Raw genomic sequence first — 53,545 nt, 5'->3', positions numbered from 1 at the left:
CACCATGAGGTCGACCCCGACCTCGGTCGGCCTCACGCGCAATTCCCGCAGGTCGTCGAGGGCTTGGCCAATGCTGTGCTGGAGCTGTCGGTTGCCATTCACCAGATCGAGCCGGGCATGGGCCACGCCGTCCTCGACCGGGGGATCATACTGGTCGGAGGGGCCGAAATGCCCCACGAGCGCGTGTCGCGTCATTCGTCCGCCCCCTCGGCTGCCTCATCGCCCCGGTCGCCGAGAACCTCCGCGGCACGCTCGAAGATGGCGTCGATCTCCGGCCTCAGGTCCGCCTCGCGGAAGTCCCCGCCGAACTCCTCCATCGCCTCGGCGACGCAGCCGCGGACGAAGTCCTTGAGCCCCTTCTCGACGGCGCGGATCTCGTCGGGGTTCGCCGGCAGAGTGATCATGCCCGTGCCGATGGCCGTGACGATGCGCTGGTTGACGGCATTGGCGATGAACTTGCCGACGATGTCCTTGACCGTCTCGGCCGACGGTTTCTCCAAGTCGGGCGGCTGGTCCTGCATGACCTCGTTCACCGCTTCAAGGTAAGCCTCACGGGCGTGGGCGTCGTCCAGGTCACCGTCCGGTGGACAGATGTGGTCGACGAGCGCGGCGTAGATGTCCTGGATCGGGCGGTCGGCCAGATCGCCGAAGTTGAGCGTGCGGACGACCTCGCGGATGCCTCCCGGCGCCGCGGAGGCCCGAGACAGCACGTCGGCCAGGCTGGATACCGCCGAACGCTCCGCCGCCATCCGCCGCGACGTCGAGGTCGCTCCGCCGCCCGTCCGCTTCACGTAGGAGGACACGGCCCTGCCGAGCGCCCGCCGGTCGCTCCCGCCGGATTTCGTGAACCAGGTGAAACTCGACCGCGGGCCGGTGTAGCGAAGGGGTGGGTCCTTACCCTGTTGCGGCTGGCCCGGTCCTGGCTCGCCTGCGCCGGGGGGAGGGCCGCCCGCTCCCGACGGGGCGGGCCCGGCTCCTCCCGCGTCGCTACCGCCGGCGCCTCCCTCGACCCAACTCGGGATCAGGGGATTCCCGTTCTTGCCGCCCCCGAAGGGCGTGGAGGTGCCCACCTCAAGCCCCCCTTCTCGCAGCCCTCGGAGGTGCCAGGGCGGTGGCCGCCGCCCGCTTCAGCCGAAGGTTGCTGGAAGCCGCCCAGCGCGTGAGCAGCGCCCGAAGCCTCTCCTTGACCCGCTCTTCCTTCACCATGGTGTGGCCCGTCGCGGCCCAAAAGCCGAGCTTGTCCACCGGCAGGTCGTTGAGCATCTCGACGTATTGGGCCTGTAGGCCGGCGTGCTCGGTCGTGAGCACGGCGACCCCGTGGAAGGCATCCGGTTTCTGCTCTAGGGAGCTCGATGAGATCACCCGCGCCCTCAGTTCCCTGAAGACCTCGCTGACCTCCGGCGGCGCCAAGGTCCTGACCTCGGCGGCGGCGGACTGCGCGGCCATCTCCCCCGACGAGAGCTTGGCCACGAGCTTGCGCAGCTTCTCCGGAAGAGGGGCCGAGCCGGAGACGAAGTTCTTCCTGTCCTTGATGACGAACAGGTACGGCTTCAGGGAGGTGGCGCCCAGGGCGGGCTTCACCTTCGCCCAACGGATGACCTCGGGGCGCATCTTCCAGTCGGCCACGATCGAGCCGGTCCTGTCGTCGCCCCCGTCTCCACTTGCGCCGGCCGGGGGCCTGGCATCGCCTTCACCGTCCGCGAACGCCTCGATCTCGGCGAGCTCGGGGCAGATGCCGTCGCGGGCATTCGCCGCGGTCGTCGCGATGTGAGAGAACACGGCCTCAGGCAGGTAGAGTTCCGCCAGCATCAGCTTGGCGAGGTGCGACTGGCTGATCGCGTCGCCGAAGTTCCGCGCCCTCGCCACCTCCAGCCGGAGCGTCAACGCGTTCAGGAAGCGCTTGACCTGCCTGGGATTGCCCTTGGTCCCCGCGGATAAGACCGGGCTGATTTGGTCGGCGGTGAGTACGACCTCGGAAACTCGGTCGTAAGTGGCTCCCAGCGCGGTCCTGACGGCCTCCGGCGTGAAGACCTCGGTGTCCCAGGGCTTGGAGAGTGCATCCCGGCCCAGCGCCATCAGGGCGCCGAACTCGCGCGCATTCTCGCCCAGGGTCCCGCCGACTAGGAGAAGCGTCACGTAAATGTGGGTCTCGGTGTCGCCGAGGGCCGGGATCCTGAACGGCACCTGAAGCAGCTTCTCCAGGTAGGCGCGCGAATAGCCGTTGGCGGGTTGGTTGTCGGGCAGGTCGGGGAAGTGCTTGCGGACGGCGTACTCGATCATGCCCTCGTCGGCGCCCACGATGAACGCGGTCTTGTCGAGGAACACGAAGAGCCTGATCGCCTCTAGGGTCTCGATGGCGGTCGCGGGGAGGCACCGGTCGAGGTCGTCCACCAGCACGACCAGCCGCTCGATCCCGGCCTTCGCGATCAGCTTCTTGAAGGACTTCCGGAAGTCGCCGATCTCCTTCGGGACGCTGTAGCCCTTCTCGAACCTCCCTTCGGGTTTCTCCTCGTCGCCACCCTCCTTCCTGAGGTCCTGGATCTCCTTAAGGGCCTGATCGCGCTCCTCGCTGTTCGTTGCCTTCTCCTTCACCCACTCGACCGCCGAGCCCAGCAGCTCGTCGAAGCCGAATGCCGGGATGCCGGTGACAGCGGTGAAGGCCAGGGTGCCCGCCTTCTTCGCGAGCTTGAGCTTGTCGACGCTCTTGAGGGCTTCCTTGACCTCGTCCGTCGCCTTCGACCAGAGGGACCGGTTCTCGATGAGGCCCAGGAGCACCCCTTCGATCAGGGCGATCTTGGCGTCTTCGAAGCCTTGGAACTGCCAGCCGTTGAACTTGAGGCAGAGGACCTTCCCATCCTTCGATAGCCCATCTGCGACCATCTCCAGGACGCTGGACTTGCCGGCACCCCAATCGCCGTGAACGCCCACGGAGATCGCGTGCTCCGACTTCTCGCTGATTAAGCGGACGATGGTCTTGGCGATGGCCTCGTTATTGAGTAGGTCGACCTTGGTTTCGACGTCGCTCAGGTAGCCGAGAGATGGCGTCGATGCTGCCGTCATTGCATCCCCCTCGCTCAGCCTGGGCCTTTTCGGGCGGCCAACAATGGGTGAGCGTGTCGAAGGGTTTAACGACTTATGAAACGTTAAGGTTGCATGTCAAAATCACCTTTTGTTCCGCCTTGGCCGATAGTGGCTCTTGGGTACGGCGAGCGGGGTCTGCTCGGGCGTGCGGACGTGGTGTTCGATGGATGGCCACGTAGTTCATGCAGGTCGCCTCGCCGCTAGGGGAAGCGACACCTTTTACAGGCTTTGCACCCTCGGTCGTGTCAGATGAAGTAGCGGTAGTCGCCCTGGACGTCGAAACCTTGGGGGACGTGCTTGAGGATGCGCCCGACCCGCCGGGCAGCCTGCAGGGTTATGGGAGAAGCACCGTCGAACTGGGTCGAGTTCCAGTTCATCTTGGTCAGGGCCAGAGTCTCGGCGGCAAGATCGTGGCTGCTGGTGTCGTTCAGGTGCGGCCGGAGCATCAGCGGCCTGGGGACACGCATGCCTGGATAGGTCTTATCTTGAGCAGGCGCACATCGAGCAGGCCAATTAGCGCTTCTCCAAGGCTGACCTTGCTGCCAACGAGCAAGAGGCGAACGAGCATCTCCGCGACGACACCCTTGCTCATGCCAACCTGATAGAGGCCAAGGCCGCTGCGCACCAGGCCGAGGTCGACCACCTCAGGGCCGGCGCGCAGGCGGCCGCCCCGGAACCGGTCTCTGCGCCCGCGCCGCGCGATCCGCCAACCACGGAGGCCGCCTTCATGTAGAAGTCACACCTTAGTTCGTTCGGCTTCGCGCCATGAGCGGACATCAACTCGATACCCGGAACCGGACATTCAGCTTCGCGCCCACCCCGGTCTTAAAACCGCATCCTCACAATGCCTGAAAGCAGACATACGAGCTTGCAATCGATTGTTCAGCAACAGCAACGCTCCGAGTAGCGCTGCAGAGGTGTAAGGCCTCCCGACATCCACAACCATCGACGACCGTTGCGACTCTGTGTGGACATGCATCGATGTGCTATGGAGTGCGGGGAGGATGACACATCAGGATGCGGTCCATCGGTGAGCACCTCGTCGAAGCGTGGCCGCGCCTGTTCCGCTACGCGCTGACGCTGACGCGGGAGCCCGACGCCGCGCGCGACCTGATGCAGCAGAGCGCCCTCAAGGCGCTCTCGACGGGGACGACGCCGAGCGAACCGCGGGCGGCCCGCGCCTACCTGTTCCGGATCGTGCGCCACGCCTGGATCGATCGGCTCCGCCGGAACCGGACCCGCCGCGAGGACGATCTCGTGGATTGGCCCGACGAAGGGTTCGACGACCGCCTGATTGAGGCCATCGCCGTGCGCCAGGCTTTCGCCACCCTCGATGCACCCTGCCGAAAGGTCGTGACCTGCGTGGACGTCGAAGGCCTGAGCTACCGGGAGACCGCCAAACGGCTCGGCATTCCCGTCGGCACGGTCATGAGCCGTCTGCACAGGGCGAGGCGGATCATGCTGCACCGGATCGCCGAGCCGTCCGATGGGAGCGAGGGGCCGTGATGCGCTGGGAGACCCTCAATGCCTACGTCGATGGGGAACTTGATGCGAAGGACCGGCGCGCGGTCGCGGAGACGCTGGCCCGCGATCCGGTCCTGGCCGCGCGGGTCGCGACCCTGACCCGGCTGAAGCAGGGGGTGAAACGGGAGGTGAAGGCTGCGGTCGTGCCGCCCCCGCGCGCGCCGATGGCCCGCGCCTCCCTCGGATGGGCGTGCGCCGCGGCCCTGGTCGTCCTCGTCGGCACCGGCTGGCTGGCCCCGTCGTCTCGCCCGCCGGCCGACGCCGCGCGCGCGGCCTTCATGGCCTGGAGTGCGGCGGGCGCACCCGCGAACGCCATGCAGCCCGCGGGCGGCCTGAACGGCTTCCCCCTCGATCTCGGGGCGGCGGGCTTCCGCTTGGTCTACCTGTCCGAGGGTGACGGTTCGGCTGGCCGGCTTGCCGGTTACGAGGGGCGTCACGGCTGCCGGCTCGCCGTCTGGAGCAGGCCGTCGCGCGGGCAGGCCGGACTCGAGATCGCGCAAGGGGACCGCGACCTGCGTGTGGCGCGCTGGGACAGCAAGGGGCGCCGCTACGTCCTCCTGTCCGAGACGGTGCCGGCCGAGCGCTTCGCCTTGCTGGCCGAGGCGGCCGTGCTCCTCACCGAACCGACCAAGACGGACCGCCTGCGGCTCGCCCTGGACCGGGCCACCGGCCTCTCTGAACGCCCCTGCACCGGCTGACCGGCGCGGGCCGCGGAATTTATTTCGACCCGCCGCGAATAGACCGGGGGCGACGTGCGTCTCCTCCTCCGCACGTCGCGGGCCCGGTCGCCGGAGTCACGCGCGAAACCGGGGAGGAATCGGATGCTCGACAGACGCGATCTCATCAGGCGGGCGGGTCTCACCGCCCTGGCGGGCCTCGGCGGCGGCAGCTTCGCGTCGTTGCGGGCACTCGCGGGCGACACCACCACGCTGCCCTTCGGCAACGGCGAGCGGCCCCTGGTGGCCTATCCGGGCAAGCGCCCGCTGCTCCAGATGACCGCGCGCCCGCCGCAACTGGAGACCCCGTTCTCGGTGTTCGACGAGGGCGCCATCACGCCCAACGACGCGTTCTTCGTGCGCTACCACCTCGCCGACATCCCGACCGAGATCGACCCCGAGACCTACCGGGTCGCGATCAAGGGCCATGTCGAGAAGGAGGTCTCGCTCTCGCTCGCCGACCTGAAGGCGATGCCGACGACCGAGATCGTCGCGGTCAATCAGTGCTCGGGCAACTCTCGCGGCTTCTTCGAACCGCGCATGGCCGGCGGGCAGCTCGCCAACGGGGCGATGGGCTGCGCCCGATGGACCGGCGTGCCGCTGAAGGCGGTGCTCGACAAGGCCGGGGTGAAGGCGGGCGCCGTCGAGGTCGCCTTCACCGGCCTTGACGGCCCGGTGATCCCGGAGACGCCGGACTTCGCCAAGTCGCTCAAGCTCGACCACGCCCGCGACGGGCAGGTGATGCTCGCCTGGGGCATGAACGGGCAGGATCTGCCCTGGCTCAACGGCTATCCCCTGCGCCTCGTCGTGCCAGGATTCTACGGCACCTACTGGGTCAAGCACCTGGAGAGCATCAGCGTGCTCGACAAACCCTTCGACGGCTTCTGGATGCAGAAGGCCTATCGCATCCCCGACAACGACTGCGCCTGCACGCAACCCGGCAAGGCGGCGGACAAGACCGTGCCGATCAACCGCTTCACCGTGCGCTCCTTTCTCACCAACCTGACCGACGGGGCGGACGTGAAGGCCGGGCGCACGCCCTTGCGCGGCATCGCCTTCGATGGTGGCTCGGGAATCAAGTCGGTGGCGGTCTCGACCGACGACGGCAAGACCTGGGCGGAAGCGCGGCTCGGGCAGGATCTCGGCCCCTACGCCTTCCGGCCCTGGACCCTCGACGCGGAGCTGTCGCAGGGGGCGCACGCGATCCGGGTGCGGGCAACCGCCAACGACGGGGCGAGCCAGCCGATGGAGCCGCGCTGGAACCCGGCCGGGTACCTGCGCAACGTGGTCGAGACCACCCGCGTGCGCGCGGCCTGAGGGAGTGACGACGATGACCCGCACCACCCTCGCCCTGACGGCGGCGCTTGCCCTCGCCACCGGCGCGGCCCTCGCCGCCCCGAAATCCTACGCGGTGCCGGAGCCGACCGCGGAGCTGCGGGCGCCGAAGGCCGGCACGCACGCGGAGGGCTTCGAGGCGGCCCAGGCGAACTGCCTCGTCTGCCATTCGGTGGACTACATCGCGATGCAGCCGCCCGGCAAAGGCGCGGCCTTCTGGGAGTCCGAGGTGACCAAGATGGTCAAGGTCTACCACGCGCCGATCGACGCGGCGCAGGCCAAGGCCATCGCCGCCTACCTCGCCGACACCTACTGAGGCGCGGCTGGAAACATGGGGCGGTCCGGCGACCGCCCCCCTCGTCCCGTCAGCGCGGTGCCTGCGTCTGGACCGTCGCGCCGGTCTCGCCGGGCTTGCCCTCGACGATGACGAGGCTTCGCCGCGCGGCCTCGTTCGCGTTCTGCGTCACCTGCCGGATCGGGCCCACGGCGTTGACGATGGCCGCGCCCACCGGGTTCGTCATGAAGGCGGCCAGCGGCTCCAGCGGCCCGGCGCCCTTCGGATCGGCCGAGAGGGCCAGCACGTAGGGCTTCTTCGGCGTGAGGCCCGTCACCGCCGCCTGCAGGGTCTGCAACACGCCCTGGTCGAACAGCGTGACCTGCGTGGCCGCCTTGCCATCCGGCCCGGCCAGCGTCAGCGTGCTCGACTGGCCCGCCGCGCCCAGCGGCTGGAGGTTCGGCGCACCCGCTCCCTCCGACACCGCGTCCGGGACGTAGGCCACCCCCTGCGGCCCCTGGCCGATCGGGATGGTGGCGATCACCGCGTTGCTGCCGGTGTCGATCACCGCGACCGCGTCGGCATTCTCCAGGCCGACATAGATCCGCGAACCATCGCCCGAGGGCCAGAGGCCGTGCGGGAGCGCGCCGGTGGGAATCGTCGCGACCTGCGAGAAGTCGTCGGTGCGGAACACCTTCACTTGGTTCAGGCCGCCGATCGTCACGTAGGCGAACTGCCCGGCCTTCGTGCGCGCGATGTTGACGTGGTTGGTGATCGGTCCGGTCTCGATGGTCTTGAGCGCCTTGAACGGCGGCGTGGCCTCGAACACCTGGACGCGGCCGACGTCCTTGAGGGTGAACCACACCTGCTTGCCGTCGGGCGTCGCCGCGATGTCGGGGCAGAACGGGCTCTCCTGCTTGATCCGCCCGACGATCTCGCGGCTCTTCACGTCGATGGCGACCGTCTCGGGGCTGAAGCTGGAGCAGACGTAGCCGTAACGCCCGTCGGGCGAGAAGATCGTCATGCCGGGCCCGTTTGGCACCGTGATCCGGCCCGTCTCCTTGCCGGTCCCCGCGTCGAGGATCGCGACGTAGTCCTCGCCGCGCACGCTGACCCAGACCTCGCGCCCATCCGGCGTGAAGAACGCCTCGTGCGGCGAGCGGCCGACATAGGTTGTGCGGCGCACAGTGTTGGTGGCGGTGTCGATGAAGCTGACCGAGTTCGAGCCGATCGAGACGGCGAGCAGGGTCTTGCGGTCGGGCGAGAAGCCCATGCCGTGGACCAGGAGCTGGCCGCGATAGAGCGGGCTCAGGTTCGCGGGCGTCGTGTCGCCGAGACGGATCACGCCTAGGAGCGTATTGGCGGCTGGGTCGATCACCGAGACCGTGTTGGAGAACTGGTCCGAGGTGTAGAACCGGTCGCGGGGGCCGACCGGCACGTCCGGCGCCGAGGCGGGCCCCGGCGCCTGGCCCGCAAGCGCGGTCCCGCCGAGGAGGGCGAGCAGCAGGGTCGCCGGAATGAGGTGTCGCATCATGAAGGTCTCTTCGCGCTGATGGTCGGGACGGGGGACGGCGATCCGCTCAGTGGTGGTGGCGGGCCGGCGGCTGCGTCGGTGGGGTCTGCGCGACCGGTCGCTCGGCGAGGGCGCGGCGCATGACCTCGATCTCCTGCGCCTGCTCGACGACGATGCCCTGCGCGAGCCGACGCAGGACCGGGTCGCGGCCGTATGCGAGTTCGGCCTTCGCCATCTCGATCGCGCCCTGATGGTGCGGGATCATCATGGCGGCGAAATCCCGGTCGGGGTCGCCGGACGGCGACACCGCCATGTCCGCGTGCATCCGCGCCATCGATTGGGCCATCATCGCATCGAAGCCGCCGGGGGCGGTCTCCGCATGCCCGGCGCGCATCATCATGCCGCCGCCCAGGACACCCCCGGCCATGAACAAGGTGATGAGGATCGCCGTCGGTGCTCCGCGCATGGTCTCTCCCGCAGTGTCGAGGTCACGCGGGGAGAGATGCCGGCCGGGCCGGGATATTTCACGCCGCTCCCGGCCAATCGGTCACGGATGCGTGATCAACTCACCGGGGCGAGGTTTGGAATAGTTCGGGCAATTCCGGCATCTCTGTTCCGAACGGCGGCACGGGCATCGCCGTAGCCGCGATCCGGAGACCACCCTTGGACGACCTCGCCGTCCTGATCGAACCGCAGATTCCGGCCCTGCGGCGCTACGCGACCGCGCTGCTGCGGCAGCGCGAAGCAGCCGACGACCTCGTCCAGGACACGCTGGAACGGGCGATCCGCGCCTGGCCGCAGCGCCGCGAGGGCGATCTGCGGGCGTGGCTGTTCGCGATCCTGCGCAACCGCTACCTCGAAGGCGTGCGCCGCCGCCGGGGCATCGAGGTCGGCCCGGAGGCGCTGATGGAGATCGCGGAGGCCGGGGTCGATCCCGAGGCGGCCGTGGGCGCGCGGGACGTGCTCGACGGGATCGCCGCGCTTCCCGAGGAGCAGCGGTCCGTCCTGCTCCTCGTCGCGGTCGAGGACATGTCCTATGCCGAGGTCGCCGCCGTGCTCGCGATCCCCGTCGGCACGGTGATGTCGCGCCTCAGCCGGGCGCGCGGCCGGTTGCGCGCCTTCCTCGACCGGGCTCCCACGATCGTCACCGGGCATCTGCGGAGGGTGAAATGACCGCGTCCGACCCGCGTCCCGTCGGCGAGGACGACCTGCACGCCTTTGTGGACGGACGGCTCGATCCGGGCCGCCGCGCCCGCGTCGAGGCGTGGCTCGCCGCGCATCCGGAGGCAGCCGCCCGGGTCGCCGCCGACCGGGAGGTGCGGGAACGCCTGCGGGCGCGCCTCGCGCCCGTGGCGGACGAGCCGATCCCCGCCCGCCTGCGCATCGCGAACCTCGCAGGCTCGCGCCGGATGCGCCTCCCGCGTCGGTGGCCGAGCGCGGCGGCGGCGGCGCTCCTGCTCGCCCTCGGCGGCGCGGCCGGGTGGGCCGGGCGCGGCGCCGTGCCGGGCCCGGGCGCCCACGCCGAACCGATGACGCAGGCGGCCGTCTCCGCCTTCCGCACCTACGTGGTCGAGGCCGCCCATCCGGTCGAGGTCCGCGCCGACGGCTCGACCGACCTCGTGCGATGGCTCAGCGCGCGCCTGGGCCGGCCCGTCACCGTGCCGGACCTGCGGGCGCAGGGATTCCGGCTCATGGGCGGGCGCCTGCTCCCCGCCGGAGACGAGCCGGCGGCGATGCTGATGTACGACGACGACCGGGGCACCCGCCTGACCCTGTACAGCCGGGCCGGGCCGACCGGCGGGCGCGGCGTGTTCCGCTACGCCCGCGCCGACGACGTGGCCGCCTTCTCGTGGATCGATGCCGGGATGTCCTACGTGGTGACGGCCCGCACGGACGAGGCGCGGCTGCTCCGGGTCGCCGAGGCGGTCGATGCGCAGGTCTCGGGCAAGCGCGAAGTCGCGCGGTGATGCTCGTATCCGAACCCTGCCGGACCACGCCGGCCAAGGCCCCCGCCGAGCACGAGACGCCATGACCCTCGACCAGTTGCGCATCTTCGTGGCGGTTGCCGAGCGCCAGCACGTCACGCGGGCGGCCGAGGCGCTGAACCTCGTCCAGTCGGCGGTCAGCGCCGCCATCAGCGCACTGGAGACTCGGCACGCCGTCAAGTTGTTCCACCGGGTCGGCCGGGGCATCGAACTGACCGAAGCGGGCGGCGTCTTTCTCAGCGAGGCTCGCGCGGTGCTCGCCCGCGCCCAGGCGGCCGAACAGGTGCTCGCGGACCTCAGCGGCTTGCGGCGCGGCACGCTGTCCATCCAGGCGAGCCAGACCATCGCCAGCCACTGGCTCCCCCGGCACCTCGTCGCCTTTCGGGCGGCCTATCCCGACATCGTCCTGCGGCTCGGCATCGGCAACACCGCCGAAGCCGCCGAGGCGGTCCGAGCCGGGACGGCGGAACTCGCCTTCGTGGAGGGCCCGATCGAGGACGGCAGCCTCGCGAGCACTCCGGTCGCCGAGGACCGGCTGATCCTCGTCATCGCGCCTGATCACCCGTTGGCCGCACGCGCGCGGTCGGGACGATCCGACCTCGCTTCAGTCTCCTGGGTGCTGCGCGAACCCGGATCGGGCACGCGCTCCGCCTTCGAGGCGGCGATCGTCGCGCTGGGCATCGCACCGGACGCACTCACGGTTGCCCTCGAACTGCCGTCGAACGAGGCTGTCCTCGCCGCCGTCGTGGCGGGGGCCGGGGCGAGCGTTCTATCCGAAGCGGTGGTCGGACCCTCTCTGCGAACCGGAGCGCTCGTCGCCGTGCCCTTCGCTCTGCCGACGCGAACCTTCCGGGTCCTGCGCCACAAGGAGCGCTACCGCAGTCGCGCCGCCGACGCCTTGCTCGACCTGATCCGTGCCGCCCCCTGACGGGGGGCGGCCCTTCAGGCGACCTCGACCCACACACGGTGCCAGGAGGCGCTGAGGTAGCCCTTGAAGTTCCACGTCTCGTCCGGCCGCGCCGGCTGGGTCTGCCCGGCGCTGTCCCAGGCGCGCACCACGAGGTCGCGCTCGCCGGACGGAAGGTCCAGCACGATCTCCCAGAACGTCCAGGCGAAGGGAGCGCCGGCCTCGTGTTCCAGCGTAGCTTGATGCCAGGACCGACCGCCATCGCCCGAGACATCGACGCGCACGATCGCCCGATCTCCCGCGATGGCGTACCCGCGAATGGTGGTCTCGCCCGCCTTGAGCCGGGCTCCGCGCGCGGGCTCGCAGATCGCGGCGTTGAGCGGCATCGTTTCGATGGTGTGGCCTTTCGCGGGATTGGCGGTCTCGGCCGTCACGTCCGGCGGGAACAGCTTGTAGTCGTCGGCTTGCATCGGGTTGGTCGAGGGATGGTCCTGCACCGTGATGCGCTTCAGCCATTTCGGGCTGCGCACGCCCGCGAAGCCCGGCACGACGGCCCGCACGGGGAAGCCGTGCTCGGGCAACAGCGATGCCCCGTTCATCGCGAAGGCCAGCAGTGTCTCGCCGGCGACCGCCTTGGCGAGCGGGATCGAGACGCCGTAGGGCCGTCCCTCCACCACATCTTGGCTCTCGAAGGCCACATGGAGGTCCGAGTGGAGGTTCGCTCCTGGCGCTACGCCCGCCGCACGCAGGACGTCGCCGAGGCGGACGCCGGTCCAGTCCGCCGTCCCGATGGCGCCGCCGTCCCAAGGATCGCCCGAGACTGGGGCGACCGCCCGCATATCGGCGCGGCGGTTGCCGGCGCACTGCATCGTGGCCGTGACGGTCGCCTCGGGAAAACGCGCGCGCAGATCCGCCAGCGACAGATCGAGGGGACCGACATGCGCGCCATCGACGGACAGGCGCCATGCGGCGGCGTCGATCTCCGGCAGGTCGCCGTGGGAGCGGACGTAGAAGTCTTCCGCAGGGGTCCGGTAACGGGCCCGCAGGCGGGTCAGCGGTGGCTCGGCATTGTAGGGGCGCTCCCCATGAACGATCAGGCGCGCCATACGCTCGGTCAAGCTCGACATGGGTGTCTCTATCGCAGAAGGTCGGACTCCAACGCGCTCATACGCGCCGGGTGGCAGGCCTATTTCAGGCGATGCCGAGCAGGCGGATCAGCCCGAGGCTCACGGCCGTCAGGGCGGCGAGCGAAGCGACTACCGCCAGGGTGACGCGTGGTCCCGCCTTGGCGACGCTGCGCACGTCGACGCCGAGGCCGAGGGCCGCCATCGACACGATGGTCAGCGCGTTCGCCGCCGCGGCCATGGGGTGCAAAGCCGCTTCGGGAACGAGCTCCGCGGAGCGAAGACCCGTCAAGGCCAGGAAGGCGAGGATGAACCACGGCACCAGCCGGTGCAGCGGCATCCGGCCCGAGGCGGGGCGCTCGCCGGCCGTGCGGTGCGGTACGGTCACGCCCGTCCCCGCGCGCAGCCAGCTAATCCCGAGCGAGAGAGCCAGGACCACTGGCCCAAGCATCAGCACGCGGACCAGCTTGACCAGGGTGCCGACTTGGACGCTGAGGGCGGCCACCGGGGCGGTTGCGGCGAGAACCTGCGGCACGGCGTAGACCGTGAGCCCCGCGAGCACACCGTACTGCATCGGTGAGAGTCCGAGCAGCGGCACGAGCAGCGGCAACCCGAGAACGACGAGAACGCCGAGCACGGCGGTGAAGGCGATGGAAGAGGCGACGTCCTCGCCGTCCGCGTCGATCACCGGGGCCGCCGCCGCGATCGCCGAGTTTCCACAGATCGAGTTGCCGCAGGCGACGAGGATGGCCAGGCGCGGGGTCAACCCGAGAACTCGGCCGATGCCGTAGCTCGCCGCAATGGCGAGGGCCACCACCACCGCGATGCCGACGAGGAGCCCCGGCCCGGCCGCGAGCAGCGTCCCGAGGCTGAGCGAGGCGCCGAGCAGGACGACGGCGATTTCCAGGACGGTCTTGGCGCCGAACGCGATACCGCGAGCGAAGCGCCGACCAGGGTTCCAGGCCGTGCGGACGGCCGTGCCCAGCACGATGGAGAGGACCAGAGCCTCCAGCCACGCACGGCCGAAGATATGCTTCTCGACCATCTCCAGCCCGAGGGCGGCGCCCGTCACCGCGAGGCAAAGGCTCAGGCCGGGCAGGATGGAAGACAGGGCAAGAGCGCGTGATCGGAGAAAGGCTGCTGCGGGCATGGTGCGTGCACCTCGCGGACTGGATCTGCCACGACCATGACCGCGTCCATTCGTTCGATCCAACGGAACGTATCGATCATTTTGATCACGCGATGCGATGATTTGGCTGGGGACGACGAACGTCGTGCTTTGGCTTGAAGCCAGTCTTGTCGATTGGGCAACCCGAGTTTGCGGCTTCGCTGATATCAGGGAACGTTGTAGATTACCGCTGACTAGGTTTCTTGAGACAGAAACCGTTGAGGTCAGAGGCGGGCCGTCAGGTTGGTGAACGGGCGGATCAATCGGATGCCTGAGTGACGGCACGGTCGATGTTCACCCTCTCCGCCCAGTCCTTGGCCTCGGACTGACCTTGGAGGTCGATGAGACGAGCGCCGCTGACATCGACGTTCTTGAAGTCCGCGCCCGTGACCGTAGCACCGGTCAAATTGGCCCCGGACAAGTCTGAGCCCATCAGCACCACGCCAGTGAGATCGGCATCCTTAAGATTCGCATACTCCAGGCGTGACCGGCCGAGGTTGGCTCCCTTGAGGTTCGCGCCCGACAGGTTCACCGAGGTGAACACCGCCCGCATCAGACCCATGGACTGATTCTTGATGTTGGCTCCGCCCTTGAGATCGACCAGCGTGGCGCTGCTCATGTTGGCGCCCTTGAAATCGCCGATGGGCATGGACCGGCTGAGGTCGGCCCCGCTGAGGTTGGCCTCCCGCGCAGTGATGCCGAACATTTTCGCGTCCGCGAGCTTGGCCCCGGAAAGGTCTGCCTTCAGGAGCCATGCCTGTTCGAGGTTTGCGCCGCTGAGGTCGGCGCCGCGTAGATTGGCCTTGTTCAGGCGCGCAGTTCGTAAGTTGACGCCCCGGAGATTCAACCCGGAGAGATCGAGGCCCGACAGCGCCTTGTCGTGCAGGTCGATGGGCTTACCGTCCGCGGCCTGGATCATCGCCTCTACGTCGGCGCGGCTCATCTCGGCCTTCGTCATGGCAGGCGAGGACATGTCGGCTCCGAGCAGCAGATCTTGTTCGGCCGCGGCGGGGCCGGCAGCGAAGACGGCGAGCATGAAGCTGAGGGCTAAGCGGCGCATCGGTTTACTCCCGGCGGGCGCCACGCATGGCGGGCACCCTTATCGTGTTCGTTGTGTCGCGATGCTATGCCGGGCCGCTGCACCCGGTCGGTGACCCAGGTCACACAAATCCGGCGCGGCGGGAGGAAAACGCAACGCGCGCCGGACGATCAACCCGTCGTCATGGCCGGGGGACCACGCCAGCCATGACGGATGCCCAAAAGGTCGAGCGGTGGATCGACCGGTTTCCGCTTCTTCAAGCTCTCAGCCCGGCGCATCTTCAGATCGCTCGGGGAACCGTGCATTTCCCGGTGCTGGATGCAGGCGCCATCGCCTACGAACTAAATGGCGAGTGTGCCAACTACCTGATGTGCCTGGAGGGACGCACGCGGATCTTCCGGATGTCGGAGGGCGGACGCGAGGTGCTGATCTACAAGGTTGGCCCGGGCGGCACCTGCCCCCTCACCACTCAGTGTCTCCTGTCCGGCGGCACCTTTCCGGCGCAGAGCGTGGCCGAGGAGCGGACCGAACTCGCGGCCCTGCCGGTCGGCACGTTCCAGCACCTGATCGGCGACAGCGCGGCGTTCCGCAGATTCGTCATGGATGACTACACGCGATTGATGTCCGGCCTGTTCACGCTGATCGACGAGGTCGCGTTCGCACCGCTGAAGCAGCGCCTCGCGCAACGCCTCCTCGCTGAAGCCGATCCGCGGGGCGTCGCCGCGGTGACCCATCAAAAGCTCGCGGACGATGTCGGAAGCGTGCGCGAGGTGGTGAGCCGCATTCTGGCACAATGGGCCGAGGCGGGCCTGATCGAACTTCGTCGAGGCGCGGTCGAGATTGTTGACCGGACCCGCTTGGAGGCCGCCGGGCGGCGGTGACTGGCGGCGTGCTGGTGTCCATTTTTGAGGCCGACGCCAATCGAGCTTTACGACTGGGTTGGTTCGGTAGGGCCTTGTCTGCTCTTTTTGGCAAGCCCTCCCCAGAGCAGACAGGCCACTACTGGCCAGAAGTTGCCGAACCGGGTCCATTGAACTGCCTGGAAGCGGACATTCCGACCGTCTGCAATGGGTCAGGAGTTCGCACGCCGTTTGTTCGGCTGTGCGCCACTTCCGGACCTTCTGTCACAGCCGCTGGAATAGCCGCTCTTCGCTCGCAAGCGGTCGCTGCGCGGAGTGGTCGAGCTGGGAGGCTACATGATCTTGAGATCGAAGCCACACGCGTCCAGGCTCGCCGCTGGAAGGTCGAGAAGCAGCTCGACCTTCCGGGCTGCGAAGTTTTTGGGACCGTGTCATGCAGGAGATAGCCGAGCTCATCGCCGAGCGCGGCCCCTTCATGCCCGACGAGATCCTGCCAGAGCTCAGAGCCGTGACGCTGCGCGGCGTCACTTTGCACAAGGAGCCGCTTACCCCCGGGACCCTCAAGAAGAGATGGACGTGCGGGTGTCGTTCGGGCGCTACTTCGAGCCTTGCGAAGAGCGACGCTACGCCCGCTGGGCCGGATGACGCGCGCGGGTGCTCGGCCAGGGTGCCAAGCGCCTCGTGTCGGTCGTCGCCCTGGCCGATGGGTACCAAGCCGTACTGGCAGTAAGTGGCGAGCCATGTAGTATCCCGGAGCCGTCCCGCAGGAAGGCAGTAACACCCCCGCGGTTCGCCTATGTCGTGTCGCCACCAGTCCGATAGCCCGCCCACGCCGAGTTTCCGGGAAGCGCCCTGCTCGACCCGCAAGTGGCGGCGTCGAACCTGCACGCCGCCGGCGGCTTGCAACGACAACGAGGGTGGTGCCTGGGTCCGGGCTCGCGCGATCTTCGCAGCCGTGCTCGGTGGCCTTCTTTTCATCGGCGCGGCGCTCGGTGTCCTCGACCTCTAACGATCATCCGCGGCATCCCGCTGCCCCGGTCGGGAATCGGACGTACCCGCCGCATTGCGCTGCAGCGAACACTTGGGTTATGGTTCCCCCACAAGACCGGACCCGGTGAAAGCCCGGGTGGCTCTTCCGGCCGCCAATCCGCCGGATAACGCAAATCGTGGTGCCTGAGTCGCGGACCTCCGAGGAGGCCGACCGGCCCTGTTGCGCGCCCCATGCGACGTACCGAACGCGCCTGGGACAAGGAAAGCCTTTCACAACAATGGATCTCGTCCACCTACGGAGCGAGTGGGCTCCGAACGTCACGCGCGAGTTGCTGGCTGGCGCCGTCGTGGCCCTCGCCCTCATCCCCGAGGCCATCGCCTTCTCCATCATCGCCGGCGTCGACCCGAAGGTCGGCCTCTATGCCTCGTTCTGCATCGCCGTCGTCACCGCCTTCGCGGGCGGGCGGCCCGCCATGATCTCCGCCGCAACAGGCGCCATGGCGCTCCTGATGGTGGGCCTCGTGAAGGACCATGGCGTCGGCTATCTGTTCGCCGCCACCATCCTCACCGGCCTCCTCCAGATCGCCGCCGGCGCGCTCAGGCTCGGCAACCTGATGCGCTTCGTCTCGCGCTCGGTCGTGACCGGGTTCGTGAACGCCCTGGCCATCCTGATCTTCCTGGCGCAGATGCCGGAACTCATCGGCCAAAGCACCACCGTCTACCTGATAACGGCGGTCGGCCTCGGCATCATCTACGGCCTGCCGTACCTCACCAAGGCGGTACCCTCGCCGCTGGTCACCATCGTCCTACTGACCGGCGTCTCGATATACCTCGGCCTCGGCATCCACAAAGTCGGCGACATGGGCGCGCTCCCGAGCGAATTGCCCTGGGTGGCCCTGCCGCAGGTGTCGTTCACCTGGGAGACTCTGCGCATCATCCTGCCGGTGTCGCTGACACTCACCATGGTTGGCCTGCTGGAAAGCCTGATGACTGCGGCCATCGTCGACGAGATGACCGACACGACCTCGAACAAGAACCGCGAGTGCGCCGGCCAGGGCGTCGCCAACATCGCCTCCGGGTTCCTCGGCGGCATGGCCGGCTGCGCCATGATCGGCCAGTCGGTAATCAATGTCTCCTCCGGCGGCCGGGGGCGGCTCTCGACCCTGTTCTCCGGCGTGTTCCTGCTGTTCCTGATCGTCGTACTCGGCCCCTACGTGGCGCAGATTCCGATGGCGGCGCTGGTCGCGGTCATGATCATGGTCTCGATCAACACCTTCCAGTGGAAGTCCTTCCACACGCTGGTGACCCATCCGAAGTCGTCGAGCTTCGTCATGCTCGGCACCGTCGTGGTCGTCGTGGCCACCCACGACCTCGCCAAGGGCGTGCTGTTCGGGGTGATCCTCAGCGGCCTGTTCTTCGCTCACAAGGTCACCAAGTTCTTCGGCGTCGCGTCCTTGCGCGACGAGGCCCGTGCGGTTCGCACCTACAAGGTGACCGGCCAGATCTTCTTCGCCACCGCCGAGGCGTTCCACTCCGCCTTCGACTTCCGCGAGGAGGATCTCCGGGGCGTCGTGCTCGACCTCACGGCCGCGCACTTCTGGGACGTCACCAGCGTCAACGCCCTCGACCGGGTCGTACTCAAGTTCCGGCACCACGGCATCCCGGTCGAGGTCATCGGCATGAACGAGGCCACGGCCACGATGGTCGAACGGCTCGGCACCCATGACAAGCCGGGGGCTGCATTGGTCGCACCCGGCCACTGACCGGGGAAGAGGCATGGGCGCAGGCGGGGACACGTGCCCGTGCCGCCCGACCCAAGGCCTTTAGGCTTGGCCTGCCGCCGGTTACACGACACGCCGGCGAATTTTGGCGCCTCCCCTGGGGATCCGGTGCGGGACGGGTTGTCCCTGTCCGGCTTGGATGCGATAGCCCGCGCAGGGTGCGCGGTCCGTCGGTCGGACCGGCAGGACGAGCGCTGGTCGGGCCGCCAGCGCCGGAGTCCCGTGCCCTTGCTCACCGCCTCGCGGCCTCGCCGCCGTCCCCTGTCGGCCCTGCGCAACGTCCTGACTAGCGACGCCGGCGGCGGCCTCGTCCTGATGGCGAGCGCCGCGCTCGCCCTGGTGATCGCCAACTCGCCGCTGGCGGACACCTACTTCGCCGCGCTGAAGGCCTACGTCGGTCCCCTATCGGTCCTGCACTGGATCAACGACGCCCTGATGGCGGTGTTCTTCCTGCTCGTCGGTCTGGAGATCAAGCGCGAGGTGCTCGACGGGCGCCTGCGCACCTGGCCCGACCGCGTCCTGCCGGGGCTGGCCGCGCTCGGCGGCATGGCGGTCCCGGCCATCGTCTACGCCGCCGTGAACTGGAACTCGCCCGAAACCCTGCGCGGCTGGGCGATTCCCGCCGCCACCGACATCGCCTTCGCGCTCGGCGTGCTGGCGCTGCTCGGCCCCCGGGTGCCGGTCTCGCTCAAGGTGTTCCTGACGGCGCTCGCCATCATCGACGACCTGGGCGCAGTCCTCATCATCGCGGCCTTCTATACCGCCGACCTGTCGCTGCCGATGCTCGGCGGGGCGGCGGTCACGCTCGCGGTCCTCTACGGGATGAACAAGGCCGGCGTCGCCCGCCTGTGGCCCTACCTGCTGCTCGGCGCGGTGCTGTGGGTGTTCGTGCTCAAGTCGGGCGTCCACGCCACCATCGCCGGCGTGCTGCTGGCGCTGACGGTTCCGCTCCGTCTCAGCGTCGGCAAGCCGGACGATCCGACCTCGCCGCTCCACATCCTCGAGCACGCGGTCCATCCCTGGTCGGCCTACCTCATCCTGCCCGTCTTCGGCTTCGCCAACGCGGGCGTGTCGCTCGCCGGGATCACGCCGCGCATGCTGCTCGACCCGGTCACGCTCGGCGTGGCGCTCGGGCTGTTTGTGGGCAAGCAGGTTGGTGTGTTTGGTCTCGTCATCGCCGCGGTGAGGCTCGGACTGGCGCAGCGCCCGGCCCATGCGACCTGGGCCCAGATCTACGGCGTCTCCCTCCTCTGCGGCGTCGGCTTCACCATGAGCCTGTTCATCGGCCTGCTCGCCTTCGCGAACGCCCCGGAGCTTGAGGCCGAGACCAAGGTCGGCGTGCTGATCGGCTCTCTCGCCTGCATGGCCGCGGGGGCGCTGGTCCTGCGCCTCGCCCCGGCCCGCCCGACCCACCACTGAGCCGGCACCTGTCGCGCTCCGCCGGAGCGCGACGTCATCGTCCACTCCCCGGAAGCGGGTGAAGCATCATGCCCCGTCAGTTGCCGCCGCGTCGTCCCGGCGCCATCGAAGGCCGCCTGTCGGACCTCATCCTCGCCCTCGTGGGGGTCCTGCTCCTCGGGGTGGGGGTGCTCATGCTCCTGTCCTGGCTATCCGGCGATGCCGTAGGAGCCGTGGCCGGATACGCGATTACACGGGATTCCTGAGATCCAGACCCTTCCTGTCACACGACCGATGACGATGATCACCGCGACGCTGCGCGAGCTGTACGAGGGCGACTCGCGGGGCGCTCACCGCTTTCGCTACGCCCTGCTGGTGTTCGACGTGGCGACCATCGCCTTCGTCGTCATCAGCTCGTTCCTGCCGCTGTCGCCGTGGATCGTCGCCTGCGACCTCGCGGTGGGCGCCTGCGTCCTGGCCGACTTCGCCGCTCGACTGCTCATCAGCCGCGCGTCGCTGCGCGAGTTCCGGCACCTGAGCACGTGGACGGACCTCGTGGCGGTGGCTTCGTTCCTCGCGCCCGTCGTGGTCGAGGGCGTCGGCTTCCTGCGCATCCTGCGGACGCTGCGCCTACTGCGCACCTACCACCTGCTGGAGCGGCTGCGGCAGGACAGCGACCTGTTCCGCCGCAACGAGGACGCGATCCTCGCGGCCACGAACCTGGTGGTGTTCGTGTTCGTCATGACGGGCATCGTCTACGCCACCCAACACGGCGGCAATCCGGCGATCCAGACACCGGTCGACGCCCTCTATTTCACGGTGACGTCGCTTACGACGACCGGCTACGGCGACATCACTCTGCCCGGGCCGACGGGCCGGCTGATGTCCGTCTTCGTGATGATCTGCGGCGTGACGCTGTTCTTCCGCCTCGCGCAGGTGGTGTTCCGCCCCTACAAGGTGCGCTTCCCCTGCGAGGCGTGCGGGCTGCAGCGCCACGAGCCGGACGCCGTGCACTGCAAGGCCTGCGGACACCTGCTGAACATCCCGGACGAGGGGACCTAGCGCCGGTCGGGGCGTCAGGCGACGGCGACGGGTGCGGTCCTGCGGAACCGACGGTGGCGGTCTTCCAGGTCGGCGAGATCGGACGGGTCCGCCACGTCGCGCCGTGCGGCGGCGATGACGAGGTCCGCATGGCGGGAGAGTTCGGTGGCTCGGTCCTCGAACCGCTCGACCTCGGCCACGCGGGTGAGCACGTCGAGCATCCGTCCGAGCACGTAGACTGAGCCGGCCGCGTTCTGGCGGATCATGTGGAACATGGCATCGCACAGCCCGTCGTAGTCCGTCACCGGGTGGACCAGGACGGCACGGCCCTCGCGCAGCACCACACCGGTAGGCAGGTGTCGGGGAGCGATGCGGCATAGGGCGTCCCCGAGATGGTCGACGACGCTGCCGGCGGTGAAGGGGTCGTTGATGCCGGGCGACAGCGCCCGGACCGCGATCTCCACCAACTGGCGGATCGAGAATTCCAAGTCCTGGAGCGCCGCGGGACGGCGACCCAGCGTCACGGCGTCGAGGATGGCCCCCTCGGCTCCCTCGGCCCGCGCGGACAGGAAGGCCATCGGATAGCCGGAGGGTACGTAGTCGCCGGGCCGCACCCGCAGGGTGACCATGACCCGATTCTCGTCGGCCCAATCTGCCAGGGCGTCGGTGTCCATCGCCTGCACGTAACCGCCACCGGTCGCGGCGGTGGCACACCCGCTCGGCGCCTCGGTGGGGCGAGTCGGCCCCGCCTCGTCGCAGGTGTGGTTGGCGATGGCCTTGCACAGGTCGCGCTGGACCGCATCGACCACGGTCTCGATGTTGATGCTGGTGGCGATATGATGGACGAACCAGACCAGCGTGCCGATGGCGACCAGCGCCAGGACCAGGGCTCCGGTGATGGCGAGGTGGGGGACGAACGGGCTCTCTTCCACGGTGCGCACCGTGCGTAGGACCATCAGCGAGTAGGCGAAGGCTCCGAGGAAAATGCCCAGGACCGTCTGGTTGCGGGCATCGCGAATGAAGTTGCGCAGGAGCCGCGGGCCCATCTGGCCCGAGGCCAAGGTCAGGGCGGCGATGGTGATGGAGAAGGTCGTGCCGGCGACCCCGATGTTCGAGGAGGCGATGGCGCTGAGCAGCGCCCGTGCCCCCTCGGCGCCGCCCGAGTATCCCCAGTTCGTGTCCGGGGACGAGGCATCGAAGCCGGCGATATGGGCCGTCTCCAGCCAGACCCCGAACTGGGCCAGCAGGATGCAGCCGAGCACGACCAGAGCTGGGCGAAGCCAGAACAGGTCGCCGAGGATTTCCAGCCAGGCCTTGATGCGTGCGTTCATCGTCGAGGCCTGACAGCTCCCGCTGCCGGCGACAACCGGCACGAAGGACCGTCCCGGTCGTTGGACATGGACGTGACGGTCCGTCCGACCCGGAACCGCTCGTTCAGGGACGCCGAGCGCGGGAAAGACACACCTTGATCTCGATCTTCGATCTCGCCGCGCTGCTGCTCATCCTGTCGGCCCTCTTCGGCTGGCTGAACCGACGCTTCCTGCGGATGCCGCATAGCATTGGGCTGCTCGTCATGGGGCTCCTCGCCTCGCTCGCTCTGGTGCTCGCCGACGTCGCCTTCCCGCAGCAGCACCTCTACGAGGATCTCACCCGTGTCCTCGACCAGGTCGACTTCACCGGCGTGGTCATGAACGGCATGCTCGCCTTCCTGCTGTTCGCCGGGGCCCTGAACCTCGACCTCGGCGCCCTGCGCGAGCGCGCCTTCGCGGTGGCCACCCTCGCGCTCCTCGGGACGCTCGTGTCGACCGCCGTGGTCGGCGCGGCCTTCTGGGCCGCGGCGCAGGCGCTCGGCACTCCGATGCCGCTGACTTGGGCCCTCGTGTTCGGCGCATTGATCAGCCCGACGGACCCCGTCGCGGTGCTGGCCACCCTGAAGAACGTCAAGGTACCGGAAGCCCTTGAAGTGGAGATGCAGGGCGAGGCCCTGTTCAACGACGGCATCGGCATCGTGCTGTTCACGGTGCTGGTCGCCTTCGCGGTGGGATCGGGGGGCGAGACGACGAGCGTCGGCGGGGTGGCGACGCTCCTCGTGCACGAGGCCGTGGGCGGCGTGCTTCTCGGCATCGTCACCGGCTACGTCGCCTACCGCGCAATGAAGGCCATCGACGATTTCCCGGTCGAGGTGCTGATCACCCTGGCGCTGGTCACCAGCACCTACGCGATTGCCCAGAAGCTGGGGGCGAGCGGGCCTCTCGCCGTGGTCGCGGCGGGGCTGCTCGTCGGCGAGCGTGCGCCCCGCTATGCCATGAGCGACACCACCCAGAAGTACGTCTCGGCTCTGTGGACGCTCATCGACGAGGTGCTGAACTCGGTACTGTTCCTCCTGATCGGCCTGGAGGTGTTGGTCCTCCGCTTCCAGGTCTCCAGCTTGGCGTTGGCCGCCTGCGCCGTTCCCGTCGTTCTCGTCGCCCGCCTCGTCGCGGTCTCGACACCCGTCCTGCTGTTCCGTTGGGGCGGCAACCTCTCGCTCGGCAACGTGCCGTTCCTGACCTGGGCGGGCGTGCGGGGTGGCATCTCGGTGGCGCTGGCGCTCTCGCTCCCGGATAGCGGTGCCAAACATGCCATCCTCGCGGCGACCTACGCCGTCGTGCTCTTCACCATCATCGTGCAGGGCTCAACACTCGGCCTCGTAGCCAGGCGGACGCTTCGCGCGACCTAGGCTGCCTCAAAGCCTCGCAGTACGGTTGCGGCCAGCCAGAGGGGATTGGAGCGAGCCCGGAGACCGTGTGTTCACAGGCGGGATCAACGTAGAGTCAGGGCGTCCAGCCAGCCATGTGCAGCGCCGTAGCGGATGATCTCGGCGCGGGTCCGCAACCCGAGCTTCTCCGCCGCCCGCGCCTTGTAGGTCTCGACCGACTTCACGCTGACGTCGATGCGCCGGGCGATCTCCTTGTTGCTGAAGCCTTGCGCGATCAACCGCAGGGTCTCGGCCTCGCGCGGGCTCAGTGGCTCGCGGCCTTCCGCCGTGCCCGGGCGCCCATCCGAGCCGGAAGTTGCCGCCAGGGCATGGCCGGCAATGGAGGGGTCGAGATAGACGCCGCCGGAGGCCACGGCCCGGACCGCCCGGAGCAGGTCGTCCGCGGCCGAGCGCTTGAGGAGGTAGCCGCGCGCGCCGGCTCTCATCAGCGGCTGCACGTAGGCCGCATCCTCGTGGACGGTCAGCACCAGCACCCGGGTGCCGGGGCATTCACCCTTCACCCGCTCCGTCAATTCAAGGCCGTTCAGTCCGGGCATCGAGACGTCGACCACGGCGACGTCGGGCGCGACGGCGCGGATCATCGGCAGCGCCTCGCCGCCGTCGGTGGCCTCGCCGACGAGCTCGACCTCCGGGTCGGCGTTCAGCAGCGCCCGGATGCCCGCGAGGACGACCGGATGGTCGTCGGCCAGGATGACGCGGATACGGTCCATGCTGTTCCCTCTCGTGGGTCAGGCGGCTGGCGTCACCGGGATGCGGACGAACAGCGTGGTGCCGACGCCCAGGGATGCCTCCAGCGCGAGCGTGCCGTTCAGAAGGGTCAAACGCTCGCGGATGCCCGAGAGACCCAGCCGCGGCTCCGTCGGCGTGCTGCGCCCCACGGAAACGGCAGGGCCCGGTTCGAAGCCGACGCCGTCGTCCTCGATGATGACCTGGACCTCGTCCGGGCGACGGTCGACGCAGACGCTGACGGTGGCCGCGCGGGCGTGCTTGAGGACGTTGGTGAGCGCCTCCTGCACGATCCGGTAGACCGCGCTCTCGACGGCCGCCGGGAGGCGCGACGCATCCCCGACGAACTCCAGATCGGATCGGACGCCGTGGCGCTGCCCCCACTCGCGCAGAAGCGTCGCCAGCGCCTCGCGCAGCCCGAGGTCGTCCAGGGCGGTCGGGCGCAGGTCGATGGCGGCGCGGTGGATGTCGCGCCCGATCTCGCCGGCGAGGCGCTGCAGCCACTGGATCTGCCGTCCGGCTTCGGTCGAGGTTTCCTGCGCGTCGAGCAGACGTTCCAACCCCTTGAGGCCGAGCGACAGGCCGGTCACAGTCTGGCCGACCTGGTCGTGCAGCTCGCGGGCGATCCGGCGCTGTTCGTTCTCCTGCGCCTCGCCGAGGCGGCGCAGCAGGTCGAGCCGCTCCGCCTCAGCCCGCTTGCGCGGCTCGATGTCCGAGACTACGCCGTAGACGAGGCCCGCGGGGTTCCCCTGCCGAAGCCGAGGCGCTCGCCCGGTCAGGCGCACCCAGCGCGACGCCGAACCAGCCTGGAAGACCCGGAACTCCACATCGAGGGGCTTGCCCTCGGCGAGGCTTCGCCGCACCTCCGCCGCCATACGCTCCCGGTCGCCGGCGTCGACCGCCCGGAAGGCGATGTCGGCATCCGCGGTCATTTCGCGCCCCTCCGGCACCTCCGCTTCCCAACCCAAGAGCTCGGCGGCGCGTCGGGAGGCCGTCACGGTCTCCTCGGCCGTATCCCACCGTAGGGTGCCGAGCTCCGCAGCCTCGGCGGCGACGGCGCCCTGCTCCTCGCTCGACCGCAGGGCGAGGGCGAAGCGCGCCTGCTCGCCCGCCCTCCGCTGTGCCATGTCGCGCCCGACCAGCCCGACCAATGCGAGGCCGAGGCCGATGCTCAGCACGCTGCCGCCGGCCAGCAGGAGGTAGGAACGCGAAACCGGCGCGTTCAGCGTGGCGACCGGCATACCGAAATGCACCGACCAGCCGCCGGTGTCCTTAAGGGTGCGGTAGACGACCTCGACGTCCGGCCCCTCCAGCGTAGACCCGGTGTAGAACCCCTGCGGCGCCCGCTGGATCGCCGCCAGCAGGGCGGCGCCGGCCGGGTGGCCGAGTTCCTCCGCCTCGGCCCGTGTGCGGGCGATAGTGTTGCCCGCCGCATCGACGATGGTCCCGACCCAGCCCTCCGGCGCGCCCGCGTCGCGAAGGATCGAGCTGACCGCGCTTGTGGCGAGGCCGACCGAGAGGACGTGGCGGAGCGTTCCGTCGCGGACGACCGGCACCCGCAGCGCGACGAGGCGCTTGCCCGAGATCAGCCCGAGCGGCCCGATCCCGCCGACCACCGGCCGCCCCGTCCGTACCACCGCGTCGAAGCTCGCGCGGTCGGCGGTGGGGCCGAGCTCGTCGTCGAGGGAGCGGAGCAGGTTGACGACCTGCACGCCGTCAGGGCCGGCGAGCTCGACGGTTTCCCAGAGCGGGTGCTCCCGCCTCAGCCGCTCGGCCTCGGCATAGAAGGCGGCGAGGTCCGGCCGGTCGAGGCTCGCCGAGGCGGCCTCGGCTCGGAGGACCGCGACCTGCGTCGCGATGTCGGAGGCGACGCGCTCGGCCACCCGGGCCGCGCTCGCCACGGCGGCGCTCCGGGTCAGTCCGCGTTGCTGCTGCGCCATGAGCGTCGCCACCCAGCCGCTGAGCAGCAGCACGGGGATGGCGGCGGCCATCGCGAGAGCGAGGAAGGTCCGTCCGTTGCCGCGATGGATCTCAGGCCGACCGGCGTCGCCGTTCTCACGTCCGGCGGTCATGCGGGGGTAACCAATCAGGGAGGGGCGTGGTGGACGGACCTGCTGGGGAGAGCGGCCGAGCCATGCTCCCTACCACATGGTCGGCCGAGACCACGCCGTCTACGAACGGCACGCCGACCATGCCGTCATCGGTCAGCACGCGCGGATCGGTCACCGCCTGCTCATCGCCAAGGAGGCGACCTCCCGACGCGATCACCTGCAGGACTTGGCGGTCGCCCCCGGCGGCGGCGTTCCGCTCCAGGTCCCGCAGCCGCCCGATCAGGTTCGGCGGCGCGGTCGCACTGTCCTGCAGGCCGGCCTCGACCAGGGCCGTGACCACTCGCTCCAGGCTCCCGAAGGTCCGGCCTTCGAACGAGTGGGGTCGTTTCCGTCCCATCGTCCCTCCGTCGCCTTTCCGAACGGTCCCGAAGCTTTGCCTTGAGGCCGGGGAAGCCCACGGTCGAGGGAGGGTCGCGACCTAGACCAAGGTCGGGTCGACCGCCCCGTTCCGTGTTGCGGGGCCGCGGGCCGTCACGGCCGGATGTGGGACCCCCTCGGCGAAGTCCCAGGTCGAACCGTCGTAACCCTCATACCAGGCCCGGCGCTCGCGGGAATCGGCCGGATGGGGACAGGCATCCCGCGGCCGCCCGAGGGCCCGGGCGCGGGAACCCTGCTTGATGACGTCCATGATCATCGACACTCCCTCCACCACATCGACGTTTGCGAAGTGGCTTCGAGTAGCGCCCGTATACTGGCCGGCGACAAGCGGTTTGGCCGGGTGTCGCCGTTCTCACCGACGCCCGTCAGGTTCATCCCGACACCGCCCGGGCGCTGGAATGCTTGGGCGTGGCCCCGCGGACACGGGACCACGCGCCGCGGGTCAGGAGTTCTTGTTGTACTTGAACTCGGGCGCGTTCTTCAGTGCGTCCTTGTCGGTGTCGACCATCGCCTTGAGCTTGCCGTCCGCCTTGTGCAGGAAGATCGAGGATGGGTCGACCAGGACGTAGCGCTCGCCCATGCCGAGGAAGCCGCCGACGCTGACGACGACGCCGGTGACCGTCTTGCCGTTGTCGATGACGAGATCCTCGACTTCGCCGATGGTCTCGTTCTTGTTGTTGTAGAGGTTCTTGCCGACGAGCTTCGACGAGGTCACCTCGGCCGGCTTGGCGGTGACGAACTTGATCTTGGCGGTCGCGGTGTCGGCCATGGTCATCCCGCCCATGCCGCCGGCCGTCGTCGGCAGCGCGGTGCCGGCCGGTGGCGTCTTCATCTGGTTGGTCTGGGCGTCGGCGGGCGGCTGCGCCGCCTTGTCCTGGGCGAGCACGGGGCCGGCGAGCACGGAACTCGCGAGGAAAACGCCGAGTGCAAGGTTCTTCATCGGTTTTACCTGTCTATGCCGACGTGGGCTCGACCCGTCCCGTGGTTGGACCGGCGCACGTCGAGGGAGTCGGGAACGGGTGGCGGCCCGGCGGGAATGCCGGGTCGCCTCGACGGGGGTCAGTAGCCGCAGGTGCAGTAGGAGCCGCGGGCGCCGTATCCGTATCCGACCGGGGCATAGCCGTAGCCGCCGTATCCCCCGTAGTAGGCCGGCCGGACCGCCGATGCCGCGAGGCCGAGCCCGAGGCCGGCCGCCAGGCCGAGACCGGGATAGCCGCGGCGGTAGCCGTAGCGTCGACCGTAGCCGTAGCGCGGACCTCCGAAGCCGACGCGACGGTACCCGCCGAAGCCGCGGCGGTAGCCACGGAAGCCGACCGAACGGTATCCCCGGAAGCCGTGGCGGATGCCCCGGAAGCCGCCGTGGTGACCTGCGAAGCCGCCATGGTGGAAGCCATGGCCCCTGCCGAAGGGTCGCGCCTCGCTCGACGGCGAGAACAGCATCAGGCTCGATACGGCCGCGAGGGCCAGTGCGAGACGTCTCATCGGGTTTCAACTCCGTGATGGTGGTGGCTGACCCTTGCGGGCCACGACCGTGACGGGTTCGACGGGGTGGCCGATTGCCTGGCCGCGGGCCGGACGTTCCTGCGCCGGACCGCCGGGGACGCTCGGGCTCGGCGCCCCTCTCTTCCCGCTCACCGAGTGATCTGTGGCGCGGGGGATGGGTGCGCAGTCGGAGAAGACCGCATTCCTGTCGGGACAAGCCTGACACTCCTGAGGGCGCCGCCTCGGGGTCGGCTTGCGTGGCCGGTTTGGTTCACGAAAGCTTAAACCGGGGCCGCCGACCCTGCCGCCATCGTGCGGGCGGCAGTGCCCGGCCCACCCCGCTCACAGGGACGAGGGAGAGACATGAGGGCAGCCATCGTTCGGAAGGCTCGGCTCGCTTGGGGAAGACGGCCGGAGACCGGAAGCGCGGCCGGCACGGGCGACGCCCAGGTGCCGACGGTCCCGGCGGACGTGTCCATCGAGGACTGGGCACGCCTCGGCGGTGGCCTGGCATCGGCCGACGCCGACCTTCAATGCGTCCTTGGCGGCACTGCCACTGGCGGCCGCGGCATCCGATATCCCGGTTATGTCGTGTCGCCATCGCCATGACACCGGATCGGGTCCGTCGGTCCTGCAAGCCCCGTCGACCTGCCGACGGTGGCGGCGCTGGCCAAGCGAGCTGCCGGGTCCGGCCAACGACAACGGCGCCACCTCGTGGCCGCTTTGGGCCGCGCGCGGGATGGCGGTGGGTCTGCTCCTGCTCGTCGGCCTAGCCGGTATCCTCGCGTCCTGATGCCGGTCGTTCGCGAGCGCCGACGGTCTAGGTCGCGAACTCATAACGATTGGTCCGGTTGCCCGCCCGGATCGTTGGTTCTCTGGCAATGGAGGGTCTTGCATGGCGCGGTTTGATCTGACGGACGCGGAGTGGGCGGCGATCGAGCCGGTTCTTCCGACGGACGTGCGCGGCAAGGATCGGGCAGATGACCGGCGGGTGCTGAACGGCATCTTCTGGCGGCTGCGCACGGGCGCGCCCTGGGCCGACATCCCGGCCCGCTACGGCCCGCACACGACGTGAGGCAACCGTTTCCGGCGCTGGCGCAAGCGCGGGGTCTGGGATCGTCTTTTGAAAGCCGTGTCAGAGACTTACGAGGGCGACCTGCAGATGATCGACTCCACCAGTGTGCGGGTCCATCAGCACGCTGGCTGCGCTAAAAAAAAGACGACCGATCCCGTGGCATGGGTCGCTCACGGGGCGGTCTGACCAGCAAGATCCACGCGCTGGTGGATGCCGAGGGCCGGCCGATCGCGCTCAAGATCACCGAAGGCCAAGCGCACGATGGCCGGGCGGCCGACGACATGCTCGGCAATCTGGGGCCGGGGCAGACCCTTCTGGGGGATCGGACCTACGACAGCGATGCGCGGCGCGAGCGCCTGGCCGAGCAAGGGGCCTGGGCCAACGTGAAGCCGATGCCCAACCGCAAGAACGTGCCCGCCTTCAGCGCCTTCCTGTTCAAGCACCGCAATCTGGTCGAGCGGTTCTTCAGCAAGATCAAGCACTTCCGTGCGGTCGCGACCCGATACGACAAGGACCCGGAAAACTTCCTCGCCGGCGTCAAGCTCGCAGCCGTTCGCGTCTGGCTCCGAACTTTATGAGTCTGCGACCTAATGCAGGCGGTTGGAGGCCAGGGCCGCGCGGTCGGCGAGCTCGACCTGACCGCGACGCAGGATCACGAGACCGGCCTCGGCCCATTGCGCCAGAATGCGGCTGACGACCTCGCGGACGCTGCCCACATCGGCGGCGAGCTGTTGGTGGGTCTTGTGGACAACGCCGTCGGGTCCGGCCTCCGTGAGGAGCCGGCGCGCGAGCCTTTGCTCCAGCGGCGCGAAAGCCACCTCCTCGATCAGCGTAAACATGCTCGCCATGAGCCTGGAATAGTCGTCGAGGACGAAGCTTCGAAACTCCGGGCTCTCCGCCATCAACTGCTGGAACGTTGAGGCAGGGATCGCCGCCAGTTCGGTGCGTTCCTCCGCGATGCTCGCGGCAGGGAAGCCCCCGCCGGCCAACAGGCACTGGGTAGTGAGCACGCATGTCCCGCCCGCGCCGACCTTATAGATCAGCACCTCGCGCCCGCCCTCCGACATCCGGAACACGCGGGTCCGACCATCGATGCACATGAGGTAGTTCGCGCAAGCGCCATCGAGCTCGTATGCGACGGCACCGGCTTCGAGGATGGGGAAGTGCACCGTGCCGCGCGCGATCTGCAGGTGGGCGGCGGAGAAGCCCTTGATGAGGGGAAAGCGCTCGATCCAGCGCTCGACCTGATAGTTGACCGGCATATGTGTCGTCCGCCTGCCGCCGGCGCGATTCATGACCGCCCGGTCGTTCTTGGAAGTTTCTCCCGCCGTTCCAGGCCGGTGTTACCTAAGGTCACCGGCTCGTTCGGGCTCACCGGCATAACATTTTCCACGAGGTCCCATAAGCCGATCACCGGGACGCAACACCAAGCCGTCCCAGGGCACCTCGACGCACCAAGACCAAGCCGCCAGCGGCTGAACTCTGTCCGCCCTGCCAAACGACTTCCCTCCCTTGAACCCGCCGCCGCCGCCGTTCCTGAGAGAATCGTGAGCGGCTTCCGACTTGCGTGACCCAGGTCACCGACGCCTGGCCGGATAAGGGCTATCGTCTCCTCAATCGGACCTGCGAACGGCAGGCATGACGACAACGGAGGAGCAAACGCCATGGCATCATCGCGCCGGACGACCGCCCTGCTGGCGGGCCTGACCCTGCCCATCCTGCTGGCCGCCGGATCGGCCCATGCCGCGGCGGGCGACTCCGATAACCAACGCGCCGAGCGCTGGGGCGAGATCAAGCAGCAGATCTTCGGCGACGCCAAGATCCAGTCCGGGGGCAAGGCGGTGAAGATCGACGCCCCTAAGCGGGCGGATGACGCCTCCCTGGTGCCGATCACCCTGACCGTGCCCGACAAGGACAACGTCGCGGAGTTGTCGCTCATCATCGACGACAACCCGACGCCGTACGCCGCCCACTTCGTCTTCGGCCCGGCGGCCGACCCCAGTGAGCTTAAGCTCCGAGTGCGCGTCAACAACTACACCGACGTCCACGCCGTCGCGAAGATGAAGGACGGCACGTTGCAGGAGGCCACGGAGTACGTGAAGGCGTCCGGCGGCTGCTCGGCACCGATGGGCATGAGCGACGAGGAGGCGATGCAGGGCATGGGCGACATGCGCATGAAGTTCGGCGAGACGGTGCCAGGCAAGCCCGTCCAGGCGACCCTGATGATCCGCCACCCAAACTTCTCGGGCATGCAGATGAACCAAGTGACACGCGACTACACCCCGGCCCGCTACATCCAGAAGATTACCGTCAGCTACGGCGACAAGAGCGTCTTCACGATGGACGGAGACATCTCAATCTCTGCGAACCCCGTCATTAATTTTGGGTACCTGCCTGACGGCGCCGGCCCGATAAAGGTCACCGCCACGGACAACCAGGGTGGCCACTGGGAGAAGAGCTTCCCAGTCCGCTCGGCAAGCAACTGATGCGACCCGTGCTCCGCCTTTCCATCGTGGCCGCGGCGGCCGTGTTCCTGATCGCCGCAGCGCCCGCCGACTCACCCGTCGGCGTGCGGGAGCCCGACGGCTACTGGCAGGGGGCGCTGCACGGCTACACGCCGCAGACCCTCGCAGGGGCCACCGTCGTCGATGCCGGCGAAGTCGCCAAGCTGATCGAGGTGCATAAGCCGGTACTTCTTGACGTTTCAGAGATCGACCGGAAGCCCGCGGGCCTGCCTCCGGGCGGCCTGTGGTTCCCCATCCACCGCAACATCCCCGGAAGCACGTGGCTGCCGGGCTCGGGTGAAGGGGACCTCGACGCGGCCGCCCAGGACGCCCTCAAGGCACGGGTCGCCGATCTCACCGGGGGCGACCTCGAAAGGCCCATCGTCACCTACTGCCACCCCGACTGCTGGGGCAGTTGGAACCTCGGCAAGCGCCTCGTCGCCCTGGGCTACCGGAAAGTCCACTGGTTCCCGCAGGGCATAGAGGGCTGGCAGGACGGCCATGACACAGCCGTGTCACGCCCCGACGCGCGATGGGCCGCACGCCCGAAGTCGACCGTCGGCCAATGACGACCATCATCCTCCATCCCGAAGGCTCGCCTCAATGATCCGCCGTACCCTCCTCGCCCTCCTCGCGGCGGCGCCGTTCGGGCTCGCCCCGGCCCAGGCCGCCGACTTCCTCCCGTACACGCCGGAAGCCCTGGCCGCCGCGCAGAAGGCCGGCAAACCCATCCTGGTCGAGATCAGCGCGCCCTGGTGCCCGATCTGCAAGACGCAAAGGCCCATCCTGGCGAAGCTTGGGGCCGACCCGCGGTTCAAGGATCTGCAGGTGTTCGACGTCGACTTCGACAGCCAGAAGCCGGCTCTCAAGGCACTCAACGCCCGCATGCAAAGCACGTTGATCGCGTTCAAGGGCGAGAAGGAGGTCGGGCGCTCCATCGGCGAGACCCAGCCCGAGTGGATCGAGGGCCTCGTGGAAAAGGCGCTCTGAGGCGAAACCCATGGTCGCCACCCTCGGCCTCGCCTTCCTCGCCGGCATCCTCTCCGTCCTGTCGCCGTGCGTGCTGCCGCTTCTGCCCTTGGTGCTCGGCGCGGCCGCTTCCGAGCACCGCCTGGGCCCCGCGGCGCTGGCCGCAGGTCTCGCGCTGTCCTTCGTCGTGATCGGCCTGTTCGTCGCCACGGTAGGCTTCGCCATCGGGCTCGACACCGACGTCTTCCGCACCGTCGCCGCGATCCTGCTGGTTCTGGTCGGCCTCGTCCTGATGGTCCCGGCGGTCCAGACGCGGCTGGCGGTGGCCGCCGGACCGGTGAGCGACTGGACCGAGACTCGGTTCGGCGGCTTCTCGACCGCCGGCCTCCTCGGCCAGTTCGGCGTCGGCCTCCTGCTTGGTGCCGTCTGGAGCCCCTGCGTCGGCCCGACGCTGGGCGCCGCCTCGCTCCTGGCCTCCCAGGGTCGGGATCTCGGCACCGTCGCCTTGACCATGTTCCTTTTCGGCATCGGCGCGGCGCTTCCGCTCCTGCTTCTCGGCACCCTGTCGCGCGAGGTCCTCATGCGCTGGCGCAACCGCATGATGAGCGCCGGCAAGGGTCTGAAGGCCGCGCTGGGCCTGATCCTGGTGGTGAGCGGGGCCGTGATCCTCGCGGGCTACGACAAGGCCATCGAGACCGCGCTGGTGAACGCTTCGCCGTCCTGGCTCACCGACCTCACCACTCGCCTCTGAGGGCCCGATCACCGATGCGTCTCGTCCGTTCCTGTCTCGCCGCCTGCCTCGTCTTGACGCCTTTCGGTGCCGAGGCCTGGGACATGATGGGTACCAAACGGATCGAGTTGCGCACCCGTGACGGCGACATCATCCCCGTGGGTTCCGTGACCTTCGAACCGGACGGCGCGGGGTCGAGGTTCAAGCTCGCGCTCGACCTGGCCGACTTCCGCGACCATTTCCTGTCCATGCGCGAGTTCAAGTGCGTGGAGGGGCCCGAGCTGCAGTGCTACGTGCCTTACCCGTACAAGAATCCCGCCACCGTCACGCGGGCCGATCTCTCCTGGCTGGAGCACAGCCTGATCTTCTTCTTCAAGGCCCCGACTGACTATGGAGCCAAACTGGCGAATGGACTGTACTATACGATGCAGATCACCGATGCCGGCATCGTGGGCATACCGCAATCGGTCGATCTCAACGAGATCGCCGCTCCGCCGGGCAATCCCGAATTACCACCCTTGGGACCCGAGAGCAGGTCTGACATTGAGCCGCGCGCGCGGTGGATAGAGGCCCTGATCATCCGATGACGAGGTTCTGACCGTCACTGTAGACAGCCAAAATAGTCGTCCTCGATCCGCTCGCCTCTCGAAACCACCAATAACCCTCCTCTTCGCTATAGCCTTGAACCTGATAGGAAACGATCTGAGCCTCCGCGAAGGCTGCGACCGCTTCCCGGCTCGGGAATCCTTCCTTGTAGACCCCGATCCACGATACGAGTTGTCCGGGCCCCAAAGGACGCTCGAAGCGGTGGATACAGGCCATTTGATCCCGCTGCCTCCTTTTGATGTATTCCTATATACCTACCTCTGGAGGGGCCAATAATACTTCATTCATGGCTGATGCAGCCATGATGGATCGCCTATAGTATTTGCCATGAGCTTCGATCAGATACGCAAGTAGCTCCAGCCCGCCTCTTGTAGTGTCACCAGCCGGACGGCACCGGCACGCACCACGCCGACGTTCGGCAACAGTTCCAATTTATGCCCTTCCGCGTGTTCCATGGCAGCAATTGTGTTGCCGCAGGCTGAAAGTGCGATACCTGGAACACTGTCCGTTACTGATTGAATACGAGCCCTGACCGTTGAGGTATCGGACCGAACCATGTGAAGACCGGGGCCGTAGGCGACGATCTCGACCTCGACCTCTTCGGCAGCCTCGCCGAATTCACGCGCGAGGTTGACGGCATTGTTGAGGGCGAGATCGAACACGCCGGCATCGTTCGTGCTCACCTGCATCGCAATCCGATGCGTTTTCACGCCGGTCTCGGCGGCCCTGGCCCGCGTGGCTACCAGCGTGGCCATCAGCGTCGCGATGCCCGACACGCCCCTGCGTGACATCATCATGTTCGATCCTCCCGCCCTTGCGATGTCGTTGGCCCCCGACGCCGCGTGAGGGCTTTTGCTTGAGCGGACCTGACGGCGTCAGTCCGCGGAGGCTCGGCTCAGGCAGGCACGAATCGGAAGGCGTCGCCGGATCGCTCGACGCGGCCGACACCCGAGCCCGGCAAGTGGAATCCGACGAGCGTCATCCGCTCGTTGGCCAAGCGGTCGAGCAGAGCAAGGCGGGTGCGAATCGCCAGATCGCGGTCCAGGTCGCTTCCGAACGCCCAGCCGGGCCGGCGGAAGGAGATGAGCGCATGGCTGAGGGCGTCGCCACCGATCAGGATCTGCTCACGCCCCGCCTCGACGAGGACCGAGGCGTGCCCCGGCGTGTGCCCGGGCGTCGCCACGTAGGTGAGGCCCGGCGCGACTGTCTCGCCGGGCTTGCGCCGCTCCATCTTGGCTTCCAGGCGCTTGAGCGTGCGCCGGGAGCCGACCGCCAATCCTTTCAGCCAGTCCGGCACCGTCGTCTCGACGTCGTCGCGGGTCCAGAAGTCCCATTCCGCGGCCGGCACGACGTAGCGGGCATTGGGAAACCGCTCGCTGTCGTCGAAATCGTCGACGGCGCCCCAAAGGTGGTCGGGATGGGCGTGCGTGAACACGACCCGGGTGACCGCTTCGCGCGCGACACCGGCCGCCTCCAGCGTGTCCGAAAGCTTGCCCGCCGTCGGCTGGAAGGAGTTGCCCGAACCCGCATCGATCAGGATGACCTCGCCGCCGACGCGCACGACGGACACGTTCGTCGGGATCGGGCCGGCTTCGAGGGGTTCCTGCGCGGTCTTGAAGAGCGCCTCGACCTCTGCGCGCGGCGCTTCGGGCAGCATGAAGCCGAGGGACGAGGCCAGCGTGCCGTCGCTGGCCGTCTTCACTATACCCTTGTCCAGGTCCTTGCCGGCCTCGACGGCTTCCGCCGGAGCGGCGGCTGTCCGCCCTGTCGGCCAAGCGGTTGCCAGCAGCGCCGTCATGCCGGCGACGACCGCCCGCCTGTCGCACGTCGAAGCATGCGATCCGGGCCTCACCGCGTTCTGAACCTCGGGCATCGTCGGACCTCCCGGATTGCCGCAGCCTACTGGACCGGCGCCGACGGCTTGGCCGCCTCGGATGCCTTCTCGGGGGTCACGTCGAGAGCGCGGGCGCGACTGGTGATGGCCGCCTCCTTCGGCAGGCAGTCCTTCATGCAGGGCTTGGCGTTCCAGAACTCCTTCTCCGCGGTCTCGCGGTCGTCCATGAAGAAGTTCTTCTCGTTCGGCAGGCGGATGGTGGCGAGGTTCTTCTCGTTCACCTCAAAGTCCTGATCCTTCAGGATGTCGTTGAGATAGAGAAGGTAGGCGGTGACCGAATAGGTCTCGTCGGGCGTCAGCGTCTGCGCCGCACCGAACGGCATCGCCCGATGGATGAAGTCGAACACGGTCGAGACGTAGGGCCAGTACGAGCCGACGGTCTTGACCGGGCTGTCCGACTTGATCGTGCCGGCGCCGCCCGCGAGTTCGGGCCAGCGGCCGGCGCCCTCGCCGAACTCGCCGTGGCAACTGGCGCAACGCTCCTGAAAGATCGTCTCGCCGAGCGCTGCCGTGCCCTTGCCTACCGGCAGACCCTGGCCGTCGGGGCGCACGTCGATGTCCCAGCCCTTGATCTCTTCCGGCGTCGCGGCGCGCCCGATGTTCAGCCGCTCCGCCGAAGCCGGCGCGACCGCCAGGAAGAGGCCTGCGAAGGCGATGAGGATGCGGTTAGGCGACCTCGACATTCTCGATCTCCCCGTTGGGCAGCACGTGCCAGGTCTGGATGCCGTTGTTGTGGTAGATCGAGTTGAGACCGCGGTGCTGGCGCAACGCCGCCTTGGTGGGCTGGACATAGCCGGTCTCGTCGACGGCGCGCGATTGCAGCAACAGCGGATCGCCGTTCCAGTCGAACTCGTAATAGAAGCGCGTCAGCGCCTTATCGAGCACGGGCCCGTCGAGGCGCGCGGCGCGCCAATTGCGCCCGCCGTCCAGCGAAACATCGACGCTCCGGATCGCGCCACGGCCGGACCAGGCGAGGCCCGAGAGCACCGTGAAGCCTTTGCGGTGCAACGGCGCCTGCGGGCTCGGATCGGTGATGATGGACTTCGCGTCCATGGCCCAGGTGAAGCGCCGGGCCTGCCCGTCCGGCAGGAGAGCGGTGTATTTCGAGGTTTCTTCGCGGGTGTGCCAGGGCTCGTCGCCGACCTTGATCCGGCGCAACCACTTCACCCACATGTTGCCCTGCCAGCCGGGCAGGACGAGGCGCAAGGGATAGCCGTGCTCGGGATAGAGCGCCTCGCCGTTCATGGCGTAGGCGACGATGGCGTCGTCCAGCGCCTTCTCGATCGGCACTGACCGGGTCATCGCCGAGGCGTCGGCGCCTTCCGGCAGCAGCCACTTGGCGTTGGTCTTGAGTCCCGCCTCTTCCAGCAGGCGCTTGAGCGGCACACCGGTGTACATCACGCAGTGGATCATGCCGTGGGTGAACTGGCAGCCGTTGAGTTGCGCGCCCTTCCACTCCATGCCGGAATTGGCCGCGCATTCGAGGAAGGCGATGCGGTTGACGCGAGGGAAGCGCTTCACGTCCTCCAAGGTCAGCATAAGCGGCTTCTCGACGAGGCCGTGGATCATCAGCCGATGCTCGGCCGGGTCGATCTCGGCGATGCCGCCGTGATGACGCTCGAAGCCGAGGCCGTTCGGGGTGATGATGCCCTCCAGCCGGTGCAGCGGCGTGAAGCTGACCGAACTCTGACGAGAGGCGGTCAACCACTCGACATCGCGGCGCACCACGTCCGCCTCGAACTTCGAGGGGCGGCCGTAGGGCCGGCTGACGACGCCGTCGCCGAGGGATTGCGACCATTCGGGCACGTTCGGCGGCAGGTTCTTGGCATCCGGCATCTCGGCGGCGGCCCGGCCTGCGAAGGCACCGGCTCCGACCGCGCCGCCCAGCGCGAGCCCACTGCGCAGGAATGATCTCCGGGAGGTCGGCCTCGACGAATTGGCGCGCTGCTTCGGTTCAGACATGGGCCTCTCCGAACTGTTTCATGTATTATGATATGTGAATGTTTAAGTCGCGGTTATGCGCCGCGGACAGTGACTTGCGCTGGCGTCGGGCTCACCGTTCCCTTCCGCTGGACATGCGCAGCCACGACGTCCCAAATCGGCGGCCCCTCGGTGCCCTCGTTGACGCTGGCCCAGCCGGCCACGGTGTAGGACGCCCCCGCCTCGATCGGCTTGCCGGTGCGCAGGAGCGTCAGGTCGGAGATGCGTTGCCCGGCCGGGCGGGCGATGTCGATGGCGTAGGAGACGCCGCCGACCCGCACCATGTCGCCACCCTGCTGGTAATACGGGTCCTCGTTGAAGAGGTTGTCGGCCACGTCCTCCAGCACTTCCTTGAGTCGGGCGCCGGTCATGGTCATGCGGTAGGCCGCCGGGTAGGTGATGGCGGTGGCGTTGTAGATGTCCTCGCGGGTGATCGGCTGCCCCGGAAGCAGCGTCGTGCCCCAGCGGAAGCCCGGCGAGAGCGCGATCTCGGCATCCCGCTCCGAGAGCAGCGCGTCGCAGATCATGTCGTCGAGGGTGCCGTTGAAGTTGCCGCGCCGGTAGAGCAGGCTCTCGGTCCGGCCGAGCTCCTCCCCCAGCATGACTTCGTGGGGCGCCCGGATCGCCTGGATCCTGGCCGCCATCGCCGCCTGCGGGGCGATCACGTCGGAGAAGATCGGGATCAACTTCGAGCGAAAGCCTTTCACCGCGCCGTCCCGTACGTCGAGATCGACCCGGGTCAGGAACTTGCCGTGGCTGCCCGAGGCGATGAGCAGGGTCCGGCCGACCTTCACCGCCTGCGGCAGCGCATCGTGGGTGTGGCCGGTGAGGACCACGTCGATGCCCTTCACCCGCGAAGCGAGCTTGCGATCGACGTCGAAGCCGTTGTGCGAGAGCAGGACGATAAGGTCGGCGCCCTCCTTGCGGGCCTTGTCGATGCTGGCCTGCACGTCCTCCTCGCGGATGCCGAACGACCAGTTCGGTATCATCCAGCGCGGGTTGGCGATGGGCGTGTAGGGGAAGGCCTGCCCGATCACCGCGACCTTCGCGCCGCCGCGCTCGAACATCTTCGTGGATTCGAAGGCCGGCTCGTTCCACTCGGCGTCGCGCACGTTCTGGCCGAGGAACGGGCAGCCGAGCCCGTCGACGATCTCCTTCACGCGGTCGGTGCCGAGGGTGAATTCCCAGTGGCCCGTCATGGCGTCGGGTTTGAGCAGCGCCATGCAATCGACCATGTCCTGGCCCTTGCTCAGCATCGACGTGTAGCTGTTCTGCCAAGTGTCGCCGCCGTCGAGGAACAGCACCTTGTCGCCCCGTTCGGCGCGGATCGCCTCGAGCACCGTGGCGATGCGGTCGAGGCCGCCCATGCGGCCGTAGCTGCGGGCGAGCGCGACGTAGTCCTCCGGCGTCAGGGCGTGGGCGAGCGGCGAGCCGCCGGGAATGCCGTAGAGGTCGAGCGTGGCGCGCCCCGTGATGTGGGGTACCTGCCCCCGCGCCTCGCCGACGCCGAGATTGGTCGAGGGCTCGCGGAACAGCACCGGCCGGAGCTGCGCGTGGATATCGGTCAGATGGACCAGGGTGACGTTGCCCATCGGCTCGAAGGCCAGGAGGTCGTCCTGGGTGAGGCGCTGCTGGGCGAAGGCGCGGGTCCAGCCCGACGGCACGAGGGCGGCGGTGGCGGCGGCGATCTGCAGGAAGTCGCGGCGTGAGGTCATGGTTCGCGTCCCCGCGCTCAGTTGCGGACGGCAGGCGTCTCGACCGGAAGGCCGAGGCCGCGCCAAGCGACGTAGGTTTCGAGGGCGACGAACTCGTCGGAGAGCGGCTTGAAGGGCGTGGCCCGCACGTCCTGCATGCAGCCCTCCATGCGCTCGTGCAGCGGCACGAGGCGCTGGTCGCGCAGACGGTAGACGGGAAAACCGTTGCTCTGGCCCTGGCTGAGGAAATCCGCGCGCAGATACTTGCCGTGGTTCGACTGGTGGCAACTCGCGCAGGCGAGGTCGAGCTGGCCGTTGCGCTGGTAGTAGAGGGCCTTGCCGCGTTCGAACCAGGGCGTCATCGGCCCGTCGACCTTCACGGCGACCGGCATGCCGCGGGACTGGTTGCGAAGGTAGGTCGTCATGGCGGTGAGTTCGGGCGAGCCGAAGGCCCAGGGCTCGGCCTTCATCGCCCCCTTGCGGCAGAGGTCGATCCGCTGTTCGAGGTTGACCGGCTTCCCAAGCTTCTCGTTCCACTTCGGATAGGCGGCCGCGACGCCCTTCATGGAGGTGGCCGCCTCGTTGTGGCAGCTCGCGCAGGACTTGCCCGCCGCCCCGTCGATCTTCGACCAGAGTTCCTCGCCCTGCTCCACGGCGAGGAAGCCCGGATTGTTGAAGTCGTCGGCCTGCATGGCCTGCGTCTCCTTCGAGCGGAAATACAGGCCCGAGACGACCTGATCGAACGGGGAATCTGGGCTTTGCGGCGTGATGCCGTGTCCCTGCCAAGCCGGCCGCTCCGCGCCGTCCTGCGCCTGCGGCGCGACGGCGGAAGTCAGGATCACGGCGGCGGCCAAGGCCAGGCGAAGGGGAACGGACGGCATGGGGGGCTCCGACTCGGGCGTTGGCGGGCGCTGCGGGGCGGGACGCCCCGGGTAGGCGTCACGAGACCTTGATCTGCTCCGTGGCCTGGATTTTGGAGCCGTCGTCGTCGGTCCAAGTGAAGGTCAAGGTTCCCGACTCGGCGGGCTTGATCTTGAATTGAAAGTAGGGGTTGGCCGATACGGCGCCCTCCATATTGGCGCTGAAGATCGTCTTTCCGTTCAGGTCGCAGCTGAAGGCGTTCAGGATCTTGCGCGGGATGGTCTTGCCATCCTTGTCCTTGCGCTGACCCGATTCCATCGTGTGCGACACAAGCGTCTTCACCTCGATGACGCCGCCCTTGGCGATGTCCTTCTTGTCCAGTTTGATCCGCGGTTTCACGTCTGCCATGTCGTCCTCCGGGTCTCGTGCTGTCTCTTGTTCGTCCAGACGTCAGCCGCCGCAGCCGCCGATGGTGACCTTCACTTGGCGGACGTCGCTGAAGACCGAGCCGTCGTTCATGCGGGCGATCGCGACAACGTTCTGGGTCTCGGCGAGGCGGATGCGCGTGTTGGCTTCGGCGACGCTCGACGGCGAGAAATGGAAGCTGATGACGCCGGGGTTCGGATTGCCTTCGGCGACGATCATCACCTCCTCGACGAAGCTCTCCTCCGTCATCGGCACATCGACGCTCACCGTCATCGGCACGGTGTTGCCGTTCTCGGCGATCTCGGGGAGTTCGAGTCTGACCTTCCCCCTGACCGGCTCCTTGCCGCGGGTGAACGCCTTGATGGCTTCCTCGCTGTTGTTCTTGGCCGCACGCGCGGGCCCGGCGCGCAGGGACAGCGTCGCGGCCAGGACGGCGCCGGTGCCCAGGGCCAGGGCTTGGCGGCGGTTCATTGCGTTTCTCATCGGAAGCGGCTCCCGGGTCACGTCAGGGTTGGATCACTTGAGGGTGGTGAGGTAGGCGACCACGTCCTCGACCTGCTGGGCGGTGAGGATCGGCTTGCCCTGGAACTCGGCGCGGACACGGCTCAATCCGTCGATCCGGTAGAAGGCCGGCATCACGGTCGCTTCGCCGAAGACGTGCTTCGGATTGACCACGATCATGCGCAGATGCGCCGCGCTCCAGCGGCCGGCGACGCCGTCGAGGGAAGGTCCGACCTCGCCGTGGAACGATTCCGTCTTGAGCGACGAGACCTGATGGCAGCCGAGACAATTGCCCTGACGGCGGTTCACCACGACCTTGACGCCGGCGGCGGCGTCCCCGGCCTTGTCGGTGAGGGGATCGGGAACGGCGTCCGTCCCGTCGGCGGCGACGATCCGGAACGGCGCGAGGCCGCCCGAACCCGTCTCCGATGCGGCGGTCGTCGCCAGAGCGCAAGCTCCCGCGACCGCCAAGGCATGGATCTGCCTGCGCATCTGGCGTTTCCTCGGTGTGCCGTCTGGTGCGGCTTGCGCGGTCGGTCCCGACCGCTCGCTGCGTCGCCGGGCCTCAACCCATCGACATATGCGAATTATTGCAAGTTTGACCGGGGCGCCGTCCGAGTCAAGAAAAAAACTTCTACGTCGCGAGCCGCCGGCGATAAAACTATTCGCCGCCGCGGGGTGCCGGACGGTCGAGATAGGTTTCGAGATCGGTGCCGGCATAGGCGCGCTCGGCCACGAAGGCGAAGGTGCGCCGGAACTCCTCGGGCGGTACATAGCCCTTCATGCGCAGGACCTCCCGCTCCGCCGGAGCCTTGCCGGCGAGGGCCTCGACCGTCTCTCCGAAGAACTGCACCGTCGGCGTCGAGTAGACGCCGTACTTTGCGGCGAAGCCCTTCTCGGACAGGCGCTCGCCGTCGAAATCCGTGACCTCCCGGGCGCCGATGATGTTGAGCTGCAGGATGTCAAAGTGTTCCCGGACATACCGGCTGACGGCGGCGTCGGCGAAATTCACTTGGTGCAGCCGCTTGCAGAACGGGCAGCCTCGCAGTTCCCACAGGATTGCGAGGCGCCGGCCGTGCGCGCCGGCCGCGCGCAGGTCGTCGGCGAGGTCGAGGAAGCTCTCGAGGAACCAGGGCTGATGATAGAGGCCGTCGTCACCGAGGACGGCCTGAGCCCGGGCCCGGCCGGCAAGGGAGCTGCACGCCAGCCCCGCGACACCGCCACTCAGCAACCGGCGTCGCGTCAGCATGATCGCCATCGTGGCAGCCCTCCCGGCCGATATTCGATTTTATGCATGTGTAGGGGAAGCCGACGAGGCGGGCAACGGCGACAGGAGGGCCACTCGAAACACATTCGCCTTTTGCTATATAGTGGATGGCCGACAGCGCTTGAGCGAGGACGCGTGATGCGAGCGACGCGCCGATCGGTGATGGCCCTGGCGGGCGGCCTCCTTCTCATCGCCTCGAACGCGATGGCGGCCGAACTCGTGCTCTTCGAACTGGCGGGTTGCCCGTGGTGCACGATCTGGAACCGCACGATCGGGCCGATCTATCCGAAGTCGGAGGTCGGGCGGCGCGCGCCGTTGCGGCGCGTCGCGCTCGGCGACGGCATTCCCGCCGGACTCACGCTGAAGGGCCCGATCCGCTACACACCGACCTTCGTCCTCGTCGAGGAGGGCCGCGAAGTCGACCGGATCGAGGGCTATTCCGGAGAGGATTTCTTCTGGGCCCGGATCGAGGCTCTGGTCGGCCGGCGGCCGCCTTCGCCTTGACCGGGCATGGGAGTTGCCCGAGGCCCATGTTTGAGAGGATGCGACGATGCCGCTTCAGGCGGAAACGGTGACGACCGGCCCGGAGCAGGGCGCGCTCGACCTCGATCTGCTGCTCGCCAATGCCCGCGACGCGAGCGAGCTCCTTAAGGCGCTCGCCCACGAGGCCCGGCTCGTGATCCTCTGCCTGCTGGTCGAGGGCGAGCGGTCCGTCTCGGAACTGGAGCAGTTGCTGAACCTGCGCCAGCCGGCGGTGTCGCAACAGCTCGCCCGCCTGCGCGCCGACGATCTCGTGGAGGCGCGTCGGGACGGGAAGAACATCTACTACGCCCTCGCCCGGCCCGAGGTCCGCGAGATCATCGCGGCCCTGCACCGCGCCTTCTGCGACGCGCGGAGTCGGTGAGCGGCGCGTCCGCTCAGGCGTGCCGGTCGACGAGATAGTACAGGCCTGCGCGCGCGCCGACGAGTATCGAGGCGAGGGCGAGCATCGAGCCGACCGACAGCGTCGAGAGCCCGCTCAGGCCCTGGCCGATGGTGCAGCCCAGGGCCGTCACGCCTCCGGTCCCCATGAGGAACGCTCCGAGGACGTGGCGCCCGACCTCGCGGGCATCGTCGGGGGCTTCCCAGCGGAACTCGCCCGAGCCGCGCGCCGCGGCGAAGGCCCCCAGGATCACCCCGAGGACGGACCCGACACCGAAATCGACCTTCGTTCCGCTGGCGAGCATCGCGTAGAGGAGCGTGTCCCCGACGGGACGGGCGAAGCTGAAGGACACGAGCGTGCGCGGCTCGAACGCATCGTCGCCGAGGATGCCGTTGACCCACCAGCCGCCGACGATGACGCTCCCGACGACGAGGGCGCCGAAGGGGAGCCGGCGGGTCGCCCGGAAGTCGCGTCCGGCGAGGGCCGCGCCGATGAGTGTCACGGACGCCACCACCGCAAGACCCAGCAGGCCATGCCGCGCCCGGTCGAGCCCGAGAAGGGCGCCGAGTCGCTGCGCCTCGGCTCCGTCGAGGTCGAGGCTCAACGGCTCGGTCGCGGGTGCGCGCAGGAGACCGGTCAGGCCTCCGATGGCCATGGAGGCGGACAGGCCCAGCACCAGCAGCACGAGGAAGGCGCGCAGATCCCCGCCGCCGAGGCGCAGCAGCGCCCCGAAGCCGCAGGTTCCGACGAGCGCCATCCCGAACCCGAACATGACGCCGCCGACGATCAGCCCTCCCCATTCGAGACGGGAGCCGGCATAGAGCGAGCGGGCGAGATCGAGCCCGGCGAACGCCTCCAACAGATGCACGCCGAGGATCGCCACGCCCGCGGCGAGCATCCAGGCGCGAGCCCGGCGCAGATCGCGGGCGTAGACGGCATCCTCCACGGCGCCGAGGGTGCAGAACCGCCCGCGCCGGGCGACGAGACCCAACAAGGCGCCCAGAGCGAGGCCGAAAGCGGCGCGGAGGAGATGCGCCGGCAGAAACTCCAACATCACGCCCGGTTCGTCCCCCATCCGCGATCCAGGGTCAAACGGCGGCCTCGGCGCCACCGTTGAGTTTCACCGGGATCGTCAGGTAGCGTACGCCGTTCGCCTCCGCCGGGGGAAACCTGCCGGCGCGGATATTCACCTGGATCGAGGGCAGGAGCAGGCGCGGGGCGGCGAGCGTGGCGTCGCGGGCCGTGCGCATCGCCGCGAACGCCTCCTCGCTCACCCCTTCCTTTACATGGACGTTGCTCCGGCGCTGCTCGGCGACCGTCGTCTCCCAGGCATAGGTATCCCGCCCCGGCGCCTTGTAATCGTGGCACAGGTGCAGCCGCGTCTCGGGCGGCAGGGCGAGAAGACGCCGGATCGAGCGGTAGAGCGCGTGCACGTCCCCGCCGGGGAAATCGGCCCGGGCCGTGCCGAAATCGGGCATGAACAGCGTGTCGCCGACGAAGACGTGGTTGCCGATGCGGTAGCAGATGTCGGCCGGCGTATGGCCGGGGGTGTAGAGAACGGAGATGGTCAGGTCGCCGATCCCGAACGTCTCGCCGTCCGTGAACAGATGGTCGAAGTCGCTGCCATCGGTCCTCAGGTCGGTGGCATTGAAGACCGGCCGGAAGATCTTCTGGACCTCGCGGATATGCTCGCCGATGCCGATTCGCGCGCCCGTCTTCGCCTTGACGTAGGGTGAGCCGGAGAGGTGGTCGGCATGGGCGTGGGTCTCCAGCGTCCAGACCACGCGATAGCCTTCCTCGGTCGCGACCTTCAGCATCGCCTCGACCGAGCGTGTGTCGACGCTGCCGCCGTTGTGGTCGTAGTCGAGGACCGGATCGATGAAGGCCGCCGCCTTCGTCACGGGATCGGCCACGATGTAGCTCACGGTGTTGGTGGGCTCGTCGAAGAAGGCGCGGATGATCGGTTCGGACATGGATTGTCTCCTGTCGGTGAAAGGCTTGCCGTGGTTCAGGCGCCGGAAATCCTGCGGCGGCAGGTGTTGAGGCCGAGGATCGTGTATGCGGGGCAGGAACCGACCAACGCGGTCAGCGCGAGCACCACGCCGATACCGACGGCGACGTAAGCCCAGATATCGGTGAGCATCGTCAGGCCCAGCCCGGCGACGATGAAGCCGCCGACTAGGCGCAGCATGCGGTCTGCCCTCCCCACGTTGGTGGTCATGATCGCACTTCGAAACGGTGCCGGAGATGATTGACGAAGCGGGCGAGGCACCGAGCGCCCGCCTCGGTGAAGGTCAGGACGTCGCGGCGAACGCACCGGCGTTGCGGTAGAGCATGTAGCCAGCGACCACGAAGATCACGGCGGCGAACACCGTGTTGAGCACGCCCTTGTAGCCGGCGAGGCGGTTTGCGAGCCGCATGCCGAGGAAGCCGCCGAGAATGCCGCCGGCGATAAACTCCCCCGCCACCACCCAATCGACCATGCCGGAAAGGGCATAGTTCAACGCAGTAGCGAGACCGAAGGCGCCGACCGCAAGCAAAGAGGTGCCAACGGCCGTGATTAGCGGCATGCCGGTCGCGAAGACGAGACCGGGCACGATCAGGAAGCCGCCGCCAATCCCGAAAAAGCCGGACAGCACTCCGACCGAAAAGGCCACGGCAACGACCCTTCCGCTCGGCACCGGGCCGCAACCGACCGGTTCAGCCGGGCCGGGGTGGTTCCGTCGCCCGCGCAGCATGTGGACCCCAACGACGATCATCAGAAGGGCGAACAAGAACAGCAGGCGCTGTCCGTCCACCGCCTTGCCTAGACTGGAGCCGGCCAAGGCACCGATGATACCCACGAGGGCGAAGACGGCGGCGCAGCGCCAGCGCACGTTGCCGGCCCGCGCGTGACCGGCCAGCGTCATGAAGGCGTTGGCGGCCACGGCGAGCGCTCCCGTCCCGATGGCGAGATGCGGCTGGGCGAGGCCGACTGCGTAGAGCAGCAGCGGGGTCGCCAGGATCGAGCCGCCGCCCCCGATCAGGCCAAGGGTAAAGCCGACACCGGTGCCCGACAGAACGGCCGGAAGTGCGCTCATCGGCAATGGTTCTCCAAGCGCCGCGGTGGAAGCGTTTCCGAGCCTCGGCCGTCACGATGCGGACAGCAATCCTTTGATTCATAATTTAATGAATCGAGAGCGCCGCCGATGGCCGTACAGTGCGGTGGCTTGCGTGGGGTGTCAATCTGTGTTTTCATATTTTCGTAACTCAAATCATATAAACGTGAAATGAGGATCCTTCCTATGGACGCCAGACGCCTCGCCTCTCACCTGTCGGTTTCCGGCCAGATCGTTCCAGATGCACTCGCGGCAGCGGCCCGGGCGGGCTTTCGCTCCGTGATTTGCAATAGGCCCGACGGAGAGGGTGGCGATCAGCCGAGCTTTGCCGAGATCGATGCCGCCGCCCAAGCACAGGGACTCGAGGCGCGGTATCTGCCCGTCGTCTCGGGAGCGATATCGGACGCGGAGGTCGATGCATTCGCCGAGGCTCTGGCGACCCTGCCTAGACCGGTGCTCGCTTATTGCCGCACGGGCACCCGCTCCGCGACGCTGTGGGCGCTCAGCGAGGGAAAAGCCGGCGGCGCGAAGACCGAAATCGCCGCTGCCGCCACTGCTGCAGGCTACGACGTGAGCGGCGCGCTCCGGCGCATTGACGCGAATGGATCACCGCCGAGGGAAACGGAGGATCTCTTCCACAGCGTCGTCATCGTCGGAGGCGGGGCGGGCGGCATCGCCGTCGCTGCGAGCCTGAAGGCACGCAAACCCGATCTCGACATTGCCGTGATCGACCCGGCCGACATCCATTACTACCAGCCCGGGTGGACCATGGTCGGCGGCGGCGTATTCGCCCCCGCAGGCACGGCTCGGACCATGGCTTCGCTGATCCCCAAGGGCGTGCACTGGATCAAGGCGGCGGTTGCGGCCTTTGAGCCGGAGCGCAAGACGGTGATTCTGGAGGGATGCCGGACGGTTCGCTACGACCGTCTGGTGGTCGCGCCTGGGTTGAAGCTCGACTGGGCCGGCATCGAAGGGCTGGCCGAGACGCTCGGGCGGAACGGCGTGACCTCGAATTACCGCTACGATCTCGCGCCCTATACCTGGGACCTCGTCCGCAACCTTCGCTCCGGCCGGGCCGTGTTCACGCAGCCGCCAATGCCGATCAAATGCGCAGGCGCGCCGCAGAAGGCGATGTACCTCTCCGCCGACCATTGGCTGCGCCAGGGACGGCTCAAGGACATCGCGGTCGAACTCTACAATGCCGGCCCGGTCCTGTTCGGCGTGAAGGAGTACGTCCCGGCGCTGATGGAATACGTCAGACGCTACGAGGCAGGGCTCCACTTCCAGCACACCCTGGTGCGGATCGACGGTCCGGCCAAGCGCGCGTGGTTCTCGCGCAAGAGCGAGGACGGCGGCAGCGAGACGGTCGAGCGAGCTTTCGACATGATCCACGTGGTGCCGCCGCAGCGGGCGCCCGACTTCATCCACGCCTCGCCGCTCGCCGATGGCGCCGGCTGGGTCGAGGTCGATTCGGCGAGCCTGCGCCATGTGCGGCTGCCCGGAATCTACGCGCTCGGCGACGCCTGCAACACTCCCAACGCGAAGACTGCCGCCGCCGCGCGCAAGCAGGCACCGGTGGTGGCTCACAACCTGCTCGTCGACATGGGCCATCTGCGCGGGCCAGAGGTCTCCTACGACGGCTACGGCTCGTGCCCGCTGACCGTGGAGCGGGGCAAAATCCTGCTCGCCGAATTCGGCTACGGCGGCAAGCTGATGCCGAGCTTCCCTGCATGGTTGATCGACGGCACCAAGCCGAGCCACATGGCGTGGCTCCTGAAGGAACGGATGCTGCCACCGATCTACTGGAAGGCCATGCTCAAGGGCCGGGAATGGCTGGCCAAGCCGCAGGCGGTCGATAAGGCCGCCTGAGCCTCATGGCTCGTCTCCAATCTGTCCGAACTGCGCAGCCTGACCGAATGCCCCCGTCCGGGCGTCGGTAAGGCGTGCCGGGCCGGGCCGGTGGGTGCGACCGACCACGAGAATATCCTCTACCGCCTCCAACAACGCGCGCATCCGCGGGTCGCTCAGGCTGTAAAACACAACCTTGTGCTCTCTCCGCGTTGCAACGACCGCCGCGTTGCGTAGCTCACCCAGTTGCTGCGAAAGTGTCGGCTGTCGGATACTTAGGCTTTGCTCGATCTCCGAGACGGAGCACTCGCCTTGCTTCAAAAGTGAGAGGATACGCAGACGGTTGGGGTTGGCGATCAGCTTTAGCAGATCGGCAACCCGGTCCGCGGTCGCCTCGTCAGTTGCGGACGCCATCACAGACTGCCCAAGCAATAGTACCAGTCGGTCCCACAGACTCCGACCTCCTCGCTGGTGGTCGGCGGATTTGCCAATACCGGCTCGTCCGGCTGCCAGCCCTCCGGTGTCGAGACGTCGGCCGCATCGCTCACTTGGAGGGCCTGGAGCAGCCGCAGGATCTCGGCGACGCTGCGCCCCACGGTCAGGGGATAGGCGATCAAGGCGCGCACGATGCCGGTGGGGTCTATCACGAAGGTGGTCCGAACCGTGGCGCTCGATAGAGCCCCGGCGGGCAGCATGCCGTAGGCGCGCGCGATTCCCATGGCCGGATCCTCGATGATCGGGAACGGGACTTGGACGCCGAAGCGCTGCGCGATGCTCTGGGTCCAAGCCAGGTGCGAGGACAGGCTGTCGACGGATAGGGCGAGCAAGTCGCAATTCAGTGCCTGGAACTGTGAATGGTACTGCGCGAAGGCGACGAATTCGCTGGTGCAGACGGGAGTGAAGTCGGCCGGATGCGAAAACAGCAGCAGCCAGCGCCCGCGATAGGATGCGAGTGTGCGTGGTCCCATCGTGGTTCGAGCGCGGAAATTTGGCGCAGCGTCGCCGATGATCGGCGGGGCGGCGGGTTGAGGCCGGGCGACTTCGGAATCGACTTCAATGCTCATCAATGGGTGCTCGTTGCGTGATGCGGGAGAAGCTACGCAAAGGGTCCGAACGTTTCAATATATGTTTTTGACATATGAAGCATGTTTTTTATAAAATGAATTGACAGCGCGGGGGCGCAGGACGAGAACGTGTCCGCTCGGTCTGGGCCAACTGGCTACAGACGTCATGCCAGGCAGGAGGCAGAAGCGATGTCGGCCGATCTTCTCCCGAGCGCATTAGATCTCGCCCGCGCGCAGTTCGCCTTCACGGTCGTGTGGCATTTCCTGTTCCCGGCCTTCACCATCGGACTGGCGAGCTACCTCGCCGTGCTGGAGGCCTTCTGGCTCGCGACCGACCGGGACGTCTATCTCGACACCTACCGATACTGGCTGAAGATCTTCGCCGTCGCCTTCGCCATGGGCGTCGTTTCCGGGCTGGTGATGAGCTACCAGTTCGGCACCAACTGGTCGGTCTTCTCCGACCGGACCGCGCCTGTGCTCGGGCCGCTGCTCGGCTACGAGGTGCTAACTGCCTTCTTCCTCGAAGCGGGCTTCCTCGGCGTGATGCTGTTCGGCCTGGAGCGGGTCGGGCGCCGGCTGCACTTCCTGGCGACCGGCTTGGTGGCGGGCGGCACGCTGCTCTCGGCCTTCTGGATTCTCTCGGCCAATTCGTGGATGCAGACGCCGGCCGGGCATGTACTCGATGCGGATGGCCGCTTCGTGCCCGAGGATTGGTGGGCGGTCATCTTCAACCCGTCCTTCCCCTACCGCTTCGCCCACACCGTCACCGCCGCCTACCTCACCACCGCGATGATCGTCGGCGCGGTGGGCGCGTGGCACCTCCTGCGGGACCGCGCCAATCCCCGCGCCCGGCTGATGTTCTCCATGGCGATGTGGATGGCGGCGCTCGTCGCCCCGGTGCAACTCGTGCTCGGCGACCTGCACGGCGGCAACACCTACCATCACCAGCCGGCCAAAGTGGCCGCGATGGAAGGCCATTTCGAGAGCGTGGCCCGCGCCCCCTCGATCCTGTTCGGTTGGCCGGACGCCCAGGCGCGGGAGACCAAGTACGAGATCGGCATCCCCGGCCTCGCCAGCCTCTACCTCGTCCACGACCTCGACGCGAAGGTGACCGGCCTGAACGATCTGCCGCGCGACACGTGGCCGACGAACCTGCCGCTGGTGTTCTGGGCCTTCCGAGTGATGGTCGGCCTCGGCCTCCTGATGATCGCGCTGGGCGGGCTGTCGCTCTACCTGCGCCGGAAGGGCCAGCTCTACGACGAGCCGTGGCTGCACCGCTTCGCCGTGGCGATGGGGCCGTCCGGCCTGATCGCCGTGACCGCCGGCTGGGTCGTGACGGAGGCCGGGCGACAGCCCTTCACGGTCTACGGCCTGCTGCGCACCGCCGACAGCGTCTCACCCATCGCCGCGCCGGCCGTCGCGGCCTCGCTCGCGGCCTTCGCGGTGGTCTACTTCGCCGTGTTGGGGGCGGGAATCTGGTACCTGTTCCACCTGTTCAACCAGGCACCGCGCCCGCACGAGCCCGGCCCATCGGCCGACCAACCGGTTCGCACCGCCGGCATCACCGCCGCGCCGGCTGTCGGGGCCGAACCCCGCCTGCATCCAGCCGAGTGAGGAGAGGCTTGCGATGGAACTCGATCTCACCCTGATCTGGGCGGTCCTAATCGCCACGGCGGTGTTCCTCTACGTCGCCATGGATGGGTTCGATCTCGGCCTCGGCATCCTGTTCCCGGCCATCCGGAGCAAGTCCGACCGTGACGTGATGGTCAACTCCGTGGCCCCCGTCTGGGACGGCAACGAGACCTGGCTCGTGCTCGGCGGCGGTGGATTGTTCGCAGCCTTTCCGCTGGCCTACGCCACCATCCTGCCGGCGCTCTACATGCCGCTCATCCTGATGCTGCTCGCTCTGGTGTTCCGCGGCGTCGCCTTCGAGATGCGCTTTCGCGCCGCCACGCCCCGCGGCCAGCTCTGGTGGGACCGCGCGTTTTCCTGGGGCAGCTTTGTGGCGGCCTTCTGCCAGGGCATCGCGCTCGGCGCTTTCGTCCAGGGCATCCGGGTAGAGGGGCGGGCCTATACCGGCGGCTGGTGGGACTGGCTGACGCCGTTCTCCCTGCTCACCGGCATCGCCCTCGTCGTCGGCTACGGGCTGCTCGGTGCTTGCTGGCTGATCTGGAAGACCGGGGGCGAGTTGCAGATCCGCGCATACCGCCTCGCCAAGCCCCTGGGCTTGGCCACCCTCGTCGGCATCGCGGTCGTGTCGGCGACGATGCTCGCCATCAGCGGGCCATTCCGGGACCGCTGGCTCAACCTGCCCGGCATGCTGATCGGGGCGCCAGTTCCGATCCTCGTCGGTCTGCTCGCCTGGCGCTTCGCCCATGCACTCGCGCGCCGGGAGGAACTCTCGCCGTTCCTATGTGCTCTCGGCTTCTTCCTGCTCTCCTATCTCGGTCTCGGCATCAGCATGTGGCCCCACATCGTCCCACCGAGCATTACGATCTGGCAAGCCGCGACCCATCCGAAGTCCCAAGCCTTCCTACTTTACGGCGCTGCGATCCTTATCCCGCTGGTGCTGACGTACACGGCCTACGTCTACTGGCTGTTCCGCGGCAAGGTCACGGCGGGAGCGGGGTATCACTGATGCGTCGGTTCGGATGGTTTGTCCTGTTCTGGATGATGAGCGTCGCGACTTTGACGGCCGTGGCTCTGCCGCTGCGATGGATGCTCAAATCGATAGGGCGCTAGACCATCGCCCCGGATACGATAGCCACGACGATGGTCTTTCCTGACTCGTACGATCCTGGCGGTCGAGCTCGGTGGCCTGCTCGCCCTCGGCACGGCCCTCCGCCTCCTCGACCGGTGACGGACGCCAAATCCGCGGCTTGGCCGCCCCGCCTGATCGGCGAGCGGATGTTCACTCAGGATCGACCGTTGCGCCGGCCTTGGCCAGGGCGGAGAAACCGCCGGCGACATGGGCGACAGGTCCGAGGCCCATGTCGTTGAGCGCCTTCGCGGCCAGGGCCGACCGGTTGCCGGAGGCACAGTAGAGAACCAAGCGCCTGCCGCCGCCGAGCTCGGCCTTGTGGGTCGGGCTCTCCGGGTCGGTCTGAAACTCCAGGAACCCGCGGGGCACATGGACGGCGCCGGCGATCCTTCCGGTCTTGGCCACCTCCTCGCCCTCCCGGACGTCCACGAGCATCGTGTCGGGCTGGCCGAGGCGGGCGAGCGCCTCCTCGGCCGACAGGGTCTCCACCTCGCGGTTGGCTTGCGCCACCAGGTCCTTCGCGCTTCTCATGGTCATGGCTTCCTCCTCACTCGCCCCAGGCCGCGCCATCGAGGGCGTCCAGCGGGATCTTCAGGTAGCGGCGGCCGTTCGGCTCGGGCTCGGGCAGGCGGCCGCCTCGGATGTTCACCTGCAGAGAATGCAGAATGAGCTTGGGCATCGGCAACTCACGGTCGCGCGCCTCCCGCATCCGGACGAACGCCTCCTCGCTCGGGGTCTCGACCAGATGCGGGTTCTCCGCCCGCTGCCTGGCCACCGTGCTTTCCCAGGCCGCCGCGCGCCTGTCCGGGCGGTAATCGTGCCCGGTGAACAGCCGCGTCTCGTCCGGCAACACCATGATGCGCTGGATGCTGCGCCAGAGCGCGTGCGCGCTGCCGCCCGGGAAGTCGGCCCGCGCCGAGCCGCTGTCGGGCATGAACAAGGTGTCGTGGATGAAGGCGGCGTCGCCGATCCGATAGGCGATGGAGGCCAGGGTATGGCCTGGCGTGAACATCACCTCGACGTCGAGGTCGCCGATCCGGAAGCGCTCGCCGTCGGCGAAGAGCCGGTCCCACTGCGAGCCGTCCGTCCGGAACTTGTCCGGCAGGTTGTAGAGCCCCTTCCAGAGCTGCTGCACGTCGACGACCTTCTCGCCG

The 53,545-nt window shown here is 68.2% G+C and carries 58 protein-coding genes, 1 pseudogene and 1 other annotated feature (2 of these 60 running past the window's edge); of the genes and pseudogenes, 23 read left to right on the top strand and 36 right to left on the bottom strand.

What is annotated here, in order from left to right; all coding sequences use genetic code 11:
• The 5 genes from qatC to HNR51_RS20380 all read right to left on the bottom strand — a co-directional run.
• Positions 1 to 195, bottom strand: the start of a protein-coding gene (gene qatC / locus HNR51_RS20400; protein ID WP_108939635.1) for a Qat anti-phage system QueC-like protein QatC. The gene continues 1,182 nt to the left of window position 1, outside the view; 195 of the gene's 1,377 nt are visible here — the first part of the coding sequence; its start codon is at positions 193 to 195; its stop codon lies off the left edge, out of view.
• Positions 192 to 803, bottom strand: coding sequence for a Qat anti-phage system associated protein QatB (gene qatB / locus HNR51_RS20395; RefSeq protein ID WP_162940499.1), 612 nt, complete (start codon positions 801 to 803; stop codon positions 192 to 194). The genes qatC and qatB overlap by 4 nt, the downstream gene beginning before the upstream one ends.
• A 268-nt stretch (positions 804 to 1,071) precedes the next feature.
• Positions 1,072 to 3,060 carry a Qat anti-phage system ATPase QatA gene (gene qatA, locus HNR51_RS20390; RefSeq protein ID WP_108939633.1) on the bottom strand — a complete coding sequence of 663 codons (1,989 nt, stop codon included), beginning with the start codon at positions 3,058 to 3,060 and terminating at the stop codon, positions 1,072 to 1,074.
• Positions 3,061 to 3,326: 266 nt separating this feature from the next.
• A complete protein-coding gene (locus tag HNR51_RS20385; RefSeq protein WP_182556145.1) occupies positions 3,327 to 3,548 on the bottom strand; it encodes a hypothetical protein in 222 nt (73 codons plus the stop codon).
• On the bottom strand, positions 3,527 to 3,724 hold the full coding sequence (locus HNR51_RS20380; protein WP_162940498.1) for a hypothetical protein: 198 nt from the start codon (positions 3,722 to 3,724) through the stop codon (positions 3,527 to 3,529). The genes HNR51_RS20385 and HNR51_RS20380 overlap by 22 nt, the downstream gene beginning before the upstream one ends.
• Before the next feature lie 374 nt (positions 3,725 to 4,098).
• On the opposite strand from HNR51_RS20380, the gene HNR51_RS20375 reads away from it, so the two are divergent.
• The 4 genes from HNR51_RS20375 to sorB all read left to right on the top strand — a co-directional run bounded on the left by HNR51_RS20375 (position 4,099) and on the right by sorB (position 6,972).
• Positions 4,099 to 4,587, top strand: a complete 489-nt coding sequence (locus tag HNR51_RS20375; protein ID WP_091950927.1) for an RNA polymerase sigma factor — start codon at positions 4,099 to 4,101, stop codon at positions 4,585 to 4,587.
• Positions 4,587 to 5,303 (top strand): anti-sigma factor family protein, encoded by a 717-nt coding sequence (locus HNR51_RS20370; protein WP_091950929.1) that lies wholly within the window; start codon positions 4,587 to 4,589, stop codon positions 5,301 to 5,303. The genes HNR51_RS20375 and HNR51_RS20370 overlap by 1 nt, the downstream gene beginning before the upstream one ends.
• Positions 5,304 to 5,426: 123 nt before the next feature.
• Positions 5,427 to 6,638, top strand: a complete 1,212-nt coding sequence (sorA, locus tag HNR51_RS20365; RefSeq protein WP_108939631.1) for a SorA family sulfite dehydrogenase catalytic subunit — start codon at positions 5,427 to 5,429, stop codon at positions 6,636 to 6,638.
• A 13-nt stretch (positions 6,639 to 6,651) separates the two neighbouring features.
• Positions 6,652 to 6,972: a SorB family sulfite dehydrogenase c-type cytochrome subunit gene (gene sorB, locus HNR51_RS20360; protein ID WP_174804894.1), complete on the top strand. Its 321-nt coding sequence runs from the start codon at positions 6,652 to 6,654 to the stop codon at positions 6,970 to 6,972.
• Between the two features lie 49 nt (positions 6,973 to 7,021).
• Here the strand turns inward: sorB and HNR51_RS20355 are convergent, their stop codons facing one another.
• On the bottom strand, positions 7,022 to 8,461 hold the full coding sequence (locus HNR51_RS20355; RefSeq protein WP_108942867.1) for a YncE family protein: 1,440 nt from the start codon (positions 8,459 to 8,461) through the stop codon (positions 7,022 to 7,024).
• A gap of 49 nt (positions 8,462 to 8,510) precedes the next feature.
• A complete protein-coding gene (gene copM / locus HNR51_RS20350; protein ID WP_091950935.1) occupies positions 8,511 to 8,909 on the bottom strand; it encodes a CopM family metallochaperone in 399 nt (132 codons plus the stop codon).
• 197 nt (positions 8,910 to 9,106) lie between these two features.
• On the opposite strand from copM, the gene HNR51_RS20345 reads away from it, so the two are divergent.
• The 3 genes from HNR51_RS20345 to HNR51_RS20335 all read left to right on the top strand — a co-directional run bounded on the left by HNR51_RS20345 (position 9,107) and on the right by HNR51_RS20335 (position 11,356).
• Complete coding sequence (locus tag HNR51_RS20345; protein WP_108939630.1) at positions 9,107 to 9,616, top strand: sigma-70 family RNA polymerase sigma factor; 510 nt, start codon at positions 9,107 to 9,109, stop codon at positions 9,614 to 9,616.
• Positions 9,613 to 10,410 carry an anti-sigma factor family protein gene (locus tag HNR51_RS20340; RefSeq protein ID WP_091950940.1) on the top strand — a complete coding sequence of 266 codons (798 nt, stop codon included), beginning with the start codon at positions 9,613 to 9,615 and terminating at the stop codon, positions 10,408 to 10,410. Before HNR51_RS20345 ends, HNR51_RS20340 begins: the two co-directional genes overlap by 4 nt.
• Before the next feature lie 61 nt (positions 10,411 to 10,471).
• Positions 10,472 to 11,356 (top strand): LysR substrate-binding domain-containing protein, encoded by an 885-nt coding sequence (locus HNR51_RS20335; RefSeq protein ID WP_091950942.1) that lies wholly within the window; start codon positions 10,472 to 10,474, stop codon positions 11,354 to 11,356.
• 14 nt (positions 11,357 to 11,370) lie between these two features.
• Here the strand turns inward: HNR51_RS20335 and HNR51_RS20330 are convergent, their stop codons facing one another.
• The 3 genes from HNR51_RS20330 to HNR51_RS20320 all read right to left on the bottom strand — a co-directional run bounded on the left by HNR51_RS20330 (position 11,371) and on the right by HNR51_RS20320 (position 14,687).
• Positions 11,371 to 12,462, bottom strand: coding sequence for a molybdopterin-dependent oxidoreductase (locus HNR51_RS20330; RefSeq protein WP_091950944.1), 1,092 nt, complete (start codon positions 12,460 to 12,462; stop codon positions 11,371 to 11,373).
• 64 nt (positions 12,463 to 12,526) lie between these two features.
• Positions 12,527 to 13,609, bottom strand: coding sequence for a YeiH family protein (locus HNR51_RS20325; RefSeq protein ID WP_091950946.1), 1,083 nt, complete (start codon positions 13,607 to 13,609; stop codon positions 12,527 to 12,529).
• A gap of 277 nt (positions 13,610 to 13,886) precedes the next feature.
• The gene (locus HNR51_RS20320; RefSeq protein WP_091950948.1) at positions 13,887 to 14,687 is read right to left on the bottom strand and encodes a pentapeptide repeat-containing protein; all 801 of its coding nucleotides are present in this window, start codon (positions 14,685 to 14,687) and stop codon (positions 13,887 to 13,889) included.
• A 185-nt stretch (positions 14,688 to 14,872) separates the two neighbouring features.
• On the opposite strand from HNR51_RS20320, the gene HNR51_RS20315 reads away from it, so the two are divergent.
• From HNR51_RS20315 to HNR51_RS20300, 4 genes are all read left to right on the top strand, one after another.
• On the top strand, positions 14,873 to 15,547 hold the full coding sequence (locus tag HNR51_RS20315) for a Crp/Fnr family transcriptional regulator (RefSeq protein ID WP_091950950.1): 675 nt from the start codon (positions 14,873 to 14,875) through the stop codon (positions 15,545 to 15,547).
• A gap of 1,083 nt (positions 15,548 to 16,630) precedes the next feature.
• Positions 16,631 to 16,686, top strand: a sequence feature (sul1 is cis-regulatory element that is thought to sense ions involved in sulfur or methionine metabolism; They are found in Alphaproteobacteria).
• 108 nt (positions 16,687 to 16,794) lie between these two features.
• Positions 16,795 to 18,279 carry a SulP family inorganic anion transporter gene (locus tag HNR51_RS20310; RefSeq protein WP_108939628.1) on the top strand — a complete coding sequence of 495 codons (1,485 nt, stop codon included), beginning with the start codon at positions 16,795 to 16,797 and terminating at the stop codon, positions 18,277 to 18,279.
• A 240-nt stretch (positions 18,280 to 18,519) separates the two neighbouring features.
• The gene (gene nhaA / locus HNR51_RS20305; protein ID WP_108939627.1) at positions 18,520 to 19,716 is read left to right on the top strand and encodes a Na+/H+ antiporter NhaA; all 1,197 of its coding nucleotides are present in this window, start codon (positions 18,520 to 18,522) and stop codon (positions 19,714 to 19,716) included.
• Positions 19,717 to 19,989: 273 nt separating this feature from the next.
• Complete coding sequence (locus HNR51_RS20300) at positions 19,990 to 20,757, top strand: potassium channel family protein (protein ID WP_108939626.1); 768 nt, start codon at positions 19,990 to 19,992, stop codon at positions 20,755 to 20,757.
• A 14-nt stretch (positions 20,758 to 20,771) separates the two neighbouring features.
• Here the strand turns inward: HNR51_RS20300 and HNR51_RS20295 are convergent, their stop codons facing one another.
• Entirely contained in the window at positions 20,772 to 22,067 is a 1,296-nt protein-coding gene (locus tag HNR51_RS20295) for a DUF2254 domain-containing protein (RefSeq protein WP_108939625.1), read from the bottom strand.
• A gap of 134 nt (positions 22,068 to 22,201) precedes the next feature.
• Between HNR51_RS20295 and HNR51_RS20290 the strand changes: the two genes are divergently transcribed.
• The gene (locus tag HNR51_RS20290; protein ID WP_108939624.1) at positions 22,202 to 23,455 is read left to right on the top strand and encodes a cation:proton antiporter; all 1,254 of its coding nucleotides are present in this window, start codon (positions 22,202 to 22,204) and stop codon (positions 23,453 to 23,455) included.
• 83 nt (positions 23,456 to 23,538) lie between these two features.
• Here the strand turns inward: HNR51_RS20290 and HNR51_RS20285 are convergent, their stop codons facing one another.
• The 6 genes from HNR51_RS20285 to HNR51_RS20260 form a co-directional block, all read right to left on the bottom strand.
• Positions 23,539 to 24,204: a response regulator gene (locus tag HNR51_RS20285; RefSeq protein ID WP_108939623.1), complete on the bottom strand. Its 666-nt coding sequence runs from the start codon at positions 24,202 to 24,204 to the stop codon at positions 23,539 to 23,541.
• Positions 24,205 to 24,222: 18 nt separating this feature from the next.
• Positions 24,223 to 26,292, bottom strand: coding sequence for an ATP-binding protein (locus HNR51_RS20280; RefSeq protein ID WP_108939622.1), 2,070 nt, complete (start codon positions 26,290 to 26,292; stop codon positions 24,223 to 24,225).
• On the bottom strand, positions 26,276 to 26,611 hold the full coding sequence (locus HNR51_RS20275) for a hypothetical protein (RefSeq protein WP_239681435.1): 336 nt from the start codon (positions 26,609 to 26,611) through the stop codon (positions 26,276 to 26,278). Before HNR51_RS20275 ends, HNR51_RS20280 begins: the two co-directional genes overlap by 17 nt.
• A gap of 138 nt (positions 26,612 to 26,749) precedes the next feature.
• Entirely contained in the window at positions 26,750 to 26,965 is a 216-nt protein-coding gene (locus HNR51_RS20270) for a ribosome modulation factor (protein WP_108939620.1), read from the bottom strand.
• Between the two features lie 186 nt (positions 26,966 to 27,151).
• The gene (locus HNR51_RS20265) at positions 27,152 to 27,649 is read right to left on the bottom strand and encodes a PRC-barrel domain-containing protein (protein ID WP_108939619.1); all 498 of its coding nucleotides are present in this window, start codon (positions 27,647 to 27,649) and stop codon (positions 27,152 to 27,154) included.
• A gap of 119 nt (positions 27,650 to 27,768) precedes the next feature.
• Positions 27,769 to 28,191: a hypothetical protein gene (locus HNR51_RS20260; RefSeq protein WP_108939618.1), complete on the bottom strand. Its 423-nt coding sequence runs from the start codon at positions 28,189 to 28,191 to the stop codon at positions 27,769 to 27,771.
• 895 nt (positions 28,192 to 29,086) lie between these two features.
• Here HNR51_RS20260 and HNR51_RS20255 point away from each other — a divergent pair.
• A pseudogene (locus HNR51_RS20255) lies at positions 29,087 to 29,844 on the top strand (IS5 family transposase).
• 9 nt (positions 29,845 to 29,853) lie between these two features.
• Here HNR51_RS20255 and HNR51_RS20250 read toward each other — a convergent pair.
• Positions 29,854 to 30,528 carry a Crp/Fnr family transcriptional regulator gene (locus HNR51_RS20250; protein WP_108939615.1) on the bottom strand — a complete coding sequence of 225 codons (675 nt, stop codon included), beginning with the start codon at positions 30,526 to 30,528 and terminating at the stop codon, positions 29,854 to 29,856.
• A gap of 402 nt (positions 30,529 to 30,930) precedes the next feature.
• On the opposite strand from HNR51_RS20250, the gene HNR51_RS20245 reads away from it, so the two are divergent.
• From HNR51_RS20245 to HNR51_RS20225, 5 genes are read left to right on the top strand one after another with little or no spacing between them, the layout of a single operon-like run.
• Positions 30,931 to 31,752, top strand: a complete 822-nt coding sequence (locus tag HNR51_RS20245; RefSeq protein WP_108939614.1) for a quinoprotein dehydrogenase-associated SoxYZ-like carrier — start codon at positions 30,931 to 30,933, stop codon at positions 31,750 to 31,752.
• A complete protein-coding gene (locus HNR51_RS20240; RefSeq protein WP_108939613.1) occupies positions 31,752 to 32,339 on the top strand; it encodes a rhodanese-like domain-containing protein in 588 nt (195 codons plus the stop codon). The genes HNR51_RS20245 and HNR51_RS20240 overlap by 1 nt, the downstream gene beginning before the upstream one ends.
• Positions 32,340 to 32,373: 34 nt before the next feature.
• A complete protein-coding gene (locus HNR51_RS20235) occupies positions 32,374 to 32,760 on the top strand; it encodes a thioredoxin family protein (RefSeq protein ID WP_108939612.1) in 387 nt (128 codons plus the stop codon).
• 10 nt (positions 32,761 to 32,770) lie between these two features.
• Complete coding sequence (locus HNR51_RS20230; protein WP_108939611.1) at positions 32,771 to 33,490, top strand: cytochrome c biogenesis CcdA family protein; 720 nt, start codon at positions 32,771 to 32,773, stop codon at positions 33,488 to 33,490.
• A 14-nt stretch (positions 33,491 to 33,504) separates the two neighbouring features.
• Positions 33,505 to 34,056 (top strand): hypothetical protein, encoded by a 552-nt coding sequence (locus HNR51_RS20225; RefSeq protein ID WP_108939610.1) that lies wholly within the window; start codon positions 33,505 to 33,507, stop codon positions 34,054 to 34,056.
• Positions 34,057 to 34,413: 357 nt separating this feature from the next.
• Here HNR51_RS20225 and HNR51_RS20220 read toward each other — a convergent pair whose 3' ends face one another.
• The 10 genes from HNR51_RS20220 to HNR51_RS20175 form a co-directional block, all read right to left on the bottom strand.
• Entirely contained in the window at positions 34,414 to 34,872 is a 459-nt protein-coding gene (locus tag HNR51_RS20220; protein WP_108939608.1) for a DsrE family protein, read from the bottom strand.
• Between the two features lie 98 nt (positions 34,873 to 34,970).
• Complete coding sequence (locus tag HNR51_RS20215) at positions 34,971 to 35,948, bottom strand: MBL fold metallo-hydrolase (RefSeq protein ID WP_108939607.1); 978 nt, start codon at positions 35,946 to 35,948, stop codon at positions 34,971 to 34,973.
• Between the two features lie 26 nt (positions 35,949 to 35,974).
• Positions 35,975 to 36,652 (bottom strand): c-type cytochrome, encoded by a 678-nt coding sequence (locus HNR51_RS20210; protein WP_108939606.1) that lies wholly within the window; start codon positions 36,650 to 36,652, stop codon positions 35,975 to 35,977.
• Positions 36,636 to 37,931 carry a sulfite dehydrogenase gene (soxC, locus tag HNR51_RS20205; RefSeq protein ID WP_108939605.1) on the bottom strand — a complete coding sequence of 432 codons (1,296 nt, stop codon included), beginning with the start codon at positions 37,929 to 37,931 and terminating at the stop codon, positions 36,636 to 36,638. Before soxC ends, HNR51_RS20210 begins: the two co-directional genes overlap by 17 nt.
• 53 nt (positions 37,932 to 37,984) lie before the next feature.
• Positions 37,985 to 39,664, bottom strand: coding sequence for a thiosulfohydrolase SoxB (gene soxB, locus HNR51_RS20200; protein ID WP_108939604.1), 1,680 nt, complete (start codon positions 39,662 to 39,664; stop codon positions 37,985 to 37,987).
• A gap of 17 nt (positions 39,665 to 39,681) precedes the next feature.
• A complete protein-coding gene (gene soxA, locus HNR51_RS20195; protein WP_108939603.1) occupies positions 39,682 to 40,524 on the bottom strand; it encodes a sulfur oxidation c-type cytochrome SoxA in 843 nt (280 codons plus the stop codon).
• A gap of 58 nt (positions 40,525 to 40,582) precedes the next feature.
• Entirely contained in the window at positions 40,583 to 40,912 is a 330-nt protein-coding gene (soxZ, locus tag HNR51_RS20190) for a thiosulfate oxidation carrier complex protein SoxZ (RefSeq protein ID WP_108939602.1), read from the bottom strand.
• A gap of 42 nt (positions 40,913 to 40,954) precedes the next feature.
• Complete coding sequence (soxY, locus tag HNR51_RS20185; RefSeq protein ID WP_108939601.1) at positions 40,955 to 41,413, bottom strand: thiosulfate oxidation carrier protein SoxY; 459 nt, start codon at positions 41,411 to 41,413, stop codon at positions 40,955 to 40,957.
• A gap of 33 nt (positions 41,414 to 41,446) precedes the next feature.
• Positions 41,447 to 41,923, bottom strand: coding sequence for a sulfur oxidation c-type cytochrome SoxX (gene soxX, locus HNR51_RS20180; RefSeq protein ID WP_108939600.1), 477 nt, complete (start codon positions 41,921 to 41,923; stop codon positions 41,447 to 41,449).
• A 169-nt stretch (positions 41,924 to 42,092) separates the two neighbouring features.
• Complete coding sequence (locus tag HNR51_RS20175) at positions 42,093 to 42,680, bottom strand: thioredoxin family protein (RefSeq protein ID WP_108942866.1); 588 nt, start codon at positions 42,678 to 42,680, stop codon at positions 42,093 to 42,095.
• Between the two features lie 156 nt (positions 42,681 to 42,836).
• Here HNR51_RS20175 and HNR51_RS20170 point away from each other — a divergent pair, with 156 nt between their 5' ends.
• Both HNR51_RS20170 and HNR51_RS20165 read left to right on the top strand, forming a co-directional pair.
• Positions 42,837 to 43,202: a thioredoxin domain-containing protein gene (locus HNR51_RS20170; RefSeq protein ID WP_239681434.1), complete on the top strand. Its 366-nt coding sequence runs from the start codon at positions 42,837 to 42,839 to the stop codon at positions 43,200 to 43,202.
• 46 nt (positions 43,203 to 43,248) lie between these two features.
• A complete protein-coding gene (locus HNR51_RS20165; protein ID WP_108939599.1) occupies positions 43,249 to 43,602 on the top strand; it encodes an ArsR/SmtB family transcription factor in 354 nt (117 codons plus the stop codon).
• Between the two features lie 13 nt (positions 43,603 to 43,615).
• Here the strand turns inward: HNR51_RS20165 and HNR51_RS20160 are convergent, their stop codons facing one another.
• The 4 genes from HNR51_RS20160 to HNR51_RS20145 form a co-directional block, all read right to left on the bottom strand.
• Positions 43,616 to 44,674 (bottom strand): YeeE/YedE family protein, encoded by a 1,059-nt coding sequence (locus tag HNR51_RS20160; RefSeq protein ID WP_108942865.1) that lies wholly within the window; start codon positions 44,672 to 44,674, stop codon positions 43,616 to 43,618.
• 34 nt (positions 44,675 to 44,708) lie between these two features.
• The gene (locus HNR51_RS20155; RefSeq protein ID WP_108939598.1) at positions 44,709 to 45,593 is read right to left on the bottom strand and encodes an MBL fold metallo-hydrolase; all 885 of its coding nucleotides are present in this window, start codon (positions 45,591 to 45,593) and stop codon (positions 44,709 to 44,711) included.
• A 35-nt stretch (positions 45,594 to 45,628) separates the two neighbouring features.
• Positions 45,629 to 45,841, bottom strand: a complete 213-nt coding sequence (locus HNR51_RS20150; protein ID WP_091945282.1) for a YgaP family membrane protein — start codon at positions 45,839 to 45,841, stop codon at positions 45,629 to 45,631.
• A gap of 73 nt (positions 45,842 to 45,914) precedes the next feature.
• Positions 45,915 to 46,700, bottom strand: coding sequence for a sulfite exporter TauE/SafE family protein (locus HNR51_RS20145; RefSeq protein WP_091945285.1), 786 nt, complete (start codon positions 46,698 to 46,700; stop codon positions 45,915 to 45,917).
• Between the two features lie 204 nt (positions 46,701 to 46,904).
• Between HNR51_RS20145 and HNR51_RS20140 the strand changes: the two genes are divergently transcribed.
• Positions 46,905 to 48,587 carry a bifunctional protein tyrosine phosphatase family protein/NAD(P)/FAD-dependent oxidoreductase gene (locus HNR51_RS20140; protein ID WP_108939597.1) on the top strand — a complete coding sequence of 561 codons (1,683 nt, stop codon included), beginning with the start codon at positions 46,905 to 46,907 and terminating at the stop codon, positions 48,585 to 48,587.
• 3 nt (positions 48,588 to 48,590) lie between these two features.
• Here HNR51_RS20140 and HNR51_RS20135 read toward each other — a convergent pair whose 3' ends face one another.
• Both HNR51_RS20135 and HNR51_RS20130 read right to left on the bottom strand, forming a co-directional pair.
• Positions 48,591 to 48,980: an ArsR/SmtB family transcription factor gene (locus tag HNR51_RS20135; protein ID WP_108939596.1), complete on the bottom strand. Its 390-nt coding sequence runs from the start codon at positions 48,978 to 48,980 to the stop codon at positions 48,591 to 48,593.
• Positions 48,980 to 49,630 (bottom strand): peroxiredoxin, encoded by a 651-nt coding sequence (locus tag HNR51_RS20130; RefSeq protein WP_108939595.1) that lies wholly within the window; start codon positions 49,628 to 49,630, stop codon positions 48,980 to 48,982. The genes HNR51_RS20135 and HNR51_RS20130 overlap by 1 nt, the downstream gene beginning before the upstream one ends.
• A gap of 189 nt (positions 49,631 to 49,819) precedes the next feature.
• Here HNR51_RS20130 and HNR51_RS20125 point away from each other — a divergent pair, with 189 nt between their 5' ends.
• Complete coding sequence (locus tag HNR51_RS20125) at positions 49,820 to 51,244, top strand: cytochrome ubiquinol oxidase subunit I (protein WP_108939594.1); 1,425 nt, start codon at positions 49,820 to 49,822, stop codon at positions 51,242 to 51,244.
• Between the two features lie 13 nt (positions 51,245 to 51,257).
• On the top strand, positions 51,258 to 52,268 hold the full coding sequence (gene cydB, locus HNR51_RS20120) for a cytochrome d ubiquinol oxidase subunit II (protein ID WP_182556144.1): 1,011 nt from the start codon (positions 51,258 to 51,260) through the stop codon (positions 52,266 to 52,268).
• Between the two features lie 273 nt (positions 52,269 to 52,541).
• Here the strand turns inward: cydB and HNR51_RS20115 are convergent, their stop codons facing one another.
• A complete protein-coding gene (locus HNR51_RS20115; RefSeq protein ID WP_108939591.1) occupies positions 52,542 to 52,928 on the bottom strand; it encodes a rhodanese-like domain-containing protein in 387 nt (128 codons plus the stop codon).
• Between the two features lie 10 nt (positions 52,929 to 52,938).
• Positions 52,939 to 53,545 carry the 3' portion of an MBL fold metallo-hydrolase gene (locus tag HNR51_RS20110; protein ID WP_108939590.1) on the bottom strand. Its footprint extends 305 nt past the window's final position, so the window shows 607 of its 912 coding nt (coding positions 306-912); its start codon lies off the right edge, out of view; the stop codon is at positions 52,939 to 52,941.

This window comes from Methylorubrum thiocyanatum, assembly GCA_014138645.1.
GTDB lineage: Bacteria > Pseudomonadota > Alphaproteobacteria > Rhizobiales > Beijerinckiaceae > Methylobacterium > Methylobacterium thiocyanatum.
The sequence above is the reverse complement of the archived record's forward strand: the minus strand, read 5'-3'. Positions and strand labels throughout refer to the sequence as shown.

What these genes read in the sequence shown, in the direction of transcription:
- soxB (WP_108939604.1), bottom strand. Translation starts at nt 39,664, where the DNA reads ATGACCTCACGCCGCGACTTCCTGCAGATCGCCGCCGCCACCGCCGCC.
- HNR51_RS20125 (WP_108939594.1), top strand. Translation starts at nt 49,820, where the DNA reads ATGTCGGCCGATCTTCTCCCGAGCGCATTAGATCTCGCCCGCGCGCAG.
- HNR51_RS20340 (WP_091950940.1), top strand. Translation starts at nt 9,613, where the DNA reads ATGACCGCGTCCGACCCGCGTCCCGTCGGCGAGGACGACCTGCACGCC.
- HNR51_RS20385 (WP_182556145.1), bottom strand. Translation starts at nt 3,548, where the DNA reads ATGCGTGTCCCCAGGCCGCTGATGCTCCGGCCGCACCTGAACGACACC.
- HNR51_RS20310 (WP_108939628.1), top strand. Translation starts at nt 16,795, where the DNA reads ATGGATCTCGTCCACCTACGGAGCGAGTGGGCTCCGAACGTCACGCGC.
- HNR51_RS20265 (WP_108939619.1), bottom strand. Translation starts at nt 27,649, where the DNA reads ATGAAGAACCTTGCACTCGGCGTTTTCCTCGCGAGTTCCGTGCTCGCC.
- HNR51_RS20285 (WP_108939623.1), bottom strand. Translation starts at nt 24,204, where the DNA reads ATGGACCGTATCCGCGTCATCCTGGCCGACGACCATCCGGTCGTCCTC.
- HNR51_RS20355 (WP_108942867.1), bottom strand. Translation starts at nt 8,461, where the DNA reads ATGCGACACCTCATTCCGGCGACCCTGCTGCTCGCCCTCCTCGGCGGG.
- soxC (WP_108939605.1), bottom strand. Translation starts at nt 37,931, where the DNA reads ATGTCTGAACCGAAGCAGCGCGCCAATTCGTCGAGGCCGACCTCCCGG.
- HNR51_RS20280 (WP_108939622.1), bottom strand. Translation starts at nt 26,292, where the DNA reads ATGACCGCCGGACGTGAGAACGGCGACGCCGGTCGGCCTGAGATCCAT.
- HNR51_RS20170 (WP_239681434.1), top strand. Translation starts at nt 42,837, where the DNA reads ATGCGAGCGACGCGCCGATCGGTGATGGCCCTGGCGGGCGGCCTCCTT.
- HNR51_RS20335 (WP_091950942.1), top strand. Translation starts at nt 10,472, where the DNA reads ATGACCCTCGACCAGTTGCGCATCTTCGTGGCGGTTGCCGAGCGCCAG.
- HNR51_RS20210 (WP_108939606.1), bottom strand. Translation starts at nt 36,652, where the DNA reads ATGTCGAGGTCGCCTAACCGCATCCTCATCGCCTTCGCAGGCCTCTTC.
- HNR51_RS20130 (WP_108939595.1), bottom strand. Translation starts at nt 49,630, where the DNA reads ATGAGCATTGAAGTCGATTCCGAAGTCGCCCGGCCTCAACCCGCCGCC.
- HNR51_RS20215 (WP_108939607.1), bottom strand. Translation starts at nt 35,948, where the DNA reads ATGCCCGAGGTTCAGAACGCGGTGAGGCCCGGATCGCATGCTTCGACG.
- HNR51_RS20315 (WP_091950950.1), top strand. Translation starts at nt 14,873, where the DNA reads ATGACGGATGCCCAAAAGGTCGAGCGGTGGATCGACCGGTTTCCGCTT.
- HNR51_RS20235 (WP_108939612.1), top strand. Translation starts at nt 32,374, where the DNA reads ATGATCCGCCGTACCCTCCTCGCCCTCCTCGCGGCGGCGCCGTTCGGG.
- HNR51_RS20160 (WP_108942865.1), bottom strand. Translation starts at nt 44,674, where the DNA reads ATGTTGGAGTTTCTGCCGGCGCATCTCCTCCGCGCCGCTTTCGGCCTC.
- HNR51_RS20260 (WP_108939618.1), bottom strand. Translation starts at nt 28,191, where the DNA reads ATGAGACGTCTCGCACTGGCCCTCGCGGCCGTATCGAGCCTGATGCTG.
- HNR51_RS20245 (WP_108939614.1), top strand. Translation starts at nt 30,931, where the DNA reads ATGGCATCATCGCGCCGGACGACCGCCCTGCTGGCGGGCCTGACCCTG.
- HNR51_RS20230 (WP_108939611.1), top strand. Translation starts at nt 32,771, where the DNA reads ATGGTCGCCACCCTCGGCCTCGCCTTCCTCGCCGGCATCCTCTCCGTC.
- HNR51_RS20135 (WP_108939596.1), bottom strand. Translation starts at nt 48,980, where the DNA reads ATGGCGTCCGCAACTGACGAGGCGACCGCGGACCGGGTTGCCGATCTG.
- HNR51_RS20330 (WP_091950944.1), bottom strand. Translation starts at nt 12,462, where the DNA reads ATGTCGAGCTTGACCGAGCGTATGGCGCGCCTGATCGTTCATGGGGAG.
- HNR51_RS20115 (WP_108939591.1), bottom strand. Translation starts at nt 52,928, where the DNA reads ATGACCATGAGAAGCGCGAAGGACCTGGTGGCGCAAGCCAACCGCGAG.
- soxZ (WP_108939602.1), bottom strand. Translation starts at nt 40,912, where the DNA reads ATGGCAGACGTGAAACCGCGGATCAAACTGGACAAGAAGGACATCGCC.
- HNR51_RS20140 (WP_108939597.1), top strand. Translation starts at nt 46,905, where the DNA reads ATGGACGCCAGACGCCTCGCCTCTCACCTGTCGGTTTCCGGCCAGATC.
- HNR51_RS20145 (WP_091945285.1), bottom strand. Translation starts at nt 46,700, where the DNA reads ATGAGCGCACTTCCGGCCGTTCTGTCGGGCACCGGTGTCGGCTTTACC.
- copM (WP_091950935.1), bottom strand. Translation starts at nt 8,909, where the DNA reads ATGCGCGGAGCACCGACGGCGATCCTCATCACCTTGTTCATGGCCGGG.
- HNR51_RS20325 (WP_091950946.1), bottom strand. Translation starts at nt 13,609, where the DNA reads ATGCCCGCAGCAGCCTTTCTCCGATCACGCGCTCTTGCCCTGTCTTCC.
- sorB (WP_174804894.1), top strand. Translation starts at nt 6,652, where the DNA reads ATGACCCGCACCACCCTCGCCCTGACGGCGGCGCTTGCCCTCGCCACC.
- HNR51_RS20300 (WP_108939626.1), top strand. Translation starts at nt 19,990, where the DNA reads ATGACGATGATCACCGCGACGCTGCGCGAGCTGTACGAGGGCGACTCG.
- HNR51_RS20150 (WP_091945282.1), bottom strand. Translation starts at nt 45,841, where the DNA reads ATGACCACCAACGTGGGGAGGGCAGACCGCATGCTGCGCCTAGTCGGC.
- HNR51_RS20240 (WP_108939613.1), top strand. Translation starts at nt 31,752, where the DNA reads ATGCGACCCGTGCTCCGCCTTTCCATCGTGGCCGCGGCGGCCGTGTTC.
- soxA (WP_108939603.1), bottom strand. Translation starts at nt 40,524, where the DNA reads ATGCCGTCCGTTCCCCTTCGCCTGGCCTTGGCCGCCGCCGTGATCCTG.
- HNR51_RS20320 (WP_091950948.1), bottom strand. Translation starts at nt 14,687, where the DNA reads ATGCGCCGCTTAGCCCTCAGCTTCATGCTCGCCGTCTTCGCTGCCGGC.
- HNR51_RS20165 (WP_108939599.1), top strand. Translation starts at nt 43,249, where the DNA reads ATGCCGCTTCAGGCGGAAACGGTGACGACCGGCCCGGAGCAGGGCGCG.
- HNR51_RS20375 (WP_091950927.1), top strand. Translation starts at nt 4,099, where the DNA reads ATGCGGTCCATCGGTGAGCACCTCGTCGAAGCGTGGCCGCGCCTGTTC.
- HNR51_RS20370 (WP_091950929.1), top strand. Translation starts at nt 4,587, where the DNA reads ATGCGCTGGGAGACCCTCAATGCCTACGTCGATGGGGAACTTGATGCG.
- cydB (WP_182556144.1), top strand. Translation starts at nt 51,258, where the DNA reads ATGGAACTCGATCTCACCCTGATCTGGGCGGTCCTAATCGCCACGGCG.
- qatA (WP_108939633.1), bottom strand. Translation starts at nt 3,060, where the DNA reads ATGACGGCAGCATCGACGCCATCTCTCGGCTACCTGAGCGACGTCGAA.
- HNR51_RS20250 (WP_108939615.1), bottom strand. Translation starts at nt 30,528, where the DNA reads ATGCCGGTCAACTATCAGGTCGAGCGCTGGATCGAGCGCTTTCCCCTC.
- HNR51_RS20155 (WP_108939598.1), bottom strand. Translation starts at nt 45,593, where the DNA reads ATGTCCGAACCGATCATCCGCGCCTTCTTCGACGAGCCCACCAACACC.
- sorA (WP_108939631.1), top strand. Translation starts at nt 5,427, where the DNA reads ATGCTCGACAGACGCGATCTCATCAGGCGGGCGGGTCTCACCGCCCTG.
- soxY (WP_108939601.1), bottom strand. Translation starts at nt 41,413, where the DNA reads ATGAGAAACGCAATGAACCGCCGCCAAGCCCTGGCCCTGGGCACCGGC.
- soxX (WP_108939600.1), bottom strand. Translation starts at nt 41,923, where the DNA reads ATGCGCAGGCAGATCCATGCCTTGGCGGTCGCGGGAGCTTGCGCTCTG.
- HNR51_RS20270 (WP_108939620.1), bottom strand. Translation starts at nt 26,965, where the DNA reads ATGATCATGGACGTCATCAAGCAGGGTTCCCGCGCCCGGGCCCTCGGG.
- HNR51_RS20225 (WP_108939610.1), top strand. Translation starts at nt 33,505, where the DNA reads ATGCGTCTCGTCCGTTCCTGTCTCGCCGCCTGCCTCGTCTTGACGCCT.
- HNR51_RS20175 (WP_108942866.1), bottom strand. Translation starts at nt 42,680, where the DNA reads ATGCTGACGCGACGCCGGTTGCTGAGTGGCGGTGTCGCGGGGCTGGCG.
- HNR51_RS20295 (WP_108939625.1), bottom strand. Translation starts at nt 22,067, where the DNA reads ATGAACGCACGCATCAAGGCCTGGCTGGAAATCCTCGGCGACCTGTTC.
- HNR51_RS20220 (WP_108939608.1), bottom strand. Translation starts at nt 34,872, where the DNA reads ATGATGATGTCACGCAGGGGCGTGTCGGGCATCGCGACGCTGATGGCC.